Raw genomic sequence first — 56,435 nt, 5'->3', positions numbered from 1 at the left:
CGCCAGGCCCGACAGCAGGTTGCCCGGACTGCGGCCCTCCTTGCGGAGCATCGTCAGCCCGTTGCCCACCAGGAAGCCGCCGAGCACCACGACCGCCAGCGCGGGCACGAGGAAGACCAGCGAGTACACCAGGACGGCCAGGCTGCCCGGCAGCCGGTCCACCTGCGTCAGCAGCGCGAACGACAGGCTCAGCACGGTCAGGCCGAGCAGCACCGCGTTGCGGAACTGGCGGCGGTCCTGCCGCACGCCCCAGCAGAACCAGAGGAAGAAGACTGCTGTCGGTACGAAGGCGATCACTGGTGACCTCGGATGCGTCGGGCCCGGGGGCGGTGGGGGGAGTACGCGAACCGTACGGGGATGCGGTGCGGCGGGAACGTTACTGCGCGGACCTGCGGTTCTCCTCCACCCAGTCGTCGTTCGTCTGCCAGGCGTACAGCGTGTGGTCCTTCAGCGAGACGTAGTAGGCGCCGCAGCGGCCCTGCGCACCGCTCGCCGCGCCCGAGGGGAACCAGGATGCGCTGATCTCGGGGTCCGGCGCCTTCCCGGCCCCCGCGTCGAGCGGTGTGCAGGAGGCGGGGAGAGCGTCGCCGCTGAGCGTGGCCTTGAGGATGCGCTCGCCGCCGGTCGTGCGCATGGCGTACTCGACGGACGCGGCGTCGTCGGGGAGCCAGCGGGGGACGGACGGGCGCTCGGCCTTGGCCGCCTTGCCGGTGGCGTACGAAGCGGTCTGCTCGTGGCGGCCCTCGTACCACTCCTTGGCCTGCGGTACGGCCACCGCGCCGGCCACCCCCAGCACCACCACGGTGCCCACCACGCCCACCAGAACGCCACGCATGTCGTCTCCTGTCCTCGTCCGTCCCCGTCCGGCATCACCGTCCGGGAGGTCTTGTTCCTTCCCTCCATCTTCGTGAGCCTATGACCGGAAAACGTCAGACTCGGGGGCGGACACGGATACCTCTCCGGTCGCACCTACCCCGAGACCGCCCCCGGGTCCGGTCCGCCCCCGCCCCATTGACAGCCGCCCGTCCCGCTGCCACCGTCTCGTCCGACGGCGGCACCCCGCCGGGCCCTCCCCCGCACCACGGGCCCACCGCACACGGCTCCCCGGCCGTGCGCCTCCCCACCCGCGCGCCTCCCTCCCCCACCGGCCGCCGTCACGTGGGAGCGCTCCCAGAGAAGGGCCGCACTCGTGAGAAGAGTTCTCCGTACGCTCGCCGCCGCCACCGCGTCCGCCTGCCTGCTGCTCCCCCTCGCCGCCGCGCAGAGCAGCGCCACCGCCGCCACCCCCTCCTCCGCCGCCGCCCCGCTCGCCGACCCCATCGGCATGACCAGCGGCTTCTACACCGACCCCCACTCCGGCCCGGCCGTCTGGGCCGCCGCCAACCCCGGTGACGGGCGCGCCGCCGCCATCCGGGACAACATCGCCTCGCGCCCCATGGCCCGCTGGTTCGGCGCCTGGAGCGGGGACATCGGGGCGGCCGTCGGCTCGTACGTGGGCGCCGCCGACGCCGCCGACAAGCTGCCGGTGCTCATCGCGTACAACATCCCCGGCCGGGACGCCTGCGGCGGCCACTCCGGCGGTGGCGCGGGCACCCCGGCCGCGTACCGCTCCTGGATATCCGCCTTCGCCTCCGCCATCGGCACCCGCCCCGCGCTCGTGGTGATCGAACCCGACTCCCTGGGCGACTTCAGCTGCCTCAGCCAGGCCCAGATCAACGAAAGGAACGGGATGCTCCGGGGCGCCCTGACCGAGTTCCGCAACCGCGCCCCCAACACCTGGACCTACCTGGACGCCGGGAACCCCGCCTGGATCGGCGCCTCCACCATGGCCCAGCACCTCGACGGCGCCGGAGTGCGCGAGGCGCACGGCTTCTCGCTGAACATCTCGAACTACTTCACCACCGGCGAGAACACCGCGTACGGCAACGCCGTCAACGGCGCGCTGGCCTCCTCCTACGGCTACACGAGGCCGTTCGTCGTCGACACCAGCCGCAACGGCAACGGCTCCAACGGCCAGTGGTGCAACCCCGGCGGGCGGCGGATCGGTGCCGCCGCCCAGCAGGGGGGCGGCGCCGAGATGCTGCTCTGGCTGAAGACGCCCGGGGAGTCGGACGGCGACTGCGGGGTCGGCGGCGGGTCGGCGGCCGGGCAGTTCCTGCCGGAGGTGGCCTACAAGATGATCTTCGGGTACTGAGCCTCGCGGGGGTGGCCGGACGGGGCGAGCGGGAAAGTCGGAGAAAATCCGGGAAGCCATGTCGAGAACCCGCGCCCGGCTCCGTCCCCGTGGTGGAAGCAGCCACGGGGCGACCACGACCGGCCGCCCCCGCACCGAGGAGAGTCCCATGGCCAAGTACCTGATGCTCAAGCACTACCGCGGCGCTCCGGAGGCCGTCAACGACGTGCCCATGGACCGCTGGACGCCCGAGGAGGTCTCGGCGCACATCCAGTACATGAACGACTTCGCCGCCCGGCTGGAGGAGTCCGGGGAGTACGTCGACGGGCAGGCGCTCGCACCCGAGGGGGCCTGGGTCCGGTACGACGGGGAGGGGCGGCCGCCGGTCACCGACGGGCCGTTCGCGGAGACCAAGGACCTGATCGCCGGGTGGATGATCATCGACGTGGACTCGTACGAACGGGCGGTCGAGCTGGCCGGTGAGCTGTCGGCGGCCCCGGGCGCGGGCGGGAAGCCGATCCACGAGTGGCTGGAGCTGCGTCCGTTCCTGACCGCGCCGCCCACCATCGCGGAGTGATCGGGTGGGCGGAGTCGAGGCGGGGCCGGTGACGCAGGTGGACGAAGTACTGCTCCGGAGTCTGATTCCGGGCGTGATCGGGATCCTCGTCCGCCGCGGGGCCGACTTCGCGGCGGCCGAGGACGCCGTGCAGGACGCGCTGGTCGAGGCCGTACGGGTCTGGCCGGACGACCCGCCGCGCGACCCCAAGGGGTGGCTGGTCACCGTGGCCTGGCGGCGGTTCCTCGACGCGACCCGGGCGGAGGCCTCCCGGCGCCGGCGGGAGGAGGCCGTGGAGGAGGAGCCCGCGCCCGGTCCCGTCCCCGGCGGCGATGACACCCTGCGCCTCTACTTCCTCTGCGCCCACCCGTCCCTGACGCCCTCGTCCGCCGTCGCGCTCACCCTGCGGGCCGTCGGCGGGCTCACCACCCGGCAGATCGCCCGGGCCTATCTGGTGCCCGAGGCGACCATGGCCCAGCGGATCAGCCGGGCGAAGCGGACGGTGTCCGGGGTTCGGTTCGAGCGGCCCGGCGATGTCTCCACCGTGCTCCGCGTCCTCTATCTGGTCTTCAACGAGGGATACGCGGGGGACGTCGACCTCGCCGCCGAGGCCATCCGGCTGACCCGGCAGCTCGCCGCCGCGATCGACCACCCCGAGGTGGCGGGGCTGCTCGCCCTGATGCTGCTCCACCACGCCCGGCGGGCCGCCCGTACCGCGCCCGACGGCAGCCTGGTGCCGCTCGCGGAGCAGGACCGGGGGCGGTGGGACACGGCGGCGATCGCCGAGGGGGTCCGGATCCTCCAGGCGGCCCTGGCCCGGGACCGGCTCGGCGAGTACCAGGCCCAGGCCGCCGTCGCCGCGCTCCACGCCGACGCGCCCACCGCCGCCGAGACCGACTGGGTGCAGATCGTCGAGTGGTACGACGAGCTGGCCCGGCTGACCCGGAGCCCGGTCGTCCGGCTCAACCGCGCGGTGGCGGTGGGCGAGGCCGACGGGCCGCGCGCCGGACTCGCGGCCCTGGCGGAGGTGGACGCCTCGCTGCCCCGGTACGCGGCGGTGTCGGCGTATCTCCATGAGCGGGACGGCGACCCGGAGACGGCGGCACGGCTCTACGCGGAGGCCGCCCGCACGGCGCAGAACGCCGCCGAGCGCGACCATCTGACCCGCCAGGCGGCCCGCCTCAACTCCCGGCGGTAGCCGCCCGGCAGGCGGAGCGACCGGCGCAACTGCCGCCCACGGAGACCCGATAGGCGGGAGGACCAGCTCAACTGCCGCCCACGGACAGCCGATGGGCGGGAGGGCCGACTCAACTGCCTTCCACGGACGCCCGATAGGCGGGAGAACCGGCACAACCGCCGCGGACACCCGATAGGCGCTTGCACCGGCTCCGCCACCGCCCGACGGGCGCCGGCCGGCGGGAAGTCCGGCTCAGCCCCCGCCCGGCGGCACGCGTGTCGCGTCCGTGACGCGCTCCAGGCCGTAGAGGTCCGCCACGCAGCCGCCCGGCCAGTAGTTGGCGCCGCCCCGGCTGAACGGCTCCAGCATGCTGCTGATGACGAGCCGTTCGTACGGCAGCACGCGCTCGCCGTCCGCCGCCCCCGCCCGCAGCCGCCGGTCCTGCGCGTCCCACTTCTCCGCCCTGGCCCGCAGGGTGGTGTCCAGGTCGAGCAGCGTGACCGCCGGGCCGAGGCAGACCAGCACGCAGAGCACGGCGCACCCGGCCTTCACCCGGGCGGTACGGCGGACGTGCTGCCGTACCGCCAGGCCGAGCAGCGTCCCGGCCGCGACGAGGAGGAGCACGTACAGCAGGAGGTAGTCGTTCCAGAGGCGGTTGGCGCTGGGGTCGCTCACCCGGTCCCGGAAGACGGGGTACGCGATCACCGTGCACAGGTAGCCGGAGACGAGCAGCGTGAGCAGGCCGGTCCGGGCGAGCAGCGGCCAGTGGGGCGAGGGGCGGAGGGGGCGGCCGTCGCGGCCGGTGGCGAGCAGGCCGAACAGCACGCCGGCCGCGACCGCGCCCACGTACTGCCACGACGTGACGACCGTGACGGTGATCTCCGCGAAACCGCGCAGCGAGGCGGCGAGGGAGTCGGGGGCGAGGAGGGAGGTGGTGGTCTCCGCGCCGAACCGCTCGCGGCGGCGGATCGAGCCGGGGGACGTGATGAGGACGAGGGCGCCCGCGACCGTCCCGGCGATGCCCGTGGCGCACCAGAGGCGGACGAACCGGCGTCCGGCGGCGGGGACGACCCGGCCGCTCAGGAGGAGCGCGGCCAGCAGCACCATCACCACCACGATCGCCGTCTCCTCGGAGAGCGTGGCGACGAAGGCGCCCCCGAGCAGCGCGACCGCCAGGGCGGACCCCCGGCCCCGGCGGGTGCGGGCGAGGAGCAGCGGGATCAGGGCGGCGCAGGCCAGGACCGGGGGCAGGGTGTGGGAGACGGAGGCGGCGGGCCAGTAGAACGTCTTGTACGTGTTCGGCGTGACGAACAGGAAGAGCGCGGTCACCATCGCCGCCAGGAGCAGCGGCAGCCCGCGCGGGACGGTGATCCCGCCCCGGCGCAGCGCGAGGACGGTCACCGCCCAGAGGACGGCGAGGATGAGGACCCCGCTCACGGCCGGGTACCACTGGTGTCCGGCGACCTGGAACTTCGCGTAGGCGCCGACCAGGAGCGCGTTGGCGACCCGTCCGTTGTCGTCGAAGTAGAACGTGCCGACCAGGCCGGTGATGCCGTCGTCCCGTACGGCGGGGAGGAAACACCAGTCGTCGGCGCTGGGCCGGACCCACCGGCCGAACCAGGAGGCGGCGGCGAGCAGGGCGAGGGGCGGGAGGGCGAGGGCGGTGGCCCAGAGCGCGGTACGGGGGCCGGGGCGCTCCTCGCCGGCTCGGTCCGCTGCCGGGTCCGGCAGCGGCCCCGGCTGCGGGTCCCCGTCCGGCCGCGGATCCCGGCCGGGGTGTGTGCCCTCCCGCTCCGCGTTCACCAGCGCCGTCGTCCTCGGGGTCTGCTCGCTCATCCCTTCCCACCGGACCTCGGCGCGAGCAGGTGGCCCGCCATCGGGCGGTCCGCGGCGGGGCTGTCCACCACCGCGCGGGCCGGCTGCGGCTGGGGGGCCTCTTCCGGTACGGGGACCTCCGACGCCCCGGAGGTCCGGGGCCGGCGGCCCGACATGATCGCCCACCGGGCCAGCAGGAACGAGAGGGGCGTGACCATGACCCCGGCCGCCAGCGCGGCGAGGTTCTCGTCCATCCCGAGAACAGTGACCGCGCCGTAGAGCAGTGCTCCCGACGCCACCAGATTGACCAGGCCGGAGAGCGGATACCGGACGAACGCGCGCCAGGTGGGCTTCGTCCGGCAGGTCACATGGGAGTTGAGGAGGAACGAGCAGACGATGCTGACCGCGTAGCCGATGGCATGGGCCACGAGATAGGGGATCCAGCGGTTCAGCCCGGCGTAGACGCCCAGGTAGACGGCGGTGTTCAGACAGCCGATGAGGACGAAGCTGCCGAACTGGCGGGCCGTACGGGACCGGGCGGAGGACAACCCGGGGACGGGCGGCGCCCCGGAGAGGGAGGATGCCCCGGAGAGGGAGGACGGCCCGGCGGCGGACCCGGCCGGCTCCCCGATGACCAGCGACCCGGTCGGCAGCCGGCGCTCCCGCAGGGTCCGGCGGGTCGCGTCGGTCTCCCGCACCACGTACGGCGGGCGGTGTTTCGCCTCGTGGTAGATCCGGCCCACGTACTCCCCGATGACCCCGAGGGTGACCAGCTGGATGCCGCTCAGCGCGACGACGGCGGTGAGGAGGGTCGCGTACCCGGGGGTGTCGGCGCCGCGCAGGACGACGGTGATCACCGTCCACAGCGCGTACGCCAGGGCCGAGAAGAGGACCCAGAAGCCGGTGTAGATGGCGAGGCGGAGGGGGCGGTTGTTGAAGGAGAGGAGCCCGTCGATGCCGTAGTTCAGCAGCCGTCTGCTCCCCCACTTCGACCGGCCGGCCGCCCGTTCGCTGTTGCGGTAGCGGAAGGTGACCGTGTCGAAGCCGATCCAGGAGAAGATCCCCTTCGAGAACCGGTTGCTCTCGGGGAGCGAGAGGACGCTCTCGACGGCCCGCCGGGACAGCAGCCGGAAGTCGCCCGAGCCGTCGATCAGCTCGACGTCCATGCAGCGCCGCACCAGCGCGTAGTAGGTGTGGCTCAGCGTGGAGCGCACCACGCCCTCGCCCGCCCGGTCGCGGCGCGGGATGACCTGGTCGTAGCCGTGGCGGTGGAGTTCGAGCATGCGGGGGATCAGCTCGGGCGGGTGCTGGAGGTCGGCGTCCATGATCACCACGGCCGCCGCGCGCGACATGCGCAGACCCGCGAGCATCGCGGCCTCCTTGCCGAAGTTGCGGCTGAAGGCGGTGTAGTGGACGCGCTCGTCGCGCAGGGCGAGGCCCGCGAGGAGTTCCCGGGTGGCGTCGCCGCTGCCGTCGTCCACGTAGCAGATCTCGAACGGCGTGGCGAGCTCTTCGAGGACGGTGAGCAGGGCGTTGTGGAAGGTGCCGAGCACCTCCGCCTCGTTGAAGCACGGCACGACGACGGAGAGCTGAAGGCCGGTCATGTGACATCTCCAGGCTTCGGCCGGGTCACCCACGTGGGGCCTGTCTTGTTGCGGTTTCTCTACATTTGCCCATCCCGCGTGGCAGGCCGGGGCTTCCGAGCCCGGACGCGCGGGCCGCCGCGCCCTTTCATCCGAACAGCGCAGACCCGTGCGGGAGGGCCGCCGAAGCTCCGGTCGCGGGGGCCCGAACCCGGACATAGCCTCACGGACGTGACGCCATTCGTGGACCGCATCCAGGGCGCCGGACCCGGCAGGGCCCTGCTCACCGGCCTGCTCGCCACGCTCGCCGCCGGGTGCTGGCTGGCTCTGCCCGCCGCCGTGGAGGCGCGTGCGGAGGACCCGGTGGAGCTGTCCCGGGACGGCCAGATCACCGACCGGGTGGGCGCGCTCCGGGACCGGACGGACGCGGTGGAGGGCGCCCTCGACCGGCTCTACGCCGAGCGGCGCGTCCAGCTCTTCGTGGTGTACGTACGCGACTTCTCCGGGCGGTCCGGACAGACCTGGAGCGACGAGACCGCCGACCGCAACGGGCTGGGCCAGGACGACGTGCTGCTCTCCGTCGCCACCCACGCCCGGCAGTACGCCTACTCCGTGGAGACGGACTCCCGGCTCACCGACGAGCAGCTGCGCGAGGTGGCCTCCACCGCGATCGAGCCGGCGCTGCGGGAGAACGACTGGGCGGGGGCGGCGATCGGGGCGGCGGACGGGTACGCCTCCGTGCTGGCCGGGCGGCCCGTGACCGCCCCCGCCATCACCCCCGGCCCCGCCGACCCCGGCTCCGGCGCCTCCGGCCCCTCGGGCGCGGGCGACTTCGTCATGCCGGTGGTCGTCGTCGTGGGCGCCGGGGCGCTCGCCGTGTTCGCGTACACCCGGCGCAAGCGGCGCGCCACGACCCGCACCACCCCGGCCGCGACCGGCTGGGGGCGGCCCCCGGAGGCGGACGGCGCGCCGGTCCCCTTGGAGGAGCTGGACGCGCGGGCCAAGCAGGTGCTGGTGGACACCGATGACGCGGTCCGCACCAGCGAGGAGGAACTCGGCTTCGCCACCGCCCAGTTCGGGGAGGAGGCGGCCGAGCCCTTCACCGAGGCGGTGGCCCGCGCCAAGGACGAGCTGACGCGCTCCTTCCGGCTGCGCCAGCAGCTCGACGACGCCTTCCCCGAGGACGACGCGACCCGCCGCCGGATGCTGGAGGAGATCATCAGCCGGTGCACGGCCGCCGACGAGGGGCTGGACACGGTCGCGGCGGACTTCGACCGGCTGCGCGCCCTGGAACGCAACGCCCCCGAGGCGCTGGCCTCCGTCGAGACGGCCTTCCGTACGCTCACCGGACGCGTGTCGGGTGCGGAGGCGGAGGTCGCGGGGATCCGGGAGCGGTACGGGGAGGGGGCCGCCGCGCCCGTCGCGGGCGATGTGGAGCAGGCGGAGGACCGGCTGGCCTTCGCCGCCTCCGCCCTGGACCGGGCCCGCCCGGCGGTGGAGGCCGCCGACCGCTCCCGGGCCGCCGTCTACATCCGGGCGGCCGAGGGTGCGGTGGGGCAGGCGGGCACCCTCATCGACGCTGTGGACCGGCGCTCGGCGGAGCTGGCCGAGGCGGCCGGGAAGCTGCCGGGAGCCCTCACCGAGACGGAGACCGACCTCGCCGACGCCCGGGGCCTCCTCGACGGCACCACCGCCGCCACCTCCACCGCCGGCCTCCGGGGCCGGATCGCCCGCGCGGAGGCCGTCCTCACCGCCGTACGGGAGGCGATGGCCTCGGGCCCGTACGACCCGGTCGACGCCCTGCGCCGGGTGGAGGAGGCCGACGCGGCGCTGGACGAGGCGCTCGCGGGGGCGCGGGAGGAGGGCGGCCTGCGGGCCCGCTCGCTCCTCGACCAGGCGATGCTGACCGCGCGCTCCGCGATCGGGGCGGCGGCCGACTACGTCACCACCCACCGGGGCGCGGTCGGCGCCCCGGCCCGCACCCGGCTCGCGGAGGCCCAGCGCCGCTGGGAGCGGGCCGGACAGCTGGCCGCCGGTGACGACCCGCAGGGTGCGCTGGCCGAGGCGCGGCAGGCGGACGCCCTGGCCCGGCAGGCGCTGGATCTGGCAACGCAGGACGTCCGGGGCTTCCGGGGACCGCAGGGGCCGGGGGGTCCGGGCGGCTCCGGCGGCACGCGGGGCGGGGGCGGCATGGGCGGGGCGGTGCTCGGCGGGATCATCCTCGGCGGGCTGTTCGGGGGCGGGCGGGGCGGTTACGGAGGCGGAGGGCTCGGCGGCGGCTACGGCGGCGGCCGGTCCGGGGGGTTGGGCGCCGGGCCCGGCAGCTTCGGCGGGGGCGGTACGCGGGGGCGGCGGGGCGGAGGCGGCCGCTTCTGAACGCCCCGGGCATCCCCCGCACCCGTACACAGCCCCCGTACGAGCGCACCCGTAAGAGCTCCCCCACCAGCACACCCGTACCAGCTCCCCCGCATCAGCACACCCGTACCAGCGTTCTCGATTCCCAAGGAGCCGTGCCATGACCAAGCAGACCGTCCTCGGCCGCGTCACCCAGCTCGCCAAGGCCAACATCAACGCCCTGCTGGACCAGGCGGAGGACCCGCAGAAGATGCTGGACCAGCTGATCCGCGACTACACGGGCAACATCGCGGAGGCCGAGCAGGCGGTGGCCGCCACCATCGGCAACCTCCGGCTGATGGAGCAGGACCACAAGGAGGACGTGGAGGCGGCGGCCGAGTGGGGCGCCAAGGCGCTCGCGGCCAGCCGGAAGGCGGACGAGCTGCGCGGGGCCGGGTCGGCGGCGGAGGCGGACAAGTTCGACAACCTGGCCAAGGTGGCGCTGGGCCGGCAGCTCCAGTCCGAGCAGGAGGCGAGGACGGCCATGCCGACGATCGCCTCGCAGACCGAGGTGGTCGACAAGCTCACGTCGGGGCTGGACCAGATGAAGGCCAAGCTCTCGGAGCTGAAGGCCAAGCGGGACGAGCTGGTGGCGCGCGCCACGTCCGCGCAGGCGCAGAACCGGATGATGGACGCGGTGAAGAGCATCGACGTGCTCGACCCGACGAGCGAGCTGAGCCGCTTCGAGGACAAGGTCCGGCGCGAGGAGGCCCGGGCGCTGGGCAAGCAGGAGCTGGCCGCCTCCTCGCTGGACGCGCAGTTCGAGCAGTTGGACAGCCTGGGCGCCAGCGCGGAGGTGGAGGCCCGGCTGGCGGCCCTGAAGGCGGGCACCGCGTGACGGACCCGGCGGTTCGGCACATGCTCGGCAGCCGCTCCACTCAGTACATGCTCAGCAGCTGCTCCACCGACAGCTCCGCGGCCGGTTCCCCGTCCGGCAGGGCCAGTTCGAACCAGACGGTCTTGCCGCGCGGGGTGCGGCGCGAGCCCCAGGCGGCGCTGAGCAGGCCGACCAGCTGAAGTCCGCGCCCGCCCTCATCGGTGTCGCGGGCCCGGCGGCGGCGCGGCTGGACGAGTCCGGCGTCCCACACCTCGCAGACCAGGGTGCGGTCGCGCAGCAGCCGGAGCCGGATCTCGCCCTCCCCGTACCGCAGGGCGTTGGTGACCAGCTCGCTGACGAGCAGTTCGGTGGTGTCGACCAGGTCGTCCAGGTCCCAGGCCAGGAGCTGGGAGCGGGCCAGCTCGCGGGCGCGCCCCACCGAGCGGGGTTCGCGCGGCAGCGTCCAGTCCCCCACCGCCTCCCCGGGCAGCCCCTGGATCCGGGCCATGAGGAGGGCGATGTCGTCCTCGCCGTGGCGGGTGTCGAGCGTGGAGAGAACGAAGTCGCAGGCGTCCTCCAGGGCCATCTGGGGGCCCGTCAGCACCGTGCGCAGGGCGTCCAGGCCCTCGTCGAGGGTCTGGTCACGGGATTCCACGAGACCGTCGGTGTAGAGGGTGAGCAGGGCGTTCTCGGCCAGCTCCACCTCCACCTCCTCGAACGGCTCGCCGCCCACGCCCAGCGGCATCCCCGGCGGTACGTCGATGAGCCGGGCGGGCCTGCCGGGCTCGACCACGGCCGGGGGCATGTGCCCGGCGTTGGCGAACGTGCAGCGCCGGGTGACCGGGTCGTAGACCGCGTACACGCAGGTCGCGAGGTACACCTCGGAGAGGTCCGCCTCGCGGGAGCGCTGCGCGGCGCGGGAGGGCCACTGGGCGCCGCCGCGGCCGCCGAGCCCTTCGCTGCGCTCGCCGCCGCCCGGGGAGCCGAGGCCGCGCGCGACCTCGTCCAGGGCGGAGAGCACTTCGGCGGGTTCCAGGTCGAGCAGGGCCAGCGTGCGCACGGCGGTGCGGAGTTCGCCCATGGCGACGGCGGCCCGCAGCCCCCGGCCCATGACGTCCCCGACGACCAGGGCGGTGCGGTGTCCGGGCAGTTCGATGACGTCGAACCAGTCGCCGCCGACCTCGGTGGCGGCGTTGCCGGGGAGGTAGCGGCAGGCGATGTCGAGCCCGGCGGCCTCGGGGTCGCCCGGGGGCAGCAGGCTGCGCTGGAGGATCAGGGCGCGTTCGTGCTCGCGGCGGTAGAGGCGGGCGTTGTCGATGCAGACGGCGGCGCGGGCGGCCAGCTCGGTGGCGAGTCCCCGGTCCCGCTCCCCGAACGGCTCGCTCCCCTTCGTACGGGAGAACTGGACGAGGCCGACGACGGTGTCGTGGGCGACCATCGGGACGGCGAGCGTGGACTGCACGAACCCCATGTCGTCGCCGGGGACGTCCTCCACCCGGCCCGAGCGCAGGGCCACCGCGCAGGGCGAACCGAAAGGGAAGCGGTGGACGGAGCCGAGCGCGGGCGGCAGGTCGTCGGGGCCGGGGGCGCCGCTGCCCGCGACGGCGGTGGGCAGGGCGTCGGCGACGGCGCTGGCGTGGGCGACCCGGCGCAGCTCGGCCGAGCCGCCGCCGGACTCGCGGTGCGGGGGCGCCCAGGAGCCGGGGGCGGCCTCCTCGCCGGTGAGCAGCCCTTGGTAGAGGTCGACGGCGGCCAGGTCGCAGAAGCCGGGGACGGCCACGTCGAGCAGTTCGCGGGCGGTGGTCTCCAGGTCGAGGGAGTTGCCGATGCGGGCGCTGGCCTCGTTGAGCAGGGCGAGGTTGCGGCGGGCGCTGGCGGCCTCGCGGGCGGCGATGTGGCGGCGGGTGACATCGGTGGCGAGGCCCGCGACCCCGACGGGGCGGCCGGCGCCGCTGTGCACCCGGTAGAGGTTCATGGACCAGTGGCGGCGGCCGGTGCCGCCGGGGGTGGGGCCGACGAGCTGGAGGTCGGTGACGGACTCGCCGGTCTCCAGGACGCGCTTCAGGGTGGCGCCCAGCCGTTCGGCCTCGGGGGCGGGGAGGTAGTCGTCGACCGTACGGCCCCGGTGGTCGTCGGCCGCGCCGCCGAAGACGGTCGCGAACCGCTGGTTGGCCCGGACGACGGTGAAGTCCGTACCGAACAGCACGAAGCCGAAGGGAGATTGGCCGAATATGGCCTGCGAGGCGGCGAGGTCGGTCTCGATCCTGCGCAACGCGCGGACGTCCACGACGATACAGAGCGCGCCCCGCTCGCCCCGCGCCGTCTCACTGGGCATCACATAGACCTCGGCGAGCCCGTGCGCCCCGCCCTCACCCGGCATCCGGAACGGGACGAGGCCGGTCCACTCCCTGCCGTCCAGGATCTCGCCGACCCGCCGGTGGCCGTCCGAGCGCAGCTCGACGGGCATGAAGGCCTCGACCGGGTCCCGCCCGATGGCCTCGTCGGAGGTCATGCCGAAGAGGCCGGCGGCCCGGCGGCTCCACTGCTCGATCAGACCGTCGGCCCCGATCGAGAAGGAGGCGACCCTGATGTAGTCGTAGATCGAGCCGGGCGGACTGCTCTGCCACACGACGTCGCCCGTTGTCCCAGGTATTTCGCTCACGCGACCGTCCCCTCCAGCTCACACACCGGACCGGTCCTGCCCGCAGTATTCAGCACTACGGCCCCGACCGACACGGCGTTCACGATCACAGCAAGGTCTCAGTCCCTTTCAGCCAGGTTCTGCCCGACCTCTGGTGATCGCTGTGCGTCCCTCCCCACTCCTAACCAGGGAGAGCCAGCTCGAACCACACCGTCTTGCCGCTCTTTCCGCGACGAGTCCCCCAGCGGCGTGCGGAACAGGCCACGAGCTGCAGTCCCCGGCCACCCTCGTCGTCGGGGCCCGCACTGCGTTCGGTGGGTGGATCCGGAAGCGGATCGGAGACTTCCACGAGCAGTCCGGGGGCGACGGGCGGGCGGGCGGCGGCGAGCCTCAGGTCCGTGGTGAAGTCTCCGGTCAGTTCACCGGACCCGTTGCTCTCCGCCCTCGGGCGCAGGCGTTCCAGCCGTACGCCGATGGGCCCGGAGGCGTACTGGAGGGAGTTGGTGACCAGCTCGCTGACCAGCAGCACCGTCGTGTCGCCGACGGCCGGGGGCAGGCCCCAGCAGTCCAGGGCGTCGCGGACGGCGTGCCGGGCGCTGCGCACGGAACCCGGTTCGGCCGGGAAGGTCCACTCGGCGCAGTCGCCTTCGGTATCGATCACGCCGATCACTTCCCAGGGCCGGCCAGGGGCTCACCCCATGGATAAATGGGGACTAAACAGCCCATACCCACCATTCAACGGTTACTACCGTGCGTGCGGGCGTTTGGTGCATACGGGCGTAAGAGATCGCGCCTGTCGCGAGGGTGCGGCCCCAGCCCGGAAGGGCGCGGCTCAGCGCAGTTCGCCGGCGGCTTCGAGGTCGTCGAAGAGGAGTTGGTCCACCGGGGGTACGAGCGGACGGTCGGCGTAGGAGAACCAGGCGACCTCCTCGATCTCGCTGCTGGCGGCCAGATCGCCGCGGTAGTCGGCGTAGTAGCAGCTCATCCGGACGAGGGGGGCGCCGGGACCGTCATGGGCGTGTGCCTCGTACGTACCGGCGTGGACGACCGTCTCCGGGATCAGGCCGACCGTCAACTCCTCCTCGATCTCGCGCAGCAGGGTCTGCAGATCGCTCTCGGCACCCTCGCGCTTGCCGCCCGGGATGTAGAAGACGTCCTTGCCCTGGGGCCGGGCGCAGAGAATCCTGCCGTCCTCGATCCGTACCCACGCCACCGTGTCGATCAGCACCGACGCCACCCGCCCATCACTCCGCCCTCGCCCGCCGCGCCCGGGGCACCGCCCGGCCGGGACACCACGTCCGGGAGATCGCACCCCGGACGGGCGGGACCCTACCGCCTGCGCGGCAGGGTCCCGGAACGCGGCGGACCCCCGGAGGGCGCTCCAGGCGCCCCAGGGGCTCGTGAGCGGGCCGTGCGCGGGCTCAGGAGCGGGCGCCGCCGCCCTGGCCCATGCGCTCCACCCGGTACACCTGGCGGTGCCTGCGGTCGTCGAGGCCGTCGGCGACCTTCTGCGCCTCGGCCTGTGTGGCGTATCTGCCGACGCGGTAGCGGTTGCCGCTGTCGTCCTGCCGTATCACCAGCCAAGGGAGCACGGCACCGCTGTCGCTCATCGTGTCGCTCCCCCGCATATGGCCCCTCTCTCCACCGGCGTGCACGTCGCTAAGGATCCCCAGGAAACCGCAGTACGCATATGCCCGAGCGTACGCCTGACCTTCACTCAGCGCAGGCGCCTTTACACAAAGAGATACACATCCGGCCATCACGAAGGGGGCGCATCCGCTGGATGCGCCCCCTTGGGAGCCGTGTCGCCGCTGCTCACCGCGGTCCCGCCGGATCCGACGGGGCGTCAACTCATCTGACCGGCAAGTGGTAAGCGACCCGATAGCGATCGGCGGGCACCACGACATCGGCCGTCTCCACCGCTCGCCCCGAGGCGTAGTACGTACGCCCGATCACGATGACCACATGGCCCGGCACCCCGCCGAGCGCCAGCAGCTCCTCCGCGAGCCCCGGGCGGGCGCCGACCTCCTCGGCCACGTTGTCCACGACGACGTCGATCGCCGCCATCCGGTCGACCACCCCGCAGCCGCCCAGCGGACCCTCCTCGGGGAGCATCACCGGCGTACGCCCGGTGACGGCGAGGGGCTCCCAGGAGGTGGAGAGCATGATGGGCTCACCCGCCTCACGGAACACGTAATGCGTCCGCATGACCCGGTCGCCCGGCTCGATGCCGAGCCGCTCGGCGACCTCGGCACTGGCCCCCTCCTGCTCACTGCGGGACTCCCAGGTCCCGCGCGCCCCGTCGGCGGTCTGCTCCTGGCGGAACGGGCTGGCCCCCTTCTCGGGGCGGTAACCGGAGCGGGCGATCATGCGGGGGACGGGGCGCTCGCGGACGTACGTGCCGGAGCCGGAGCGGCCCTCGACCAGCCCCTCGGCCATCAGGACCTTGCGCGCCTCCAGGGCGACGGTGTCCGAGACCCCGTACTCCTCCCGGATGCGGGCCTGCGACGGCAGGCGGGTATGGGGCGGCAGCGCGCCGTTGACGATCTTCTCCCGCAGATCGCTCGCCACGCGCAGATAGGCGGGCTGCTCACCGAAAGTCACAGGCCACTCCCAACAGGTTGACAGTCTGCAACAGCCTGACAACCGTGGGTTGTGCACCGCAAGCATGGGCCAGAGTTTCACCCAATGTGATGACACTGCGGTGGATCACGCATGAACCGGCCCCGGGCGCCAGGGCGCTTCCCGGACATTCCCTGCCCCGGATCCCGGCACCCGACACCGGTGCGCCGAGGCGGCCGTGACGGTCCCCAACTCCCCACCTCTTGACCGTTTTTGGTCCAGACCAATACCTTCCTGTGCACAGCAGGACCGGCACGATCAGCACACCCCCACACCCCTGCACAGCTCTCCACGTCCTTTTCCGCACCGGATCCCGTACCGGATCACGCACAGGAACGAGCCCCATGCGTCGAAGAGATCTGTCCCGACTGACCATCGCCGGCGTCACCCTCGCGCTGGTTGCGACCGCGGCCCCGGCCGCGACGGCCGGCAGCGGCCACGGCAAGGGCGGCGACGACCGCTCCAAGGGCCACCACCGCCCCGCGTACAAGAACATCGGCTACTTCACCCAGTGGGGCGTCTACGGACGCGACTTCCAGGTCAACGACCTGCAGACCAGCGGGACCGCGGCCAAGCTGACCCACATCAACTACGCCTTCGGCAACGTCAGCGCCGAGGGCAAGTGCTTCACCGGCAACATCCCCGGCCAGGCCGACGCCTGGGCGGACTACGCCCGCCCGCTCGACGCGGCGAACTCGGTCGACGGCGTCGCCGACACCGACACCCAGCCGCTCGCGGGCAACTTCAACCAGCTGCGCAAGCTGAAGGCAAAGAACCCCGGCCTCAAGGTCATGATCTCGCTCGGCGGCTGGAGCTGGTCCACCCACTTCTCCGACGCGGTGCGCACCGACGCCTCCCGCAAGGCGCTCGTCGCCTCCTGCATCGACCTGTACATCAAGGGCAACCTGCCCCAGGACGGGGTGCGCGGCGGCCAGGGCGCGGCGGCGGGCGTCTTCGACGGCATCGACGTCGACTGGGAGTGGCCCGGCTCACCGGCCAACGAGGGCACGGTCTTCCGTCCGGAGGACAAGAAGAACTTCACCGCCCTGATCCGCGAGTTCCGCGTCCAGCTCGACGCGCACGCCAAGAGCCGGGCCAGGGCGGAGGCGGGGTCCTCGAAGGGCAAGGGCCACGGCCACCACAAGCCGAAGCCCAAGCACTACGACCTGTCGGCGTACGTCCCCGCCAACCCCAAGGCGATCGACGCGGGCTTCGACGTGAAGCGCCTGATGAAGGACTTCGACTTCGTCAACCTCCAGGGCTACGACTACCACGTGTCGGGCGAGAAGAGGACGGCCCAGCAGTCGGCGCTCTACGCGAAGAACGACTTCAGCGTCGACCAGACCGTACGGGACTGGGTGAAGCGCGGGGCGCCGAAGAACAAGCTCGTGGTCGGCATGCCGACGTACGGCCAGGGCTGGACCGGGGTGACCGGCGGCGGCAAGGGGCTGGGCCAGCCGGCCACCGGCCCCGCCCCGGCCACCTGGGCCAACGGCTACGAGGACTACAAGGTCCTCAAGAAGCTGGCCGCCTCCGGCACGTTCACGGTCCACCGGGACACGAAGAACGGCCACGCCTGGCTCTTCGACGGGACCACGCTGTGGACGTACGACGACCCGCAGGTGCTGCGCGCCAAGACCTCGTACATCCGGGACAAGGGCCTCGCGGGCGCGATGTTCTGGTCGCTGGACGGGGACACCGAGGACGGTGAGCTGGTGACCGCGGTCCACCGCGGGCTCAACCGCCGCTAGCGCGAACGGGGCCGGGGCAGCCACGGATCGTGGCTGCCCCGGCTTTGCGTTCCAGTGGTTCGGTCCAACCGCTGTGCCAGGCTCAGAAGTGCAGGCCCCAGCTGTTGATCCGGCCGGTGTCGTACGTCCAGTTGTCCGTGACCCGGAGCTTCCAGGTGCCGTTGGCGGCGACCGAGGAGGCGTTGACCGTGTACGTGGTGACGATGTCGTCGGCGCTGCCGCCCGAGCCGAACGCCTTCAGGTTGAAGACCGTGCCGTTGGGCGCGACCAGGTCGATCTTCAGGTCACCGATGTAGGTGTGCGAGATGTTGACGGGGACCTTCAGCGCGGCCGGGGCGTTGCCGGTGATCCCGGTGACCGTCACCGGCGACTCGACCGTCGAGTTGTCGTTGATCGGGTAGCTGGTGGTGTTCTCGAACTTCTTGCCCGGGTCCGGGTCCGGCGGGTTGGTGCTGCCGGTGCCGACGTACAGCAGGCGGTTCGGCGAGCCGGTGCCGGGGTTGCCGACGACGCCCGTGGTGGCGGCGGCCACAAGACCGGCGGAGACCTGGGCGGGGGTCGAGCCCGGGTTGTCGGCGAGGTAGATCGCGGCCGCGCCGGCGACGTGCGGGCTGGCCATCGACGTACCGGAGATGGTGTTCGTGGCGGTGTCGCTGGTGTTCCACGCCGAGGCGATGGAGGAACCGGGCGCGAAGATGTCCACGACCGCACCGAAGTTGGAGAAGCTGGAGCGGGCGTCGGTGTTGGTCGTCGAGCCGACCGTGATGGCGTCGGCGACGCGCGCGGGGGACTTCGTGTTCGCGTTGGTCGACTCGTTGCCCGCCGCGACGGCGTAGGTGATGCCCGAGTTGATGGACCGCTGCACGGCCGCGTCGAGGACCGAGTCCGCGCCACCGCCGAGACTCATGTTGGCGACGGCGGGCTTCACGGCGTTGGCCGTCACCCAGTCGATACCGGCGACGACCTGAGCGGTGGTGCCGGAGCCCTGGTTGTTGAGCACCCGGACGCCGACGATCTTCGCCTTCTTGGCGACACCGTAGGCGGTGCCCGCGACGGTGCCGGCGACGTGGGTGCCGTGGCCGTGGCCGTCCTGGGCGACGTTGTCGTTGTCGATGGCGTCGTAGCCGTTGAAGGCCCGGCCGCCGAAGTCGCTGTGGCTGATCCGCACCCCGGTGTCGATGACGTAGGCGGTGACGCCCTCACCGGCCTTGTCGGGGTAGGTGTAGCGCTGGTCCAGCGGGAGGTTCCGCTGGTCGATGCGGTCCAGACCCCAGGACGGCGGGTTGGTCTGGGTGGCGTCGATGGTGAAGACGCGGTTCTGCGAGACGGACGCGACGGCCGGGTCGGCGGCGAACCTCTTCGCCTCCTCGGCGGTGGCCTCGACCTCGTAACCGTTGAGCGCCGCGCGGTAGGTGCGCTCGATGCTCGCGCCGTACTTCTTCGCCAGGGCCTTGCCCTTGGCGGAGTCGGACTTCGCGGCCGAGTCCTTCAGCGTGACGATGTAGCTGCCGCTGACGGTGTCGGGGGCGCCCGCGTTCAGGATCACGCCTTCGGGGGCGCGGTCGGCCGCGGTGGCCGGGAGGGTGCCCGCGGTGGCGAGGGCGACGGCTGCTGCGGTGGCTATGACGGTCGCCGCGGCGAGTCTTCGACGTGCGTGGGGGGTGTGACGCATCACTGACATGTGAGGGGTCCTCCTCATAGGCGGTGCGCTGGTGGGGGGTGGTGCCGGAGTTGCGCGAACTCCAGACAGGGGCATGACAAATCAGCCGTCCGAACGCCCCGGTTTCTGCGTCGTCCGTGACCGGCATGCCCTGCTGCCAGCGAAAGATTGACCGATCCATGGCAAACCCACAAGGGCGCCTTGGGCCACGCCATACGCGCGCCATTCACCTGCCATATGCCCGGCATCCGGCGGACGGTGACCGTCCGGTAACACCCCGGCGGCGGAACCCACTCTCCCACTTCCGCCCTGACCTGGCACTGACCGGTCCGCCGAGGCCGTCGGCACCCGGGCCGCGCACCGGGCCCGGAGCCCGCCGGCGGACGCGCTCTCCGGGCGGACCAATTCACCTGGGTGTTACGAAGAGATCCTGAGAACTCCTCTGCTTTGCCGCTCCCGCTCCCACTGGCCGAGGTAGGCGTCGAGCTTCGCGGACCCGGTCAGCAGCGCCCGGCCACGGCCGGCGAGGCGCGAGCGCCAGTCGCCGAGGGCCCCCTCCAGGGGTTCGAGCCCGCCGGCCGCCCGGACCCGGTCGACGAGCGGGGCGATCTGCTCCAGGAGGTAGCCACCGCGCCGGAGTTGATGGACCAGCAGGGCGTCCCGCACATCGGCCTCGCCGTACACGCGGTAGCCGGTCAGCGGATCGCGCCGGGGCCGGACCAGCCCGGCGGCCTCCCACTTGCGCAGGGTGGCGGGCCGGACGGAGAGGCGGTCGGCCAGGGGACCGATGAAGGTGGAGGTGGAGGTGGAGCTGGAGGTGGAGGAGGAGGAGCTGGAGGCGGGGGCGGGGCCTTCGGGGGGCTCCGGGGCGGCGGGCGCAGGTGTGCCGGAGCCCAGGTCCCGTAGCGCGTTCTCCACCGCCGAGAGGGTGCGCCGGTCCTCCAGGAGCTGGGCGTGGCTCTCGTCGATGAGCCGGAACGCCTCGTCCGCCGTGCCACGGTTCACCGCCCGCATGATGCCCGTCGCCGTCGGGTGGCCGTGGCCGGGGAGGAGGGCGAGGAAGGTGTCCAGGGCCTGGGCGTGCAGCGGGGAGTAGGTGCGGTAGCCGCTCTCCGTGCGTGCGGCGGCGGGCAGGATGCCGGCCTCCTCGTAGTTCCGCACGGCCTGGGTGGAGAGGCCGTGCCGACGGGCCAGATCGACCGGCCGGAGCCGTACCCGGCTTTGAGGGTTCTCCTCCATATCCACCCCACCGTCAGGCATTCACTCGACCGAAGTCTCCACCGGAAGTTCAACGATACCGTTGAAGGCATGGTCCCTGGAACCGCGCGTATCGCGCACCTCACCCATGCCCTCGACGCCTCCGCCGTCATGGAGCTGCTCCCGGGCCGCCCCCGGCTGCTCGCCCTGGGCGAGCCCACCCACGGCGAGGACGCCCTGCTCGACGTGCGCAACACACTCTTCCGGCAACTCGTCGAGCGGGAGGGGTACCGGACGATCGCCGTCGAGAGCGACTGCCTGGCGGGCCTGCGCGTGGACGCGTACGTCACCACGGGCGCCGGGACCCTGGACGAGGTCATGGAGCACGGGTTCAGCCATGGGTTCGGCGCCTCGGCCGCCAACCGCGAACTCGTGCGCTGGGCACGGGAGTACAACACCGGCCGCCCCGCCGCCGACCGACTCCGCCTCGCCGGTTTCGACGCCCCGCTGGAGATGACCGGCGCCGCGAGCCCCCGCCGGCCGCTCACCGCGCTGCACGCCTTCCTCACCTCCTGGCTCAGCGCCGACGGCCCCGCCGACGGCCTCCTCCGCCGCACCGCCGACACGCTCGACGCCCTGCTCGGCCCCGACGGCCGGTGGACCGACCCGGCCGCGCTGACGGACCCGTCACGTTCCTGCGGCCGCTCCCCCGAGGCCGCACAACTCGCTCTCATCGCGCACGACTTGGTATCCCTCCTCGACGAACGGACCCCGCAGCTGATCGCGGCGGCCGGACGGGAGGCCTGGGACCGCGCCCGCCTCCACGGCCGCACCGCCACCGGCCTGCTGAGTTACCACTCCTGGCTGGCCGACACCACGCCCGCCCGGATGACCCGGCTGGTCTCCGTCCGGGACCGGATGATGGCCGAGAACCTGCTCGCCCTCGCCGAACGGGGCCCGGTCCTGGCCTTCGCCCACAACGCCCATCTCCAGCGGGAGCGGAGTTCGATGCGGATGGGCGATGAGCGGCTGGAGTGGTGGGGCGCCGGTTCGATCGTGAGCGCGCGGCTGGGCCCGGCGTACGGGTTCCTCGCCACGGCCCTCGGCACGATCCGGCACCAGGGGGTGGACGCCCCGCCTCCGGAGACGGTGGAGGGCCTGCTGTACACGCTCCCGGAGGACCGTTTCCTCGTGGACGCGCCCGGCCTGGCCGCCGCCCTGGGCGACCCGCTGCCCGTGCCCCGCGTCTCGCCCTGGTTCGGCTACTTCGGCCTGGACCCGGCGCACCTGAGGAAGGCGGACGGGCTGGTCTTCATCAGGGACGTACGGAGCTGAGAGCCGCGTCGAGGACGGGGCACGGCCGCCCTGGGAGCACCCGCCAGGGCCATCCGGCGGGCGCGTTCACGCCACTGTCGTACGGGCGGGCGTGCCGTGGCGCCTGCCGCCGCGGCCGTCTCCCTACCTTCGTACGGTGAGCCTCTCGCGCATCTCCGTCCTCGCCCCGCTGGTCGCGGCCGCCCTGATCGCACCGCTGCCGCCCCTCCCCGACGCCGTCGCCGCCTCCACGCCCCCGTCCCCGACGCCGTCCGCCGTTCCCGCCTGCGGCCGGACGGAAGGCGAGGGCGCCCCCGGCACCTCCTGGTCCCCCACCTCCACCCGCTTCGGGGAGGCGGGGGGCTACGACCCGTACGTCGGCAACGGCTACCTGGGCCACCGGATCCCCGCGACCGGCACCGGTTACGCGGCGACCGGGGAGAAGACCGGCTGGCCGCTCTACACCCCGCGCTACGGCGGCGCGTTCGTGTCGGGGCTCTACGCACGGGACAAGGCGGTCTCCGAAGGCCGCGAGGTGATCGCCGCGCTGCCGAGCTGGACGACGGTCGAGGTGGGCGTCGGCGACGAGAGGTTCGGCACGGACACCCCGGCCGGCCGGATCTCGCACTACCGGCAGACGGTCTTCCTCAGCTGCGGCCTCGTCCGCACCTCGCTGCGGTGGACGACGGCGGACGGCCGCGCCACGGACCTGACGTACGACGTCCTGGCCGACCGCTCCGACGTCCACACCGGAGCCGTACGGCTGCGGATGACCCCGCGCTGGAGCGGTACGGCGACGGTCACCGGCCGCCTGGACGAGCGGGGCGCGCGCCGGATCATCCTGCGGAAGGACGGCACGTTCAGGACGCTCGGCACCGGCGTGGAGGGCGCGGTGGCGCAGACGATGCGCCGCGGCTCGGGGGTGGTGGAGACCCTGCACCCCGAGTCGCGTACGGCACCGAAGCCGACGCCGGTCCGCGAGGGGCGGACGTACACCTTCGAGAAGTACGTCGGCGTCGACACCGCCCTCACCTCGCCCGCCCCCGCCGAGGACGCCCGCGAGGCGGCCCACCGCGCGGCCCGGCGCGGCTGGGACCGGATCTTCGCGGCGAACGAGAGGGCCTGGCGCGGGGCGTGGTCCGCCGACGTGGTGGTCGACGGCCGTCCGGAGCTGCAGCGCCGGCTGCGCTCGGCCCAGTACGGGCTGCTCGCCAGCACCCGCCGCGGCTCCTCCGACAGCATCGCCCCAGCGGGCCTGACCAGCGACAACTACGCGGGCATGATCTTCTGGGACGCGGAGACATGGATGTTCCCGGGGCTGCTGGCGACCCGCCCGGAGCTGGCCCGCTCGGTCGTCGAATACCGCTACCGCACCCGGGACGCGGCCCGCGCGAACGCCGAGAAGTACGGCCACCGGGGCCTGTTCTACCCCTGGACCAGCGCGAGCCGGGGCCGTATGGACTCCGAGTGCCAGAGCTGGGACCCGCCGCACTGTCTGACGCAGAACCACCTCCAGGGCGATGTCTCGCTGGCCGTCTGGCAGTACTACCTCGCGACCGGTGACCGCGACTGGCTGGCGGCGCGGGGCTGGCCGCTGCTGCGCGGCATCGCGGAGTTCTGGGAGTCCCGCGCCACGGCGAACACGGACGGCACGTACTCCGTCAAGAACGTGGCCGGGCCCGACGAGTACAGCAACGGCGTGGACGACGCCGTCTTCACCAACGCCGTCGCCGCCACGGCCCTCCGTCACGCGACCCGGGCCGCCCGACTCCTCGGCCACCGCCCGCCGACGGCCTGGAACCGGGTGGCGGACGGCCTCCGCATCCCGTACGACGCCGACCGGAAGGTCTTCCTCCAGTACGCGGGGTACAACGGCTCGACCATCAAGCAGGCGGACACGGTCCTGCTGATGTACCCGCTGGAGTGGCCGATGGAGCCCGGCGCGGCCGCGGCCACCCTGGACTACTACGCGGCCCGCACCGACCCGGACGGCCCGGCGATGACGGACTCGGTGCACGCGATCGACGCGGCGGCGACCGGGGAGCCGGGCTGCTCGACGTACACGTACCTCCAGCGCGCGGTCCGGCCGTTCCTGCGGGGCCCGTACGACCTGTTCTCCGAGGCGCGCGGCGACAAGTCCGGCGCCGAGGACCCGCTCTCCGGCTTCCCGGCCGAGGACTTCCTGACCGGGAAGGGCGGCTTCCTCCAGGTCTTCACCCACGGCCTGACGGGCCTGCGCCTGCGCGAGGACGGCGTCCGCCTGGACCCGCTGCTGCCGCCCCAGCTGGGCGAGGGCGTGAAGCTGACGGGCCTGCGCTACCGGGATGCGACGTACGAGGTCGGGATCGGCCCCCGGACGAGCACGGTCCGCCTGACGTCGGGTACCCCGTTCACGGTCCACACGGCGCAGGGCCCGCGCCACCTGACCTCCGACCTGACGCTGCCCACCCGCCGCCCGGACCTGGCCCCGACGACGGACACGGCCCGCTGCCGCCCGGTGGAGGCCACCTCGGAGACCCCCGGCCTCTACGCGGAGGCGGCGGTGGACGGCTCCCCGACGACCTCCTGGTCCCCGGCCGGCGCGGAGGGGTCCCTGACGGTGGACCTGGGCCCGCAACCGCTGCGCGTCACCACGGTGACCCCGCGCTGGAACGGCGTACCGCCCGCCTCCCACACCCTGGAGACCTCCGTCGACGGCCGCTTCTGGCGCCCGTACCTGCCGGGCGACACGGCCCGCAAGGTCCGGGTGACGGTCCGCTCCGAGGACCCGGAGAAGCCGGCGGGGGTGAGTGAGCTGAGGGTGGCGGCGGAGCGGTAGGCGGGCGGTCCGCCCCGGGCGCAGGTGGCGAGGGCGGGAGGCGCCGGGGCGGAACCGGGCGCCTCCCGCCCTCGCGCCTCATCGCCCTCGCGGCTCACTCCTCCGGCTGTCGCGAGCGGCCCGAAAGCCGGAGCTCACTCCTCCGGCTGTCGCAAGCGGCCCGGAAGCCGTACCTCGCCCACCGCCTCGGCCTCGGCCTTCGCGTCGCTCACGGCTTCCGCCGCCTGCTTCGCGGCCTCGTCGGCGGCGGCCACGGCGTCCAGGGCGAGGGTGGAGTCCGCCTCCTCCAGAGCCGGGGCGGTGGCGCCCTTCTCCGCCGCAGTGTCGTCGCGGGAGGCCTCCTCGCGCTGCGGGCCGGGCGGCTGCCCCGTCGTCGAGCGGTCACCGAAAGCGGTGGTCACCGTCCGGACGGCCTCCGTCAGCTCACCGGGGATCACCCAGAAGGTGTTGTTGTCGCTGTTCGCCAGGTGCGGGAGCGTCTCCAGGTACTTGTAGGCGAGAACCTTGGCGTCGGCGTTGTTGCGGTGGACGGCCTGGAAGACGAGTTCCACGGCCTTGGACTCACCGTCGGCGCGCAGGATCATGGCCTGCTGGGTGCCCTGGGCCTCCAGGATGTCCTTCTGCTTGGTGCCCTCCGCGGTGAGGATCTTGGCCTGCCGCTCACCTTCGGCGTGCAGGATGGCGGCGCGCTTGTCCCGCTCGGCGCGCATCTGCTTCTCCATCGCCTCCTTGATGGTGTTGGGCGGGTCGATGGCCTTGATCTCGACGCGGTTGACCCGGATGCCCCACTTGCCGGTGGCCTCGTCGAGGACGGTACGGAGGCGGGCGTTGATCTCCTCGCGGGAGGTCAGGGTCCCCTCCAGGTCCATCGAACCGATGACGTTGCGCAGGGTGGTCACGGTGAGCTGGTCGATGGCCTGCAGATAGTCGGCGACCTCGTAGGCGGCGGCCCGGGGATCGGTGATCTGGTAGTAGAGCACGGTGTCGATGTTCACCACGAGGTTGTCCTCGGTGATCACCGGCTTGGGGTCGGAGGAGTACACCTGCTCACGCACGTCGAGCTTGGTGTTGACCCGGTCCGCCACCGGCAGCACGAAGTTCAGCCCCGGCTGCAGGGTGCGCCGGTACCGGCCGAACCGCTCGATGTTGTAGCGGCGCGCCTGCGGAACGATGCGCACGCTGGAGGCGGCGAGGAAGACGACCACGATCGCCGCCACGAGTATCGGGATGACTACCGGATCCATGCGTCCTCCTCTGCGTACTCCCACTGCCGGCCCCTACGGGTCCAGCCGTCCAGCCCGTCCAGCCGTTCACGGAAGCAGCTCGCGCGGATAGACGACGGCGGTGGCGCCGTCGATCTCCATGACGTCGACCAGGGCTCCCACCGGGATCACATGGCTCTCGTCGAGAGCCCGCGCGGACCACTCCTCACCGGCGAGCTTGACCAGACCATGGGTCGCGGTCACCTCCCGCACGACCTCGGCCCGCTTGCCGATCAGGGCGTCACTGCCCTCATGGGTGAGGGGCGACCCTTCCATGGCCCGCAGGGCGACGGGCCGCACGAGAGCGAGCCCGGCCACACCCACCAGCCCGAGCGCCACGAGCTGCCCGAGCAGACCGACCCCCAGACCGGCCACGACGGCGGCCACGAGCGCGGCACCGGCCAGCAGCCCGAAGACCAGCGTCAGGGTGAAGAACTCCGCGGCACCCAGGGCCGCGGCGGCCAGCAGCCACGCGAACCACGGCATCGAATCAGCCTCCCCAAGGGGACCCTCTTACACCCAAACGTACCCTCCACACCCCTAAAGGAACCGTTCGAAGCCGTTCGAAGCCTTTCGAACGAGATCAGAACCTTTTGCGCGGCTTGGCGGGCGAGCAGTTCAAGGTTCTACGCCCGACAGCATCAAGCCACGGGCTACATAACTCTCTGGCTGTGGCCCAGAGGCGTGTCCGCAAAGTCATGGGAGCCATAGCCGTAGGCAGGCGATGGGGACCAGGGTCTGGTGGTGGCGGGCTCGTTTGCCGTGACGGGTGGCGAGGGCCTTGTTCTGATTGAGGCGGTTGAAGCAGCGTTCGACGACGTTGCGGCGCCGGCAGGCGGCACGGTCGAGCCAACAGCGGCTCTCGCCTCTGCGAAGTCGTCCGTTGATCTGGTCGATCCGTTACGGGATCGTGGCGGCGACGCGGGCCGGGCGGGCCCGGGCCGGCCGCACCACGGGATGCGACTGCGGGCCATGATCGCCTCGAGCTGGGGGCAGTCGTTGATGTTCCCGCCGGTGACCGGGAACGCCAGGGGCAGGCCACGGCCATCGCAGGCAGGTGGATCTTCGTGGTCAGCCCGCCGTGGGACCAGCCGATCGCCTCACCCGGCCAGGGCCCCCTTCTCGGGCCCCGGCCGCATGCTGATGGGCCCGCACCGTGGTCAAGTCGACGCCGCCCACGGCATCGGAGTGCTGCTGGACGTGCGCCAGCAGACGGTCCCAGGTCCCGTCGGCCGACCAGCGGCGGAAGCGTTCAGACCGTCTTGCACGGCACGTAGCGCTCAAGCAGGTCACGCCAAGCGGCACCGGTGGACAGCTTCCACAGGATCCCGTTGACCACCTGCCTGCGGTCCCGCACCGGCCGACCCATCCGCGACGGGACCAGCAACGGGGCGATCGCCGCCCACGACTCATCAGTCAGCTCATGACGACGCACCACTAACGGACCAGCGACCAACCCACTTTGCGGACACGCCTTAACAGCGCATTCCGTCGCCGCCCGCGCCGCGCACGGGCCGCGTCCCACAAGAAAACGTCCCGGACGTCAGTAGTGATAACGAGCCGCGAGAATGACGATTTCCTTGTCCGTGACCAGGTAGACGAGGCGGTGCTCATCATCGATCCGCCTCGACCATGCCCCGGGCAAGTGGTATTTCAGCGGCTCGGGCTTGCCGATCCCCGTGAAGGGGTCACGCTTGACGTCCTCGATGAGCTTGTTGATCCGAGCGAGTATCTTCCGGTCGTTCTTGAGCCAGGACGTGTAGTCCTCCCAGCCCTGATCCTCGAAGACGAGCCTCACGCGGCACCCTCACGTGCCGCATCCGGCGAGTCGGGGTCGATCAGATCCCGCTCCGACACGTTGATGTTCGCCAGGGCGTTCTCGTACGCCTTGAGCAGGCGACGGGCATTCGCCGGGGAGCGCAGCAGGTACGAGCCCTCACGCAACGCGGCATAGTCCTCGGCCGAGACAAGTACGGCATTGCCGTGCTTGGAGACGATCTCGATCGCCTCGTGATTCTCGTTGACCTTTTTGATCAGCGGAAAGAGTTCCTTGCGGGCTTCACTCGCAGTTATGGACATGACCTGACCTCTCTCCTCAAGTGGTACCTAATAACGTACCACTCTCGGCCCATATCGGGCGGGCCATACGACTGACGGGCAGCCAGTTTTCCCGGCGCCACCCCAGCCCGGGCAAACGCCGAGGGGCCGACCCGGGAGGAGTCGACCCCTTCTGACCTGCATGTTTGCCACGTCAGCGACGTGGTGTTATTCCATCCGCTCAGACGTTGAAGCGGAACTCCACCACGTCCCCGTCCTGCATGACGTACTCCTTGCCCTCCATGCGCGCCTTGCCCTTGGCGCGGGCCTCGGCGACCGAGCCGGTCTCGACCAGGTCGTCGAAGGAGATGATCTCCGCCTTGATGAAGCCCTTCTGGAAGTCGGTGTGGATCACACCGGCCGCCTCGGGGGCCGTGGCGCCCTTCTTGATGGTCCAGGCGCGGGCTTCCTTCGGGCCGGCCGTGAGGTAGGTCTGCAGGCCCAGGGTGTCGAAGCCGACGCGGCCGAGGGTGGCGAGGCCGGGCTCCTCCTGGCCCATGGACTGGAGGAGCTCCAGGGCCTCGTCGTCGTCCAGCTCGATCAGCTCGGACTCGATCTTGGCGTTGAGGAAGATGGCCTCGGCGGGGGCGACCAGGGCGCGCTGCTCGTTCTTGAAGTCCTCGTCGACCAGTTCGTCCTCGTCGACGTTGAAGACGTAGAGGAACGGCTTGGTGGTGAGCAGGTGCAGCTCGTGGAGGAGCTTGCCCTTCTCGGTGGCGGCGGTGATGCCCTCGGCGAAGAGCGTCTGGCCGGACTCCAGGATCTTCCGCGCGTCCTCGACGGCGGCGAGCACCGCGACCTTCTCCTTCTGGAGGCGGGACTCCTTCGTCAGGCGCGGGATCGCCTTCTCGACGGACTGGAGGTCGGCGAGGATCAGCTCGGTGTTGATCGTCTCGATGTCGTCCTTGGGCGAGACCTTGCCGTCGACGTGGACGACGTTCTCGTCCTTGAAGGCACGGATGACCTGGCAGATCGCGTCGGACTCCCGGATGTTCGCCAGGAACTTGTTGCCCAGGCCCTCACCCTCCGACGCGCCGCGCACGATGCCGGCGATGTCGACGAAGTCCACCGTGGCCGGCAGGAGCTTCTGGGAGTTGAAGATCTCCGCGAGCTTGTTCAGGCGCGGGTCCGGGACGCCGACCACGCCGACGTTCGGCTCGATCGTGGCGAACGGGTAGTTGGCCGCCAGCACGTCGTTCTTGGTCAGGGCGTTGAACAGGGTCGACTTGCCGACATTCGGCAGACCGACGATTCCGATCGTGAGCGACACTTTGGCGACTTCCTGGAGTGAGGAGGGGGTCAGGGGCGTCCGGGGCCGGCCCGGCTGTCCGGGCCTGGTCACGGAGTGGACCGGTTCTCCAGTTTACGGGCGGGGGCGCGCGGCCCCGCACGGGTCCGCCCCGGTGGGGGCGGGGTGGGGTGCAGGGCCTGCGGCGGGGCAGGGCGCGGTGCGCGCTGCGCGTTCGTGCAGACGGCCCCGGAGCGGGGTGAGGGACGGCCCCGGAGCGGTGCGGGGTACGGCTCCGGAGCGGGGTGGCGTACGGCTCCGAACAGGGGCCGGTTTCGGCCGTGCGGCGTCGAACGCAACGCCAAGGTCGGCCAAAGGGCGTGTCCAACGCCTGATTCCGCCCGCCCCGCGACCTACGTTGTCCCCGTGGAGCAGCCCAGGACACGTCCCCCGCAGCGCAGGCCGTCGCCCTCCCCCCGGCCGGCGGCGGCCCCGCCCGGTGCGGTCGCGCCGGGGACCTTCGGTGAGTCCGCTACCGTCTACCGGGCGGCGGGACGCCCCGTGCCGCCCGTGGTGACGGCTCTGCGGCGCTTTCCCAACCCCCGGCTCACCGGGATCGGGGCCGGTCTCTTCGCCTCGCTCACCATGTTCGTGCTCGCCTGTCTGGACCGGCTGCTGTTCGACAGCTCCGAACTGGTCTACGGACTGCTGTTCCTGCCCGTCAGCGCGCTCACCGCGCTCTGGGTGCGCCCCGCCGACCTGGTCACCGCGCCGATCAGCGTGCCCATCGCCTTCGCCGTCGGCGTCTTCCCGATCTCGGGCGGATCCAGCGGTTTCGGCGGGCAGACGATGGCCCTGGTCACCGCCCTCGCCGTGCACGCCGGCTGGCTGTACGGCGGGACGCTGATCGCCGGGCTCATCGCCTCCGTACGCAAGGTCCGGCACATGCGGGCCCGGCGGCGGCACCTCGCCCTCCAGGGCCGTACGGGGGAAGGAGCCGGAGCTGCGGGGAAGGCGCGGCGGCCGGTGGCCCGGGGGCCGCAGAAGGTCGCCGGGGCGGCCGCCCGCGCCGCTGGGCCCGCCGAACGTCCACGGGCCGACGGACCGGCCGAGCGGCCCCGGGCCAGCCGGTAGCAGCCGTCGAGCAGGCGGGACCGTCCGTCGGCCGGTCGGGCGGAGGGTCGGGCAGGTCGGTAGCCGCCGTCGAGCGGGCGGGCCGGTCGGTCGAGCGGGCGGGCGGGCGGGCCGGTCGGTCGGTCAGTCGGTCAGTCGGTCAGTCGGTCAGTCGGAGGGTCCGGCAGCGCGGTGGCCGCCGTCGAGCGGGCCGGTGGGAGGGGCCGGCGGGCCCGTAGCCCCGCGGGCCGGAAGACCCTCCGGTCCGACCGGCCCGGCCCGCGGGCCGTCCGGGGCTACCTTCCCGCCGCCGCCATCGCCGCGCCCACGATCCCCGCGTTGTTCTGCAGCTCCGCCGGGACGATCTCCGCACGGACCTTCTCGATCAGCGGCAGGAACTTCTCCGCCTTGCGGCTCACACCGCCCCCGATGATGAACAGCTCCGGCGAGAACAGCATCTCCACGTGCAGCAGGTACTTCTGCACCCGGTGCGCCCAGTGCTGCCAGCTCAGGTCCTCGTCCTCCCGGGCCTTGGTGGAGGCGCGCTTCTCCGCCTCGTGGCCGTGCAGCTCCAGGTGGCCCAGCTCGGTGTTGGGGACCAGGCGGCCGTCGACGAAGATCGCGCTGCCGATGCCCGTACCGAGCGTCAGCATGATGACCGTGCCCTTCCGGCCCCGGCCCGCGCCGAACGTCATCTCCGCGACCCCGGCGGCGTCCGCGTCGTTCAGGATCGTGACGGGCTGGCCGACCCGGTCGCCCAGCAGGGCGCGGGCGTCGGTGTCGATCCAGCCCTTGTCGACATTGGCCGCGGTGCGCGTGGTGCCGTCCGTGACGACGCCCGGGAACGTGATCCCGATCGGGCCCGACCAGTCGAAGTGGCCGACGACCTCGGCCACGCAGTCGGCCACGCGGTCGGGCGTGGCCGGCTGCGGTGTCAGCACCTTGTGGCGCTCGCGCGCCAGGTCTCCTCGGTCCAGATCCACGGGAGCGCCCTTGATCCCGGATCCGCCGATGTCCACGCCGAAGATCTCCATGGCAACACCGTACGGGCAGGCCGGGCGCCGTGCGCGGCTACTCGGCGGAAAGGGCGGCGGCCTCGGCCCGCAGGTCGCGGCGGAGCTCCTTGGGGAGCGAGAACGTGATCGACTCGTCGGCCGTCTTGACCGTCTCCACGTCCGCGTAACCCCGCTCCGCGAGCCACTCCAGGACGCCGTCGACGAGGACGTCCGGCACCGAGGCCCCGGAGGTCAGGCCGACCGTGGTCACGCCTTCCAGCCACGCCTCGTCGATCTCGCTCGCGAAGTCGACCAGGTGGGCGGCGGGGGCACCGGCGTCGAGGGCGACCTCGACCATGCGGATGGAGTTCGAGGAGTTCTTCGAGCCGACCACGATGACCAGCTCGGCGTCCTCGGCCAGCTTCTTGACCGCGATCTGGCGGTTCTGCGTGGCGTAGCAGATGTCGTCGCTGGGCGGCGAGAGGAGGTTCGGGAACTTCGACTTGAGCGCGTCCACCGTCTCCATCGTCTCGTCGACGGAGAGGGTGGTCTGGGAGAGCCAGACGACCTTCGACTCGTCGCGGACCTCGACGTTCGCCACGTCCTCGGGGCCGTCGACCAGCTGGATGTGGTCGGGGGCCTCGCCGGAGGTGCCGATGACCTCCTCGTGGCCCTCGTGGCCGATCAGGAGGATGTCGTAGTCCTCCTTGGCGAACCGGACGGCTTCCTTGTGGACCTTGGTGACCAGCGGGCAGGTCGCGTCGATGGTGGCGAGCTTGCGCTCGGCGGCCTCCGCGTGGACGGTGGGCGCGACTCCGTGCGCGGAGAACATCACGATGGAGCCCTCGGGCACCTCCGCGGTGACGTCCACGAAGATCGCGCCCTTCTTCTCCAGGGTCTGCACGACGTACTTGTTGTGCACGATCTCGTGACGGACGTAGATCGGGGCCCCGTACTGCTCCAGGGCCTTCTCGACGGCGATCACGGCGCGGTCCACGCCCGCGCAGTAGCCACGCGGAGCGGCGAGCAGGACACGGCGGGTGTTACTGCGGCGCGAAGCGCCTCCACTCGGGGCGGCGGCGGGTGACGGGCTGGGCGTTGCAGTCATGCCTCCCATCGTAAGGCCGTACCGAACAGGCGCCATGACGGCCGGGTGGACAGACTGGTGGTGACGTGCGGTCACGGTCGGTGAGGGTGGAGGGTTCATGGCGTCGTCGGTCCCGGGGAGCGACAGCGGGAGCAGCAGCGGAAGCGAGAGCAGGAGCGAGAGCGGAAGCGGAAGCGGCGTTCAGGAAGGGCGGTTGCGGCGGACTCTCGGGTTCCGGGATCTCGTCGTCTACGGGCTCCTCTTCATCGCCCCCATGGCCCCCGTCGGCATCTTCGGCACCCTGGACGCCAAGTCCGGCGGTTCGGTCGCCCTCGTCTATGTGGTGGCCACCGTCGTCATGGGGTTCACCGCCTTCAGCTACGCCCAGATGGTGCGGGTCGCGCCCTTCGCGGGCTCGGTCTTCACATATGCCCGCAAGGGGCTCGGGGAAGGGCCCGGGTTCATCGCGGGATGGATGGCAATGCTCGACTATCTGCTGATCCCGGCCGTCGCCTACCTCTTCTCCGGGATCGCGATGAACGCCCTGGTCCCGGAGGTGTCGCGGTGGGTGTGGACCGCGATCGCCGTGCTCGTGACCACGCTGCTCAATCTCTGGGGCGTACGGGCGGCGGCGCGGGTCGGGTTCGCCGTGCTGGCCATGGAGATCGTGGTGCTGCTGGTCTTCGTGGTGTCGGCCGTGGTCGTTCTCGTACGGGACGGGGCGCAGCGCGGGTGGCTGACGCCGTTCACCGGGGACACGGCGTTCTCCCTGGCGGCGGTGCTGGGGGCGGTCTCGGTGGCCGTGCTGTCGTACCTGGGGTTCGACGCCATCGCCTCGTTCGCGGAGGAGGTGACGGGCGGGTCGCAGAAGGTGGCCAGGGCCGTGCTGTTCTGCCTGGTGCTCGCGGGTTCCCTGTTCATCGTGCAGACCTATCTGGCGGCGCTCCTGGAGCCGATGAGCTCCGCGGAGCTGGCGGCGGACCCGGCGGCGCAGGGGTCGGCCTTCTACGACGCGGTCGACGCCTCCGTGGGGACCTGGCTGCACGATCTGGTGGCGGTCAGCAAGGCGATCGGGGCGGCGTTCGCGGCGCTGGCGGGGCAGGCCGCGGCCGGGCGCCTCGTCTTCGCGATGGCCCGGGAGCGGCGGCTGCCGGGCCTCCTCGCCAAGGTCGATCCGAAGTCGGGCGTGCCGCGGCTCGCGATCCTGGGCGCGGCCGTCGTGACGCTGGTGGCGGCGGTGTGGGCCGCCCGGCGCGACGACGGGCTGGACCATCTGGTGTCGGTCGTCGACATCGGGGCGCTGACCGCCTTCGTGCTGCTGCACGCGTCGGTGGTCGGCTGGTTCGCCGTACGGCGGATGGCCGGGGAGCCCGTCTGGTGGAAACACGTGCTGGTACCGGTGGTGGGGGCGGGGATCCTCGTCGCCGTCATCGTGGAGGCCACGACGAGCGCGCAGGTGGTGGGGCTGTGCTGGCTGGGCGTCGGGCTCGTGGTCCTGGCGGTCCAGGGGACGGGGGCGCGGGGGGCGCGGACCGGGCCGTGAGGAGACCTGCTCCCGGCCGGTGAGGGACGCCCCTTCCCTGGACGGCGGCAGCCCGGGCCCCCTTGCCCGTACAGCGGTGGTCGGGTGTCCTGTTCCGTATGGACGTGGCCGGGTGTCCCGTTCCCGTAGGGAAGTGACCGGGTGTCCCGTTCCCGTAGGGAAGTGGCCGAGTGCCCCGTTCCCGTAGGGAAGTGGCCGAGTGCCCCGTTCCCGTAGGGAAGTGGCCGAGTGCCCCTTTCCCGCACAGCGGCGGCCGGGTGCCCCTTTCCCGTACGGCAGCGGAGTGCACCGTTCCCGTACAGCGGCGGGGTGCCCGTTCCCCGTCCGGGCGGGCGCTGTTCCCGCTCTGCGCAGGGGGCGCCGTTCCCGTGCGGCGGTCGCCCGGTCGCCTCCGCAGGCCGCCTCCGCTGTCAGTGGGGCCCTATACGCTCGGGCGCATGGCTCTCAACACGTCCGCGGAAGCGCCGCTGCCCGTCGGTGAGGTGTCGCGCCTGATCGGGGGGTGGATCGACCGGCTCGGTGCCATCTGGGTGGAGGGGCAGATCACCCAGCTCTCGCGGCGGCCGGGGGCCGGGGTCGTCTTCCTGACCCTGCGCGACCCGTCCCATGACATCTCGGTGAGCGTGACCTGCTTCCGGCAGGTGTTCGACCGGATCGCCGACGTGGTGAGCGAGGGTGCGCGGGTCGTCGTCCTCGCCAAGCCCGAGTGGTACGCGCCCCGGGGGCAGCTGTCGCTCCGGGCCACCGACATACGGCCGGTCGGCATCGGTGAGTTGCTGGTGCGGCTGGAGCAGCTGAAGAAGTCGCTGGCCGCCGAGGGGCTCTTCGCACTGGACCGGAAGAAGCCGCTCCCCTTCCTGCCGCAGCTCGTCGGGCTGGTCTGCGGGCGGGCCTCCGCCGCCGAGCGCGATGTCCTGGAGAACGCCCGGCGGCGCTGGCCCGCCGTGCGCTTCGAGGTCCGCAACACCGCCGTGCAGGGGGTGAACGCGGTCGCCCAGGTGGTCCAGGCGGTCGAGGAGCTGGACGCGCTGCCCGAGGTGGACGTGATCGTGGTGGCCCGGGGCGGCGGCAGCGTGGAGGATCTGCTGCCGTTCTCCGACGAGCAGCTGATCCGGGCCGTGGCCGGCTGTCGTACGCCGGTGGTCTCCGCGATCGGCCACGAACCGGACTCCCCGCTGTTGGACCTGGTGGCCGACCTGCGCGCCTCCACCCCCACCGACGCGGCCAAGAAGGTCGTGCCGGACGTGGGCGAGGAGCTGGAGCGGGTGCGGCAGCTCCGGGACCGGGCCCTGCGGACCGTCCGGGGGATCCTGGACCGCGAGGAGCGGGGGCTCGCGCACGCCCTGGGGCGCCCCTCGATGGAGCACCCCCAGCGGCTGGTGGACGAGCGGGAGGCGGAGGTCGACGCGCTCGTCGGGCGCAGCCGCCGGGTGCTGGGCCATCTGCTGGACCGGGCCGATTCGGAGCTGGCGCACACCCGGGCCCGGGTCGTCTCGCTCTCGCCCGCCGCCACGCTGGAGCGGGGGTACGCGGTGCTCCAGCGCCCCGACGGCCATGTGGTCCGCTCCCCCGCCGAGGCCGGGGGGCCCGGTGAGCCGCTGCGGGCGCGGGTGTCGGAGGGCGAGTTCACCGTGCGGGTGGACGTGGACGCGCGGGAGCCGTAGGAGCAGGACCGCGAAGGACGGCGGGCACAGGGGGGTGCGGTCCCGGCGACGGAGCGCGCCAGCACGCGTACGGGTCACGGTGGTGGGCCCGTCGCATCGGATATCGGCAGATCTAGGGTGGATCACATGACGGACGACGGTACGGCGGCGGCTGCCGCGACGAGCACGCTCGGGTACGAGCAGGCGCGGGACGAGCTGATCGAGGTCGTGCGCCGGCTGGAGGCGGGCGGCACGACGCTGGAGGAGTCCCTGGCCCTGTGGGAGCGGGGCGAGGAGCTGGCGAAGATCTGCCGCCACTGGCTGGAGGGCGCCCGGGCCCGGCTGGACGCGGCGCTGGCCCGCCCCCAGGAGGACGAGTCCGCGGGCTCCTGAGCGCCGGTCCGCGTGTGGAGTGGACCACTCCCCTCCGGTTTTAGTTGAAAGTTAACCTACCTCTCCGTTACGGTTCTGTGCGTTGCTCACTCATGCACACATCCCCGTCCGGAAGGTCTCTCCCGATGTCCCTCGCCCTCGACCCCGCCGCTCAGGACCTCCTCTTCCGCGAGGCCCGTACCGCCAACACCTTCACCGACGAGCCCGTGACCGACGAGCAGGTCCAGGCGATCTACGACCTGGTGAAGTTCGGCCCCACCGCCTTCAACCAGTCGCCGCTGCGCGTCGTCCTGGTCCGCTCCGCCGAGGGCCGCGAGCGGCTGGTCCAGCACATGGCCGAGGGCAACCGCCCCAAGACCGCCACCGCCCCGCTGGTCGCGATCCTGGCCGCCGACAACGAGTTCCACGAGGAGCTTCCGGCGCTGCTGCCGCACTTCCCGCAGGCCAAGGACATGTTCTTCGCGGAGCGCCCGGTCCGCGAGTCGGCCGCCGGCCTCAACGCCGCGCTCCAGGCCGCCTACTTCATCATCGGCATCCGGGCCGCCGGTCTGGCCGCCGGGCCGATGACCGGTTACGACGCCGCCGGCATCCAGAAGGAGTTCCTGGACGACGACCACACCCCGCTGATGGTCGTCAACATCGGCAAGCCGGGCGAGGACGCCTGGTTCCCGCGCAGCCCGCGCCTGTCGTACGACGAGGTCATCACCACCGTCTGAGCGGCCACCCGCCAGGCACCATGCGAAAGGGGCCCCGGAACACCCTGTGTTCCCGGGCCCCTTCGCGTACGTACGGAGAAGAGCCGGACCGCGCGTGCGTACGGAGAAGAGCCGGACCGCGCGTCAGGAAGCCGGGGCGGAAGCCGAGGCCGACGGGGACGCCTCAGGGCCGCCGGCCGGCTCCGTCCGCAGCGCCTCGACCATCTCCACCAGCCGTTCCTTGGGCGCCGAGCCCGTCACCACGGTGGTGTGCCCCTTCTCCGGCAGGACCAGGGCGTCGTACTTCTCGCCCTCCCAGTACTGCCACTCACGGCCCGCGATCGTCTCCGTCCCACCCGTGTTCCTCGCCTTCTGGCTCACCTGGGGGACGTACTCGCGCGGAGTGGTGGTGGACTGCTCGACGGCGACGTACTTGCCGTCCGGGTCGAGGAAGCCGAGGTGCCAGGCCTGGCCCGCGGCCCCGTCGTACGACACGGAGGTCGGCTTCCACTTCTCCGGCAGGCCCTCCGGCGCGGCGACCGGATAGGGGGCCGTGACGCGCACCGTCGCCAGTTCCACGGTGAAGTCGACCCGCTTGACGGGGTCGAGGTTCTCGTCGTGCGGAACGAACATGTAGATGACACCCGCACAGGCGGCGGTCACCAGGGTCGACAGGAACATGTTCCGGACCGTCTGCTTGCCTCGCTTGCTTGCCACGGCATCCATGGTGGCACGGGGCCCGGCGCGCCCGGCCGCAGGGTCGGGCCGGCCGCGGGCGTTGACGGTGCGTGGCGGCGGTGACACGGAACGGGGCGCTCATGCGTGACCCGCACTGCTCATTTTATCGACCTACCGATAGAGTCACAGCACCCTCATATCCGGTCGTCGCCGTACAGAAAGGTGCGCTCCGATGTCCGAGCATCATCTGCCGTCCCCCTTGGAGGTCTCCCCGGAGGCCCCCGACCGCAACCTGGCCCTGGAGTTGGTCCGGGTCACCGAGGCCGCCGCGATGGCCGCCGGGCGCTGGGTGGGCCGCGGCGACAAGATCGGCGCCGACGGCGCCGCCGTGAAGGCCATGCGCACCCTCGTCTCGACCGTCTCGATGAACGGCGTCGTCGTCATCGGCGAGGGCGAGAAGGACGAGGCCCCCATGCTGTTCAACGGCGAGCGGGTCGGTGACGGCACCGGCGCCGAGGTCGACATCGCCGTCGACCCGATCGACGGGACCACGCTCAACGCCAAGGGCATGCCGAACGCGATCGCCGTACTGGCGGCCGCCGACCGCGGGGCGATGTTCGACCCGTCCGCGGTCTTCTACATGGACAAGCTGGTCACGGGGCCCGAGGCGGCGGACTTCGTGGACATCAACGCCCCGGTGTCGGTGAACATCCGGCGCGTCGCCCGGGCGAAGAACTCCACGCCCGAGGACGTCACCGTCGTCGTCCTGGACCGCCCGCGCCACGAGGGCATCGTCAAGGAGATCCGCGAGACCGGCGCCCGGATCAAGTTCATCTCCGACGGCGACGTCGCGGGCTCGATCATGGCCGCCCGCGAGGGCACCGGCGTCGACCTGCTGATGGGCATCGGCGGCACCCCCGAGGGCATCATCTCGGCGTGCGCCATAAAGTGCCTGGGCGGTGTCATCCAGGGCAAGCTCTGGCCCAAGGACGAGGCGGAGCGGCAGAAGGCGCTGGACGCGGGCCACGACCTGGACCGGGTGCTCTCCACCGACGACCTGGTCAGCGGCGACAACGTGTTCTTCGTGGCGACGGGGATCACCGACGGTGAGCTGATGCGCGGTGTGCGGTACCGCGCGGAGACGGCGACCACCGAGTCGATCGTGATGCGCTCCAAGTCCGGCACGATCCGGACGATCTCCTCGACCCACCGGCTGTCGAAGCTGCGCGCCTACAGCGCCATCGACTTCGACCGCGCGCAGTAGACCAGCGCGCGAGGCGGCCGAGGACGAAGGCGGCGTACGGGGGAGGGGGCGCGGGGCCACGGGCCCGCGCCCCCTCCCCCGTCCGTTCCGCCTCAGCCCGCCGCGGCTATGCGCTCCGCCGGTGCGGCGGCGGTCAGCTCGATGTCGCGCCGGCGGCGGCGGGCCAGCGCGACCCGGCGCTCGGCGGCGGTGAGCCCGCCCCACACCCCGTACGGCTCGGGCTGCATCAGCGCGTGCTCCCGGCACGCCACCATCACCGGACAGCGGGCGCAGACCCGCTTGGCGGCCTCCTCACGGGCCAGGCGGGCGGCGGTCGGCTCCTTCGACGGGGCGAAGAACAGCCCGGCCTCGTCCCGGCGGCACACCGCCTCCGAGTGCCAGGGGCCCGCCTCGTCCTCCCGGGCGGGGGTCCGCTGGGCAGGAACGGCGGCGACCTGCAGAGGCTGATGCGGCGGTTGCAGCACGGTCTACTCCTGACGACGGCTACGGCTTCGCGAGCGAGAGACGATGCAGCAGTCCATACCCGTTGCGTGTACGGCTATGCACGCAGCGGCACCGGCGCACGGGGCGCGACAAGGGCTCCGTGCGCCGTTCTGGCTGATTCCCGAACCTGCGCCCGCCGGGCCGCCGTCAGTGTCCGAGGTGCTTGCGCAGCCGCCGCTGGAGGTCCGCGACGAACTTGCCCTTCTTGGGCTTCGCCTCCACGCTGCCGAGCACCGCGTAGCCGTTCACGACGACGACCGGGGCCTCCGGGTCGTCCGACTCCGCCGCCTTGATCTCGAAGCTGCCGAGGACGCCGGAGCCGGTGCCGCGCAGCGTGACGTTCTGCGGCACCCGGATCTCGACGCTGCCGAAGATCGACGTCGCGTTGATGACGGTGAGTCGTTGGCCGAAAAGCGCCTCCGTCAGATCGATCTCCACGCTGCCGAAGAGCGAGAAGGCGTTCGTCCGGGCGCCGACGCGCCAACGGCCCTTGCGGACGGCGCTGCTGAAGACCGCCACGAGGTTGTCGGTGGGGCCGTCGGGGACCTCGGGGCCGTACGCGTACGGCTGCGGGGCCGGGCGCGCGCCGACGGCCCCGTCGGCGGCGGGCAGATCGCGGACCAGGGGCTGGAGTTCACCGACGGTCTTGGCCCGGTAGACCAGGTCGACCCGCTCCGCGTGCTCGTCCGCCGTCAGGCGCCCCTCGGCCAGCGCCTCCCGCAGGATGTCCGCGGTCCGGTCGCGGTCGGCGTCGGAGGCGCGGAGGGAGTCAGCGGGCGCGAACTCGGCGGGCGAGACCCGGGCGGCCGGCGGGGCGGCCGGTGCGGCGGGCGGCTGGGGCTGCTTCTCTAGGTCCACCGCCCCAGCGTACCCAGACGCGATAGATCGCGACTACCCCTCCGGACGGCGCACCCACCACCGGAACACCCCCTCCGGGCGGCGCTCCCACCATCGCGACTACCCCTCCGGACGGCGTGCCCACCACCGGAACACCCCTTCCGGGGACGCCCGCGCCCATGAGACGGCGGGGTCGCCTCCAGGTGAGCCTTACCTCACAGGACCGGCCCGGCGGGGGCGTTCTACCCTGGTTGACGCGCTGCCCGAGGGAGGTCAGCCGCTGTCGCCGAGTGAGGAATGGCCGTCATGGCAGAGTTTGCGTACTCCGATCTGCTCCCCCTAGGGGAGGACACCACGCCGTACCGTCTGGTGACCGCCGAGGGCGTCTCCACCTTCGAGGCCGACGGCCGTACGTTCCTCAAGGTCGAGCCGGAGGCGCTGCGCACGCTCGCCGCCGAGGCCATGCACGACATCTCGCACTACCTTCGCCCGGCCCACCTGGCGCAGCTGCGCCGGATCGTGGACGACCCGGAGGCCTCCTCCAACGACAAGTTCGTGGCGCTGGACCTCCTGAAGAACGCCAACATCGCCGCCGCGGGCGTCCTGCCGATGTGCCAGGACACCGGGACGGCGATCGTCATGGGCAAGCGCGGGCAGAACGTGCTCACCGAGGGCGGTGACGAGGAGGCCCTGTCGCACGGGATCTTCGACGCCTACACCAAGCTCAACCTGCGCTACTCGCAGATGGCCCCGCTGACCATGTGGGACGAGAAGAACACCGGCTCCAACCTCCCGGCCCAGATCGAGCTGTACGCCACCGACGGCGGCGCGTACAAGTTCCTCTTCATGGCGAAGGGCGGCGGCTCGGCCAACAAGTCGTTCCTCTACCAGGAGACGAAGGCCGTCCTCAACGAGGCCTCCATGATGAAGTTCCTGGAGGAGAAGATCCGTTCGCTGGGCACCGCGGCCTGCCCGCCGTACCACCTGGCGATCGTGGTCGGCGGCACCTCGGCGGAGTTCGCGCTGAAGACCGCCAAGTACGCCTCCGCGCACTACCTGGACGAGCTGCCCGCCGAGGGCTCCGCCACCGGGCACGGCTTCCGGGACAAGGAGCTGGAGGAGAAGGTCTTCGAGCTGACGCAGCGGATCGGGATCGGCGCCCAGTTCGGCGGCAAGTACTTCTGCCACGACGTGCGCGTGGTGCGCCTGCCCCGGCACGGCGCCTCGCTCCCCGTCGCCATCGCCGTCTCCTGCTCGGCCGACCGCCAGGCCACCGCGAAGATCACCGCCGAGGGCGTCTTCCTGGAGCAGCTGGAGAAGGACCCGGCGCGCTTCCTCCCGGACACCACCGACGAGCACCTGGACGAGGCCGGGGACGTCGTGCAGATCGACCTCAACCGGCCGATGGACGAGGTGCTGGCCGAGCTGACCAAGTACCCGGTGAAGACCCGGCTCTCGCTGACCGGCCCGCTGGTCGTGGCCCGCGACATCGCGCACGCCAAGATCAAGGAGCGGCTGGACGCGGGCGAGGAGATGCCGCAGTACCTGAAGGACCACCCCGTCTACTACGCGGGCCCGGCGAAGACGCCCGAGGGGTACGCCTCCGGCTCCTTCGGCCCGACCACGGCCGGCCGGATGGACTCGTACGTGGAGCAGTTCCAGGCGGCGGGCGGCTCGAAGGTGATGCTCGCCAAGGGCAACCGCAGCAAACAGGTCACCGACGCCTGCGGCACGCACGGCGGCTTCTACCTCGGCTCGATCGGCGGCCCGGCGGCCCGCCTCGCGCAGGACTGCATCAAGAAGGTCGAGGTCGTCGAGTACGAGGAGCTGGGCATGGAGGCGGTCTGGCGGATCGAGGTCGAGGACTTCCCCGCGTTCATCGTCGTCGACGACAAGGGCAACGACTTCTTCACCGAGCCCGCTCCCGCGCCGACGTTCACGAGCATTCCGGTCCGGGGCCCCGGCCTGGGCTGACACCGGCCGCCGGCAGCGGCAGCGGCGAGAGGGGCGCCCCCCGGGGGGGCGCCCCTCTCCTGTGTCCGGGGCCCGGGGCGCCTCTCCCGTGTCCGGGCCCCGGGGCTCCCCTCTCCGTGTCCGGGCTCCGAAGCCACCTCCGCACCACCGCCCCGCGCACCACCCCCCTCCATACGTCGAGTTCAAGCCAATCTCGTGAGAGCGGACACCCGCCCGGCCACCGGGCCCGCAACCGGTGCGCCCCGCGCGAGCGCTCCCCCGCCGGTCCTCGCGCGGGCCGCGCGCCCCTCACGGGCAGGGCGCTGTCAGCTCGACCGAACGGACCCCGCGCCAACAGGCGTTAGGCAACCCCCCGGACCCGCCCGCCGCGCGCCGCAGTCCCCGCACCCGGTGGATGGTGGCCCCCGCACCGCCGCTTTCCCGCAGCCCGCCGCCGGACGGGCTTGCGCCGGGGCGGGAGCGCCGCGAAGGCTGGTCGGACGTTCCTGGAAACTCCGCACCGGCCTGACCCGCCGGGCACGCCTCGACGCCTCGCGGACCCTTCACCCGCGCGGCCACTGCCGAACCCGGAAAGGCGGACGCCGCATGACCCCGGCCCCCCACCGCAGCCACACCGACGACCTGCTCGCCTTCATCGCCGCCAGCCCCTCCCCGTACCACGTGGTCGCGAGCGCCGCGCAGCGGCTGGAGAAGGCCGGATTCCGCGAGCTGCTCGGCACGGACGACTGGACCGGGGCGACCGGCGGCTGCTTCGTCGCCCGGGCCGGAGCGCTGATCGCGTGGTACGTCCCCGAGGGCGCGCCCGCGCACACCCCCTTCCGGATCGTCGGCACCCACACCGACTCACCGAACCTGCGGATCAAACCGGCACCCGACACCGGCAGTTCGGGCTGGCGGCAGATCGGGGTGGAGATCTACGGCGGGGTCCCGCTGAACACCTGGCTCGACCGGGACCTCGGCATCTCCGGCCGGCTGGCCCTGCGCTGCGGCCCGGACGGCGCTCCGCGCACCCGGCTGGTCCAGATCGACGAACCGCTGCTGCGCGTACCGCAATTGGCGATCCACCTGGACCGCACGGTGAACGACGGGGTGGCGCTGGACCGGCAGCGCCACATCGCCCCGATCTGGGCGCTGGGCGACCCGCGCGAGGGCGAGCTGCTGCGGCGGGTGGCGGCGGCGGCCGGGGAGGACCCGGGCGACGTGCTGGGCTGGGACCTGATGCTGCACGACATCCAGCCGCCCGGATACCTGGGCGCCGAGCGGGAGTTCGTCGTGGCCTCCCGGCTGGACAACCAGGTCTCGGTGCATGCCGGGGTGACCGCCCTGGTGGACGCGGCGACCGGGGTCACCGAGCCGTCCTTCGTCCCCGTGCTGGCCGCCTTCGACCACGAGGAGGTGGGCAGCGGCTCCGAGACCGGCGCCCAGAGCCCGCTGCTGGAGCGGGTCCTCTCCCGCTCGGTGGCGGCCCGGGGCGGCAGCGACGAGGACTGGTCACGGGCGCTGGCGGGCGCGTTCTGCGTCTCCGCGGACATGGCCCACGCGGTGCACCCCAACTACGCGGAGCGCCACGACCCCGACCACCGCCCGCTCCCCAACGGCGGCCCCACCATCAAGGTGAACGTCAACCAGCGGTACGCCACCGACTCCACCGGCATCGCGGTCTTCACGGCCGCCTGTGAGCGGGCGGGCGCCCCCTGGCAGCCCTTCGTCTCCAACAACGCGATGCCCTGCGGCACGTCGATCGGCCCCCTCACCGCCGCCCGTCTCGGCGTCACCACGGTGGACGTGGGCGTGCCGGGCCTCTCGATGCACTCGGCGCGCGAACTGTGCGGCGTGGACGACCCGGCGTATCTGGCGGCGATCCTGGGCGCGGTGATGGCGGGCCGGTGACGGCGGCGCGGTGACGGCCGTGCCCTGCCGTGCCCCGGCGGGACACGGCAGGGCGGTGACGGCGGGAGGGGGGCGGGGGCACGGCCCGCCACCCGCCTCCCGCCGTCACGCGGCTACGCGAACCGCTGCTTCGCGCTGCCGTCGCACGTCTGGAGCCTGAGCGGGTCCTTGGCCCCGGCCAGCGTCAGGCAGAGGCCGGTCGCGGCGGCCGGGCGGATGGTGCCCGCCTGGCGGACGAACTTCTGGTTGGCCGCGCCCGCGCAGTTCCACACGATGAGCGCGGCGCCCGGGTTGTACCTGGCGCCGGAGACGTCCAGGCACCGGTCGTGGCTGAGCGCGGTGCGCAGGGTCTGCGTACCGGAGTCGTACCACCAGTCCTGGTTGCGCCCGCCGTGGCAGTCCCAGCCGCCGATCGCGGTGCCGTTGCGGGTCACCGAGGCGGGGACGTCCACGCAGGTGCCGGTGGCCTCGTTCCGTACGGGGGTGAACCGGTCGTCCCAGGCCCCGGGCTGGAGGACCGGGGTGCCGGTGCTGGCCGGGTCCGCGCAGCTCGCCTCGCGGAGGCCGGAGGCGTACAGCTGGGTGAGGCAGGAGGCGAAGGCGCGGTGGCCCGCGGCGTTGGGGTGGAAGGACTGGCGTACGGAGTTCTCGTCGGGCAGTCCGGGCTTGCTCAGGTCGATGTAGAGCCCGCGCGCCCAGGGGGCCTCGCTGCACACCTCGTGGCCGTGGAAGAGGCGGGAGTTGTCGAGGTAGGTGGCGCCCGTGGCGGTGGCCGCCTCGCGCATGCCGGCCTGGAAGGCGGGGACGGCGGTGTTGCGGCCCCAGGCGGTGTCGGAGTCGTACCCCATGCCGCCGCAGATGAGCTTGCCGGGGAAGTTCGGGTTGTCCCGGAAGTCCGGGCCGATCGGGCTCGGGTAGCCCATCAGGACGAGCTTGTAGTCGTCGTTCGCGTAGCCGGCGTCCGTCATCACCGTCCGCAGGTCGCGGACGGTCGCCTCGACCTTGGGGACCAGCCCGTCCACGCGGGCCTGCCAGCCGCCCGCGTACTTGGGCTCGCACGGGCCCTGGAGGGTGATGTAGCGGACCACGCAGTCGGTCATGACCGGGCCGAACTGGAGGTCGTCGTTGGCTCCGGCGACCAGCACGACCATCTTGATCCGGGTGTTGCGGGCCTTCACGGCGAGGCTGTCGCTCTGGACCAGCTCGTCGGCGTACTGCTTGTTTCCGCCGATCTTGATGTTCCCGGTATAGGCGCCGGAGCACGAGACGTTGTACGTGACGTCCGCCGCGATGCCCGTGCGGTGGATGGCGGCCTCCGGCGAACGGTGGCACCAGTTGTCCGGCCCGTTGGTGCCGGGGTCGTAGGTGCCGACGCCCTCGCCGGAGATCTCACTGTCGCCCAGCGAGATCAGCCCGGTCTTCCGTTCGGCCAGCGGCCGTTCGGCCGGACTGCCGTACAGCTGGGTGGCCTCGGCCGCCCGGATCGTCTCGAGCGCGGGCGGGAGAGGGGTGGATGCGAGTGTGCCGGTGCCGGTACCCGAATCGGCCGCGCCGGCCGGTCCGGCGACCGCCAGAGTGGTGGCGGCCACCGCGAACACGGCGGTGACGGCGGCCGTGCGGCGGAGCCGGTGAAGGCCGCGGAGCCCTCGGATTCTGAGCCTGGTGCGCCTCATTGCGCCTCCCGGGTGTGTAGTTACCCCGGGTATTTACTGGCCGGTAGGCGACTTGGGAATAGCTGGAACAAGACATGTGCTCATCTTTTGCAGGAGGTTTAAACACGATGGCCGACGCGACGACAGATCCGCGGGACAGTGCGGAGTTCCGGATCGAGCACGACTCGATGGGCGAGGTGAAGGTCCCCCTCCACGCCAAGTGGCGGGCGCAGACACAGCGGGCGGTGGAGAACTTCCCGCTCTCCGGACAGCGGCTGGAGCGGGCGCACATCGAGGCGCTGGCCCGGATCAAGGGCGCGGCCGCCAAGGTCAACGCCGAGCTGAAGGTGCTGGACCCGGAGATCGCGGACGCGATCCAGAAGGCGGCGGCCGAGGTCGCGTCGGGCCGCTGGGACGCGCACTTCCCGGTGGACGTCTTCCAGACGGGCTCCGGCACCTCGTCGAACATGAACACCAACGAGGTCATCGCCACCCTCGCCACCGAGCGGCTCGGCCGCGAGGTCCACCCCAACGACCATGTCAACGCCTCGCAGTCGTCCAACGACGTCTTCCCCTCCTCCATCCACGTCGCGGCGACCGCCGCCGTCACCGCCGATCTGATCCCCGCGCTGGACCATCTGGCGGAATCCCTGGGGCGGAAATCAGCCGAGTTCGCGGAGGTCGTCAAGTCCGGCCGTACGCATCTGATGGACGCCACCCCGGTCACCCTCGGCCAGGAGTTCGGCGGCTACGCGGCGCAGATCCGCTACGGCGTGGAGCGGCTGCGCGCCTCCCTGCCCCGGCTGGCCGAACTCCCCCTGGGCGGTACGGCGGTGGGCACCGGCATCAACACCCCGCCCGGCTTCTCCGCCGCCGTGATCGCGGAGGTGGCGGCGGTCACCGGGCTGCCGCTGACCGAGGCGCGCGACCACTTCGAGGCGCAGGGGGCCCGGGACGGGCTGGTGGAGACCTCGGGCCAGCTCCGTACGATCGCGGTCTCGCTCACCAAGATCTCCAACGACCTGCGGTGGATGGCCTCCGGACCGCGCACCGGCCTCGCGGAGATCAACCTGCCCGACCTCCAGCCGGGCTCCTCGATCATGCCCGGCAAGGTCAACCCGGTGATCCCGGAGGCGGTCCTGATGGTCGCCGCCCAGGTCACCGGGAACGACGCCACGGTCGCCGCGGCGGGCGCGGCGGGCAACTTCGAGCTGAACGTGATGCTCCCGGTCATCGCGAAGAACCTGCTGGAGTCCGTACGGCTGCTGGCCAACGCTTCCCGGCTGCTGGCAGACCGCACGGTGGACGGCATCACCGCCAACGCCGAGCGGGCCCGCGCCTACGCCGAGTCCTCCCCCTCGGTGGTCACCCCGCTCAACCGGTACATCGGCTACGAGGCGGCGGCGAAGGTCGCCAAGCAGTCGCTGAAGGACGGCACGACGATCCGCGAGACCGTGCTCGCCGCCGGGTACGTGGAGCGCGGCGAGCTGACCCTGGAGCAACTGGACGAGGCGCTCGACGTGTTGCGGATGACACGGCCGTGACACGAGGGTCGCCCGGGGCCCGTGGGGGCTCCCGGGTGACCCGCCCGGCACCGTCCGGGCACACCGGGTGACCTGAGTCGCAGCGGGCGGGAGCGGACGCTCCGTAAGATCCATCCATGACAGGTACGGGAGAGTGCGCACGCTGGGCGCCGGGGGACCAGATCCTCTGGCGCTACCGCGACAACGGCCGGGCCCACCGGCCGCCCGGCGGGCCGCCCGTGCACATCTGCCGCCCGGTGACCGTCGTCCAGGACACCGCCGAGCTGCTCGCCGTCTGGATGGCGCCCGGCACCGAGTGCGTCCGGCCGGTCCTCGCCGACGGCACCCAGGTGCACGCCGAACCGCTCGCCACCCGCTACACCGCCCCGCGCACCACGGCCCGCTCCACCTGGTTCGGCGCCGGGGTGCTGAAGCTGGCCCGGCCCGGGGACCCGTGGTCGGTCTGGCTCTTCTGGGACCGGGGGTGGACCTTCCGGAACTGGTACGTGAACCTGGAGGAACCGCACACCCGGTGGTCCGGAGGGGTGGATTCCGAGGATCACTTTCTCGACATCTCCGTGCACCCGGACCGGAGCTGGAAGTGGCTCGACGAGGACGAGTTCGCCCAGGCGCAGCACGTCGGTCTGATGGACCGGGCGACCGCGGCCCGGGTCCGGGAGGCGGGGCTCGCGGCGGTCGAGGTGATCGCGGCGTGGGGCTCGCCGTTCCGGGACGGCTGGGAGCACTGGCGGCCCGATCCGGGATGGCCGGTTCCGCCACTGCCGGATGACTGGGACCGTACCCCTGCCCACATGCCGTCGTGAGACCCTGGACCCACCCCGTGGGGGCCCGGTCGGCAGGCCCGGATCCCCGAGGGGGGCGCCGGCCGGTCCGGCGCGCGCCACACCGGATCTGACCACAAGTCATCGCACCGGTCGTGCGGAACGGCGGGCCACGGACCCGGCCGGACCGCCCGGTCGCAGGCCACCACGAGGGGGTGGAGCCGTGTTCGCCGCCCGCTGCCGCCCCGCCGCGAGCGCTCCGGCCGCCGCGCGGAACGTCGTCGTCCGGCCATCGTGCGGACGTTCGGTTTCAGCCCCGTCCGCCGGGGCATCCGCAGACAGCCGTTGTCCTCATCGCGGTCGCCGGGGCACAGTGGCGCCCCACGGGGCGACTGCCTCATACAACCGGCCCGGACGGACGGAATCCCACGCGTGACGGAGCACCCCACCTCCCACGAAGGCCGGCAGCCTCTCGCCGCCCGGCAGCAGGAGCGCACCCGGCCCCGGCAGCAGGACGCCACGGCCGCGGCCGCCGCGGCCGCGATCCCGTCGCCGGCCGCCGCGCCGGCCCCCGGGACCGGAGCCGCCGCCCTCGCCGACGCCCAGTCAGCCACCCGGCGCGAGGGCGACCGGCTGCGCTTCGTCGGCGCGGCCACCCGGCGGATCGCCCGGGGCATAGATCTGGACGAGATCGTGCTCGGGCTCTGCCGGGCGAGCGTGCCGACGTTCTCCGACGCGATCCTGGTCTATCTGCGCGACCCGCTCCCGGTCGGGGACGAGCGGCCGGTCAGCCCGTTCGTGCTGCGGCTGCGCCGGAGCGACCGGCTCCGCCACACCGAGGAGGACGGCGAGGCGGCTTCCGAGACCGAGCGGCTGCGGCCGCTGCTCACCGACCCGACGGCCGATCTGATGCCCGCCGCCGAGCTGTGCGAGGTGCGGGCGGGCGGCGCGCTGGCGGAGGTGCTGCGCGGGGTGCGGCCGGTCTTCGGCGACTCGGCGGCGGCCCGCGCCGCCCTGCCCGAGCTGCTGGGCGCCGGGCGCCCGGTCCCCACCGGCCACCGGGCGATCCTCGCCCCGCTGCGCGGCAGACGCCGGGTGATCGGCGCGGCCGTCTTCGTACGGTCCACCGAACGGCCCCCGTTCGAGGCCAGTGACCTGCTGGTGGCCGCACAGCTGGCGACGCACACCGCGCTCGGCATCGACAAGGCCGTGCTGTACGGGCGCGAGGCCTACATCGCGGACGAGTTGCAGCGCACGATGCTCCCGGACTCGCTCCCCCAGCCCACCGGCGTACGCCTGGCGTCCCGCTACCTCCCGGCGGCCGAGACGGCCCGGGTCGGCGGCGACTGGTACGACGCGATCCCGCTGCCAGGCAGCCGGGTCGCCCTGGTCGTCGGGGATGTGATGGGCCACTCCATGACCTCCGCCGCGATCATGGGCCAGCTGCGGACCACCGCCCAGACCCTGGCCCAGCTGGACCTGCCGCCGCAGGAGGTGCTGCACCACCTGGACGAGCAGGCGCAGCGGCTCGGCAGCGACCGCATGGCCACCTGCCTCTACGCGGTGTACGACCCGGTCGCGCACCGGATCACCATCGCCAACGCCGGTCACCCGCCGCCCGTGCTGCTGCATCTGGGCGGCCGGGCCGAGGTGCTGCGGGTGCCGCCGGGCGCCCCGATCGGGGTGGGCGGGGTCGACTTCGAGGCCGTCGAGCTGGACGCCCCGGCCGGGGCCACGCTCCTGCTCTACACGGACGGGCTGGTCGAGTCGCGGCTGCGGGACGTGTGGACGGGCATCGAGCAGCTGCGGGAGCGCCTCGCGGCGACCGCGCAGCTCACCGGGGACGACCACTCCCCGCCGCTGGAGGCCCTCTGCGACGACGTGCTGGACATGCTGGGCCCGGGCGACCGGGACGACGACATCGCCCTGCTCGCCGCCCGCTTCGACGGGATCGCGCCGAGCGATGTGGCGTACTGGTACCTGGAGCCGGAGGACGCGGCTCCGGGCCGGGCCCGCAGGCTGGCCCGGCGGGCGCTGAGCCGGTGGGGCCTGGAGGAGCTGTCCGACGAGGTGGAGCTGCTGGTCAGCGAGGTCGTCACCAACGCGGTGCGCTACGCGGAGCGGCCGGTGACGCTGCGGCTGCTGCGGACGGACATCCTGCGCTGCGAGGTGGGCGACGACTCACCCCAGCTGCCCCGGCAGCGCCGGGCGCGCGAGACGGACGAGGGCGGGCGCGGGCTGTTCCTGGTGAACCGGCTGGCGCGGCGGTGGGGTGCGACCCGACTGTCGACGGGCAAGGTCGTCTGGTTCGAGATGGCGACGCGGAGCCAGTAGCCGGACACGGGTGAGGGGCGGTACCGGCCGGTACCGCCCCTCACCCATGTCCACTCGCGCGTACGGGGTCAGTCCCCCGCGCCGCCGCCTCCGGGCCGCTCGCCCGGCTGCCCGTCGCTCTCCCCCGGCTGGGGCGGGATCTCGGGGCTGGTGGGCGGGACGGTCGGCGGGGTGATCGTCGGCGGGGCCGAGGGCGTGGTCGGGGTCTCGCTGGGCGTCTGGCTCGGCGGAGTCTTTGACGGCGTCTCGGACGGGGTGGGCTTCTCCGACGGGGTCGGCTCCTCCGACGGCGTCTTCGAGGGGGTCGGGGGCGGCGGCGGGACCTCGCCGCGCTCCACGTCCTGGAGGTCGAAGGTGGCGTTCGAGCCGCCGCCGAGGGCACCGAGGGTGTAGTCCGCCCAGATCCGGGCCGGGAAGCCACCGCCGTTGGCCCGGCCGGAGTTGGCCGTACCGGTGAGGGAGACCTGCCGGCCGCCCTGGGGGGACTCGCCGAACAGGGCGACGACCGTGGTCAGTTCGGGGGTGTACCCGGCGAACCAGGCCGACTTGTTCTCTTCCGACGTGCCCGTCTTGCCCGCCGCCTGGTAGGCGGAGGTGTTGGCGGCGCGGCCGGAGCCGGACTCGACGACGCCCTTGAGCGCGGAGGTGACGGTGTCGGCCGAGGCGCGGCTGATGGCCTGCTGCTTCTTGGGCGCCTCCGGCTTCACCGTACGGGCGCGGTGCTCGGCGGACTGGAGGATGTGCGGGGTGACCTTGCGGCCGTGGTTGTCCAGGGTCGCGTAGACGCCCGCCATGTCCCAGGTGGAGGCGTTCATGGTGCCGAGGGTGACGGCGGGGCGCTCGGGGAAGTTCTTGTCCGGCACGCCGAGGGCGAGCGCGGTCTTCTTGGTGGCGGCCGGTGTCACGTCCACGATCATCTGCGCGAAGACGGAGTTGACCGAGCTGTTCATCGCCTTCTGGACGGAGATCGGGCCGTAGCTCCGGTCGTCCTCGTTCTGCGGGTTGAACGGGGTGTCGCTGCCGACGACGGGCCGCTTGCTGGTGCCGTCGTAGATCGTGTTGAGCCCGATCAGGCTGCCGTCCTGCGTCTTCGCCTCGTTCTCCAGGGCGGCGGCGAGCACCAGCGGCTTGAAGGTGGAGGCGGGCTGGTAGTCCTGGCGGGTGGCGTTGTTGACGTAGTGCTTGACGTAGTCCTCGCCGCCGTACATCGCCAGCACCTTGCCCGTCTTCGGGTCGACGGAGGTCGCGCCGGCCTGGACGGTGGCGTCGATCTTGTTGCCCTGGCGGTCGAGCTGGGACTCCAGCTCCTTCTTCACCGACTTCTCCAGCTGCTGCTGGCGCTTCTTGTCGATGGTGAGGGTGAAGGTCCAGCCGCCCGCCTCACGGTCCTCGGCGGAGATGCCCTGCTTGTCCAGCTCCTTGTTGACCGCCTCGACGAGGTAGCCGGTCTGGCCCTCCATGCCCTGGGCGGGCTTGGGCTTGTCCGGGACCGGGAACTCCTGCTTCGCCCGCTCGGCCTCGGTCAGCCAGCCCATCTCCACCATGTTCCGCAGGGTGTAGGCCCAGCGCTCCTTGACCAGGCGCTTGCCGGTGTCGGTGGCGGTGGCCCAGTCGTACTGGCTGGGGGCCTGGAGGAGGGAGGCGAGGTAGGCGCCCTGGGAGACGTTCAGGTCCTTGGCGTCGACGCCGTAGTACGCCTGGGAGGCCGCCTGGATGCCGCTGGCGCCGCGTCCGTAGTAGGCGGTGTTGATGTACCCGGCGAGGATCTGCTCCTTGGACTGCTTCTGGTCGACCTTGAGCGAGATCACCAGCTCGCGGAGCTTGCGGCTGATGGTGGGGTCCTGCGTGAGGTAGTAGTTCTTCACGTACTGCTGGGTGATGGTCGAGCCACCCTGCTTGCCCTTGCCGCTGAGCGTGTTGATCAGACCGCGGGTCGTGCCCTTGAGGTCGACGCCCTGGTCCTTGTAGAAGGTCTTGTTCTCGGCGGCGACGAAGGTGCGCTGCACCTCCGTGGGCACCTGGGCCAGGTCGACGATCTGCCGGTTGACGCCGTTGTTGGAGCGGGCGAGGACCGTGCCGTCGCTGTACTGGTAGACGTTGCTCTGCCGCTCCGCCAGGGCGTTGGGGGCGGGGACGGGGACGTACAGGTAGAGCGCGAGGAACGCGCCCATGCCCAGCAGGACGATCCCGAAGAACGTCCCCAGCAGCTTCTTCCAGGTGAAGAGTCTGCGTATGCCGCCGCTCTTCGCGGCCCGGCGCGATGCCCGCGCCTGGGCTCGTCGCGCATCCGCTCGACCCATGACTGTGTTGCTCCCGCTTCTCTGCTCGACCGGCTCGCTCGGCCCACCCAGTCCGTCCAGACCTGCCAGCTAACACCGTCGGCGGGGACAAAAGGCAAGCGATCCAGTCTTTTCCGGGCGTGACAATCAGCACGCGTTCCCAAGGGAACCGACTCCTCAGGGGTGCGCAAGGTTGCGAGAACCGTTAATGTGAGATCACATTGCTAGCGCGGTGCGAGCCGCACGGAACGGGGGACCCCATGACCTCACAGCACGACGGCCACCGATCGGAGACGGCCGCGGCCGAGCTCGACATCGACGCCCCCGACATGCCCGAGCCGCAGGTCACGGAGGTCACCGCGCACTCGATCCCGGGCGGCCTGGGGCTGCTGCTGACGGTGCTCGGGGTGCTGGCGGGCGTCGGCCTCGCGATCACCGGCGGCGTGATCGGGGCGGGCGGGAACAACGCCGTCGGCGTCCCGCTCTGCGTCTTCGGCATCCTGCTCGCCTTCGCCTCCTTCTTCTGCATGAGCGGTGTGAAGATGGTCGCTCCGGGCGAGGCCCGGGTGATCCAGCTCTTCGGCCGGTACGTCGGCACCATCCGCGCCGACGGGCTGCGCTGGGTCAACCCGCTGACCTCCAGCCGCAAGATCTCCACCCGCGTCCGCAACCACGAGACCGCCGTCCTCAAGGTCAACGACGCCTACGGCAACCCGATCGAGCTGGCCGCGATCGTCGTCTGGAAGGTCGAGGACACCGCGCAGGCCCTCTTCGAGGTCGACGACTTCCTGGAGTTCGTCGCCACCCAGACCGAGTCGGCCGTCCGGCACATCGCCATCGAGTACCCGTACGACGCCCACGAGGAGGACGGCCTCTCGCTGCGCGGCAACGCCGAGGAGATCACCGAGAAGCTGGCTGTCGAGCTGACCGCCCGGGTGAAGGCCGCGGGCGTCCGCATCATCGAGTCGCGCTTCAGCCACCTCGCGTACGCCCCCGAGATCGCCTCCGCCATGCTCCAGCGCCAGCAGGCCGGCGCGGTCGTCGCGGCCCGCCAGCAGATCGTCGAGGGCGCGGTGGGCATGGTGGAGATGGCCCTGAGCCGGATCGCCGAACAGGACATCGTGGAACTGGACGCCGAGCGGAAGGCCGCCATGGTCAGCAATCTGATGGTCGTGCTGTGCGGCGACCGAGCGGCCCAGCCGGTCCTCAATACGGGCAGCCTCTACCAGTGACCGACGAGACACCGCCCCGGCGGACGCCGGCCGCCCGGCCGCGGCAGCGCAAGCAGATGCTGCTGCGGCTGGACCCCGCGGTGCACGACGCGCTGGCCCGCTGGGCCTCCGACGAGCTGCGCAGCGCCAACGCGCAGATCGAGTTCCTGCTGCGCCGGGCGCTGAAGGAGGCGGGGCGGCTGCCGGGGTCGGCGGCGCCCATCGCCCGCCGGGGCCGCCCGCCGAAGCAGCCGCCGGAGGAGCCGGGGGCGGACGGGACGGACAGGACGGACGGCACGTAGACCCCCGCGGACCGGGGCGGGGGACGCGCCTCCTGGGCCGGTGGAGGTATTCCGGCCGCGTATACACGGCAGGTATACACACCGTGTAGAGTGCTCCTCATGTCTATCGGTCACACCCTCCTGGGGCTCCTGGAAGCCGGGCCACGCCACGGCTACGACCTGAAGCGGACCTTCGACGAGAAGTTCGGCCAGGACCGCCCCCTCCACTACGGCCAGGTCTACTCGACGATGTCCCGCCTCCTGAAGAACGGGCTCGTCGAGGTCGACGGCATAGAGAGCGAAGGAGGGCCCGAGCGCAAGCGGTACGCCATCACCGACGCCGGGATCACCGACGTCTCGCGCTGGCTCGCCCAGCCCGAGAAACCGGAGCCGTACCTCCAGTCGACGCTCTACACCAAGGTCGTCCTGGCGCTCCTCACCGACCGCAGCGCGGCCGACGTGCTGGACACCCAGCGCTCGGAGCACCTGCGGATGATGCGCATCCTCACCGACCGCAAGCGGAAGGGCGACCTCGCGGACCAGCTGATCTGCGACCACGCCCTGTTCCACCTGGAAGCCGATCTGCGCTGGCTGGAACTGACCGCCGCCCGGCTCGGCCAGCTCTCCAAGGTGGTGACCGCGTGATCCCCGACGGCGCCCTCCTCGCCGCCCACGACCTGCGCAAGACCTACGGCTCGACGCCCGCCCTGGACGGCGCCTCGTTCTCCGTCCACTCCGGTGAGGTCGTCGCCGTGATGGGCCCCTCCGGCTCCGGCAAGTCGACCCTGCTGCACTGTCTGGCCGGGATCATCACCCCGGACTCCGGCACCATCAGCTACGCGGGGCGCGAGCTGTCCGCGATGTCGGACGCCGAGCGCAGCGCCCTGCGCCGCAGCGACTTCGGCTTCGTCTTCCAGTTCGGCCAGCTGGTTCCCGAGCTGACCTGCGTGGAGAACGTCGCGCTGCCGCTGCGGCTCAACGGGGTGAAGCGCAAGGCGGCCGAGCGCACCGCCCGGGAGTGGATGGAGCGCCTGGAGGTCGAGGACCTCGGTGCCAAGCGCCCCGGCGAGGTCTCCGGCGGCCAGGGCCAGCGGGTCGCCGTGGCCCGCGCGCTGGCCGGCTCCCCGAAGGTGATCTTCGCGGACGAGCCGACCGGCGCCCTGGACTCCCTCAACGGCGAGCGGGTGATGGAGCTGCTCACCGAGGCCGCCCGCTCCTCCAACGTGGCGGTCGTCCTGGTCACCCACGAGGCCCGGGTCGCCGCCTACTCCGACCGTGACGTGACCGTGCGGGACGGCCGGGCGCTCGATCTGGAGCACGCCGTATGACGCTGCTCGACTCCCGTACGACACCGCCCGCCGCACCGGAGGGCCCGAAGCCGCCCCCGCGCGGCGCGTCCGCCCTCCGGGACCTCGGCCTCGGCATCCGGTTCGCCGCCGCCGGGGGCCGCGAGGGCTGGATACGTACGCTGCTGACGGCGGTCGGCGTCGGCCTCGGGGTGGCGCTGCTGCTGCTCGCCTCCGCCGTGCCGCACATGCTCGATGCCCGCTCCGGCCGCGACCAGGCCCGCAGCGAGGTGAAGGCCTCCGCCGCCGACTCGGCGAAGTCGGACACCTCGGTGCTGCGGCTCGACACGGGTACGGAGTACCGCGACCGGACGGTCATCGGCCGGCTGCTGCACGCCGAGGGTCCGGCGCCCGTCCGCCCGCCGGGGTTGGACCGCTTCCCCGCGCCGGGCGACATGCTGGTCTCCCCCGCGCTGAAGGAGCTGCTCGAAGCGCCCGGCGGCGAACTGCTGCGCGAGCGGCTGCCGTACGACATCACCGGCACGATCGGTGACGCCGGGCTGCGCTCGCCGGGCGAGCTGTTCTACTACGCGGGCAGCGACACCCTGACGCTTGCCGCCGGCGCCGAGCGGATCTCCGGCTACGGGACCCACCGCGCCACCGACCCGCTCCCGCCGCTGCTGGTCGTGCTGACCGTCATGGTCTGTGTCGTGCTGCTGGTGCCGGTCGCCATCTTCATCGCCACCGCCGTGCGCTTCGGCGGCGACCGGCGCGACCGGAGGCTCGCCGCGCTGCGCCTGGTCGGCGCGGACATCCGCACCACCCGGCGGGTGGCCGCCGGGGAGGCGCTGTTCGGGGCGGTGCTCGGGCTGCTGTTCGGGCTGGTCTTCTTCCTGGTGGGGCGGGAGTTCATCGGCTCGGTGGAGATCTGGGACGTCAGCGCGTTCCCGGCCGACGTGGTGCCCGACCCGCTGCTCGGCCTGATGATCACGGTCGCGGTGCCGCTGACCGCCGTGCTCGTCACGCTGGTGGCGATGCGCTCGGTGGTGATCGAGCCGCTCGGGGTCGTACGCCGGGGCAAGGACCGGGGCCGCCGGCTCTGGTGGCGGCTGCTCATGCCCGTCGCGGGTCTGGCGGTGCTCGGGATCACCGGCCCGGTCGACGAGTACGCGTACGAGCCCGTGAAGCCGTTCCCGATCGCGGCCGGGGCCGTGCTGGTGCTGGTCGGTCTCGCCCTGCTGCTGCCGTGGCTGGTCGAGGCGTGCGTGAAGCGGCTGCGCGGCGGTCCGGTGCCCTGGCAACTGGCCGTGCGCAGGCTCCAGCTGAGCAGCGGGGCCGCGTCCCGCGCGGTCAGCGGGGTGACGGTGGCGGTGGCCGGGGCGATCGC

The 56,435-nt window shown here is 72.4% G+C and carries 47 protein-coding genes and 1 pseudogene (2 of these 48 running past the window's edge); 24 read left to right on the top strand and 24 right to left on the bottom strand.

Annotation, left to right across the window (positions count from 1 at the left end; all coding sequences use genetic code 11):
- Both ACQ9ZG_RS22680 and ACQ9ZG_RS22675 read right to left on the bottom strand, forming a co-directional pair.
- On the bottom strand, positions 1-297 hold the beginning of the coding sequence (locus ACQ9ZG_RS22680) for a YdcF family protein (protein WP_028416195.1). The gene continues 714 nt to the left of window position 1, outside the view; the window shows 297 of its 1,011 coding nt (coding positions 1-297); the start codon lies at positions 295-297; its stop codon lies beyond the left edge, outside the window.
- A gap of 79 nt (positions 298-376) precedes the next feature.
- Positions 377-835, bottom strand: coding sequence for a hypothetical protein (locus ACQ9ZG_RS22675; protein ID WP_028416194.1), 459 nt, complete (start codon positions 833-835; stop codon positions 377-379).
- A gap of 354 nt (positions 836-1,189) precedes the next feature.
- Between ACQ9ZG_RS22675 and ACQ9ZG_RS22670 the strand changes: the two genes are divergently transcribed.
- From ACQ9ZG_RS22670 to ACQ9ZG_RS22660, 3 genes are all read left to right on the top strand, one after another.
- Complete coding sequence (locus ACQ9ZG_RS22670; protein ID WP_499281172.1) at positions 1,190-2,194, top strand: glycoside hydrolase family 6 protein; 1,005 nt, start codon at positions 1,190-1,192, stop codon at positions 2,192-2,194.
- Between the two features lie 148 nt (positions 2,195-2,342).
- Positions 2,343-2,750, top strand: a complete 408-nt coding sequence (locus tag ACQ9ZG_RS22665; RefSeq protein WP_028416192.1) for a YciI family protein — start codon at positions 2,343-2,345, stop codon at positions 2,748-2,750.
- A gap of 37 nt (positions 2,751-2,787) precedes the next feature.
- A complete protein-coding gene (locus tag ACQ9ZG_RS22660; RefSeq protein ID WP_109916680.1) occupies positions 2,788-3,927 on the top strand; it encodes an RNA polymerase sigma factor in 1,140 nt (379 codons plus the stop codon).
- A gap of 231 nt (positions 3,928-4,158) precedes the next feature.
- Here ACQ9ZG_RS22660 and ACQ9ZG_RS22655 read toward each other — a convergent pair whose 3' ends face one another.
- The gene (locus ACQ9ZG_RS22655) at positions 4,159-5,742 is read right to left on the bottom strand and encodes a DUF6056 family protein (protein ID WP_499281171.1); all 1,584 of its coding nucleotides are present in this window, start codon (positions 5,740-5,742) and stop codon (positions 4,159-4,161) included.
- A complete protein-coding gene (locus ACQ9ZG_RS22650; protein ID WP_109917587.1) occupies positions 5,739-7,325 on the bottom strand; it encodes a glycosyltransferase in 1,587 nt (528 codons plus the stop codon). The genes ACQ9ZG_RS22655 and ACQ9ZG_RS22650 overlap by 4 nt, the downstream gene beginning before the upstream one ends.
- Before the next feature lie 222 nt (positions 7,326-7,547).
- On the opposite strand from ACQ9ZG_RS22650, the gene ACQ9ZG_RS22645 reads away from it, so the two are divergent.
- Positions 7,548-9,680, top strand: a complete 2,133-nt coding sequence (locus ACQ9ZG_RS22645) for a TPM domain-containing protein (protein WP_499281630.1) — start codon at positions 7,548-7,550, stop codon at positions 9,678-9,680.
- A gap of 139 nt (positions 9,681-9,819) precedes the next feature.
- On the top strand, positions 9,820-10,536 hold the full coding sequence (locus ACQ9ZG_RS22640) for a PspA/IM30 family protein (RefSeq protein ID WP_109914266.1): 717 nt from the start codon (positions 9,820-9,822) through the stop codon (positions 10,534-10,536).
- A 40-nt stretch (positions 10,537-10,576) separates the two neighbouring features.
- Here the strand turns inward: ACQ9ZG_RS22640 and ACQ9ZG_RS22635 are convergent, their stop codons facing one another.
- From ACQ9ZG_RS22635 to ACQ9ZG_RS22615, 5 genes are all read right to left on the bottom strand, one after another.
- Positions 10,577-13,144 (bottom strand): SpoIIE family protein phosphatase, encoded by a 2,568-nt coding sequence (locus ACQ9ZG_RS22635; protein ID WP_198537054.1) that lies wholly within the window; start codon positions 13,142-13,144, stop codon positions 10,577-10,579.
- Positions 13,145-13,337: 193 nt separating this feature from the next.
- Entirely contained in the window at positions 13,338-13,826 is a 489-nt protein-coding gene (locus tag ACQ9ZG_RS22630; RefSeq protein WP_109914529.1) for an ATP-binding protein, read from the bottom strand.
- 162 nt (positions 13,827-13,988) lie between these two features.
- The gene (locus tag ACQ9ZG_RS22625; protein ID WP_028416184.1) at positions 13,989-14,393 is read right to left on the bottom strand and encodes an NUDIX hydrolase; all 405 of its coding nucleotides are present in this window, start codon (positions 14,391-14,393) and stop codon (positions 13,989-13,991) included.
- 184 nt (positions 14,394-14,577) lie between these two features.
- On the bottom strand, positions 14,578-14,784 hold the full coding sequence (locus ACQ9ZG_RS22620; protein ID WP_018490218.1) for a hypothetical protein: 207 nt from the start codon (positions 14,782-14,784) through the stop codon (positions 14,578-14,580).
- A 223-nt stretch (positions 14,785-15,007) separates the two neighbouring features.
- Positions 15,008-15,760 (bottom strand): GntR family transcriptional regulator, encoded by a 753-nt coding sequence (locus tag ACQ9ZG_RS22615; protein ID WP_084992482.1) that lies wholly within the window; start codon positions 15,758-15,760, stop codon positions 15,008-15,010.
- Between the two features lie 362 nt (positions 15,761-16,122).
- On the opposite strand from ACQ9ZG_RS22615, the gene ACQ9ZG_RS22610 reads away from it, so the two are divergent.
- Positions 16,123-17,529: a glycoside hydrolase family 18 protein gene (locus tag ACQ9ZG_RS22610; RefSeq protein WP_109914530.1), complete on the top strand. Its 1,407-nt coding sequence runs from the start codon at positions 16,123-16,125 to the stop codon at positions 17,527-17,529.
- An 82-nt stretch (positions 17,530-17,611) separates the two neighbouring features.
- Here the strand turns inward: ACQ9ZG_RS22610 and ACQ9ZG_RS22605 are convergent, their stop codons facing one another.
- Both ACQ9ZG_RS22605 and ACQ9ZG_RS22600 read right to left on the bottom strand, forming a co-directional pair.
- Positions 17,612-19,210, bottom strand: coding sequence for a S8 family peptidase (locus ACQ9ZG_RS22605; RefSeq protein ID WP_028416181.1), 1,599 nt, complete (start codon positions 19,208-19,210; stop codon positions 17,612-17,614).
- Between the two features lie 396 nt (positions 19,211-19,606).
- Positions 19,607-20,428, bottom strand: coding sequence for a TioE family transcriptional regulator (locus ACQ9ZG_RS22600; RefSeq protein WP_109914531.1), 822 nt, complete (start codon positions 20,426-20,428; stop codon positions 19,607-19,609).
- A 69-nt stretch (positions 20,429-20,497) separates the two neighbouring features.
- Between ACQ9ZG_RS22600 and ACQ9ZG_RS22595 the strand changes: the two genes are divergently transcribed.
- Together ACQ9ZG_RS22595 and ACQ9ZG_RS22590 are read left to right on the top strand one after the other, a co-directional pair.
- Positions 20,498-21,721 (top strand): erythromycin esterase family protein, encoded by a 1,224-nt coding sequence (locus ACQ9ZG_RS22595; protein ID WP_109914532.1) that lies wholly within the window; start codon positions 20,498-20,500, stop codon positions 21,719-21,721.
- Between the two features lie 136 nt (positions 21,722-21,857).
- On the top strand, positions 21,858-24,518 hold the full coding sequence (locus ACQ9ZG_RS22590; RefSeq protein ID WP_499281170.1) for a glycosyl hydrolase family 65 domain-containing protein: 2,661 nt from the start codon (positions 21,858-21,860) through the stop codon (positions 24,516-24,518).
- 134 nt (positions 24,519-24,652) lie between these two features.
- Here the strand turns inward: ACQ9ZG_RS22590 and ACQ9ZG_RS22585 are convergent, their stop codons facing one another.
- The 6 genes and pseudogenes from ACQ9ZG_RS22585 to ychF all read right to left on the bottom strand — a co-directional run bounded on the left by ACQ9ZG_RS22585 (position 24,653) and on the right by ychF (position 29,147).
- Entirely contained in the window at positions 24,653-25,762 is a 1,110-nt protein-coding gene (locus ACQ9ZG_RS22585) for an SPFH domain-containing protein (protein ID WP_109915406.1), read from the bottom strand.
- A gap of 66 nt (positions 25,763-25,828) precedes the next feature.
- The gene (locus tag ACQ9ZG_RS22580; protein ID WP_028416176.1) at positions 25,829-26,266 is read right to left on the bottom strand and encodes an NfeD family protein; all 438 of its coding nucleotides are present in this window, start codon (positions 26,264-26,266) and stop codon (positions 25,829-25,831) included.
- Positions 26,267-26,476: 210 nt separating this feature from the next.
- Positions 26,477-27,236 (bottom strand): annotated as a pseudogene (locus tag ACQ9ZG_RS22575) (IS5 family transposase).
- A gap of 87 nt (positions 27,237-27,323) precedes the next feature.
- Entirely contained in the window at positions 27,324-27,578 is a 255-nt protein-coding gene (locus ACQ9ZG_RS22570; RefSeq protein WP_018491028.1) for a Txe/YoeB family addiction module toxin, read from the bottom strand.
- Positions 27,575-27,859 (bottom strand): type II toxin-antitoxin system Phd/YefM family antitoxin, encoded by a 285-nt coding sequence (locus tag ACQ9ZG_RS22565; protein ID WP_018491027.1) that lies wholly within the window; start codon positions 27,857-27,859, stop codon positions 27,575-27,577. The genes ACQ9ZG_RS22570 and ACQ9ZG_RS22565 overlap by 4 nt, the downstream gene beginning before the upstream one ends.
- A 199-nt stretch (positions 27,860-28,058) precedes the next feature.
- A complete protein-coding gene (gene ychF, locus ACQ9ZG_RS22560) occupies positions 28,059-29,147 on the bottom strand; it encodes a redox-regulated ATPase YchF (protein ID WP_018491026.1) in 1,089 nt (362 codons plus the stop codon).
- A 519-nt stretch (positions 29,148-29,666) separates the two neighbouring features.
- Between ychF and ACQ9ZG_RS22555 the strand changes: the two genes are divergently transcribed.
- On the top strand, positions 29,667-30,239 hold the full coding sequence (locus tag ACQ9ZG_RS22555; RefSeq protein WP_499281629.1) for a DUF6542 domain-containing protein: 573 nt from the start codon (positions 29,667-29,669) through the stop codon (positions 30,237-30,239).
- A gap of 275 nt (positions 30,240-30,514) precedes the next feature.
- Here the strand turns inward: ACQ9ZG_RS22555 and ppgK are convergent, their stop codons facing one another.
- Positions 30,515-31,252, bottom strand: coding sequence for a polyphosphate--glucose phosphotransferase (ppgK, locus tag ACQ9ZG_RS22550; RefSeq protein ID WP_103416535.1), 738 nt, complete (start codon positions 31,250-31,252; stop codon positions 30,515-30,517).
- Between the two features lie 37 nt (positions 31,253-31,289).
- Entirely contained in the window at positions 31,290-32,321 is a 1,032-nt protein-coding gene (locus ACQ9ZG_RS22545; RefSeq protein ID WP_078507746.1) for a 4-hydroxy-3-methylbut-2-enyl diphosphate reductase, read from the bottom strand.
- Between the two features lie 97 nt (positions 32,322-32,418).
- On the opposite strand from ACQ9ZG_RS22545, the gene ACQ9ZG_RS22540 reads away from it, so the two are divergent.
- From ACQ9ZG_RS22540 to ACQ9ZG_RS22525, 4 genes are all read left to right on the top strand, one after another.
- On the top strand, positions 32,419-33,843 hold the full coding sequence (locus tag ACQ9ZG_RS22540; protein ID WP_181398211.1) for an APC family permease: 1,425 nt from the start codon (positions 32,419-32,421) through the stop codon (positions 33,841-33,843).
- Positions 33,844-34,280: 437 nt separating this feature from the next.
- Positions 34,281-35,507: an exodeoxyribonuclease VII large subunit gene (gene xseA, locus ACQ9ZG_RS22535; RefSeq protein WP_109915170.1), complete on the top strand. Its 1,227-nt coding sequence runs from the start codon at positions 34,281-34,283 to the stop codon at positions 35,505-35,507.
- Positions 35,508-35,633: 126 nt separating this feature from the next.
- Positions 35,634-35,879, top strand: a complete 246-nt coding sequence (locus ACQ9ZG_RS22530; RefSeq protein WP_028416170.1) for an exodeoxyribonuclease VII small subunit — start codon at positions 35,634-35,636, stop codon at positions 35,877-35,879.
- A gap of 125 nt (positions 35,880-36,004) precedes the next feature.
- Positions 36,005-36,595, top strand: coding sequence for a malonic semialdehyde reductase (locus tag ACQ9ZG_RS22525; protein ID WP_018490456.1), 591 nt, complete (start codon positions 36,005-36,007; stop codon positions 36,593-36,595).
- Positions 36,596-36,718: 123 nt separating this feature from the next.
- Here the strand turns inward: ACQ9ZG_RS22525 and ACQ9ZG_RS22520 are convergent, their stop codons facing one another.
- The gene (locus tag ACQ9ZG_RS22520; RefSeq protein ID WP_078562510.1) at positions 36,719-37,300 is read right to left on the bottom strand and encodes a DUF4245 domain-containing protein; all 582 of its coding nucleotides are present in this window, start codon (positions 37,298-37,300) and stop codon (positions 36,719-36,721) included.
- Between the two features lie 184 nt (positions 37,301-37,484).
- Between ACQ9ZG_RS22520 and glpX the strand changes: the two genes are divergently transcribed.
- Positions 37,485-38,516 (top strand): class II fructose-bisphosphatase, encoded by a 1,032-nt coding sequence (gene glpX / locus ACQ9ZG_RS22515; protein ID WP_018490454.1) that lies wholly within the window; start codon positions 37,485-37,487, stop codon positions 38,514-38,516.
- Positions 38,517-38,608: 92 nt separating this feature from the next.
- On the opposite strand, the gene ACQ9ZG_RS22510 is transcribed toward glpX, so the two are convergent.
- Both ACQ9ZG_RS22510 and ACQ9ZG_RS22505 read right to left on the bottom strand, forming a co-directional pair.
- Positions 38,609-38,980 (bottom strand): WhiB family transcriptional regulator, encoded by a 372-nt coding sequence (locus ACQ9ZG_RS22510; RefSeq protein WP_015611061.1) that lies wholly within the window; start codon positions 38,978-38,980, stop codon positions 38,609-38,611.
- Between the two features lie 166 nt (positions 38,981-39,146).
- Positions 39,147-39,857, bottom strand: coding sequence for a DUF1707 SHOCT-like domain-containing protein (locus ACQ9ZG_RS22505; RefSeq protein WP_018490453.1), 711 nt, complete (start codon positions 39,855-39,857; stop codon positions 39,147-39,149).
- 285 nt (positions 39,858-40,142) lie between these two features.
- Between ACQ9ZG_RS22505 and ACQ9ZG_RS22500 the strand changes: the two genes are divergently transcribed.
- Together ACQ9ZG_RS22500 and ACQ9ZG_RS22495 are read left to right on the top strand one after the other, a co-directional pair.
- Complete coding sequence (locus ACQ9ZG_RS22500; protein ID WP_109917657.1) at positions 40,143-41,810, top strand: fumarate hydratase; 1,668 nt, start codon at positions 40,143-40,145, stop codon at positions 41,808-41,810.
- A 585-nt stretch (positions 41,811-42,395) separates the two neighbouring features.
- Positions 42,396-43,700, top strand: coding sequence for a M18 family aminopeptidase (locus tag ACQ9ZG_RS22495; RefSeq protein ID WP_109914367.1), 1,305 nt, complete (start codon positions 42,396-42,398; stop codon positions 43,698-43,700).
- A gap of 113 nt (positions 43,701-43,813) precedes the next feature.
- Here the strand turns inward: ACQ9ZG_RS22495 and ACQ9ZG_RS22490 are convergent, their stop codons facing one another.
- Positions 43,814-45,373, bottom strand: a complete 1,560-nt coding sequence (locus tag ACQ9ZG_RS22490; RefSeq protein ID WP_109914560.1) for a ricin-type beta-trefoil lectin domain protein — start codon at positions 45,371-45,373, stop codon at positions 43,814-43,816.
- Between the two features lie 107 nt (positions 45,374-45,480).
- On the opposite strand from ACQ9ZG_RS22490, the gene ACQ9ZG_RS22485 reads away from it, so the two are divergent.
- The 3 genes from ACQ9ZG_RS22485 to ACQ9ZG_RS22475 all read left to right on the top strand — a co-directional run bounded on the left by ACQ9ZG_RS22485 (position 45,481) and on the right by ACQ9ZG_RS22475 (position 49,991).
- The gene (locus ACQ9ZG_RS22485; protein WP_109914561.1) at positions 45,481-46,896 is read left to right on the top strand and encodes a class II fumarate hydratase; all 1,416 of its coding nucleotides are present in this window, start codon (positions 45,481-45,483) and stop codon (positions 46,894-46,896) included.
- Positions 46,897-47,012: 116 nt separating this feature from the next.
- Positions 47,013-47,699 carry a cytidylyl-2-hydroxypropylphosphonate hydrolase gene (gene fomD / locus ACQ9ZG_RS22480; protein ID WP_018490448.1) on the top strand — a complete coding sequence of 229 codons (687 nt, stop codon included), beginning with the start codon at positions 47,013-47,015 and terminating at the stop codon, positions 47,697-47,699.
- Positions 47,700-48,089: 390 nt separating this feature from the next.
- Positions 48,090-49,991, top strand: a complete 1,902-nt coding sequence (locus ACQ9ZG_RS22475) for a SpoIIE family protein phosphatase (RefSeq protein ID WP_386695912.1) — start codon at positions 48,090-48,092, stop codon at positions 49,989-49,991.
- A 68-nt stretch (positions 49,992-50,059) separates the two neighbouring features.
- On the opposite strand, the gene ACQ9ZG_RS22470 is transcribed toward ACQ9ZG_RS22475, so the two are convergent.
- Positions 50,060-52,291, bottom strand: a complete 2,232-nt coding sequence (locus tag ACQ9ZG_RS22470) for a transglycosylase domain-containing protein (protein WP_109916394.1) — start codon at positions 52,289-52,291, stop codon at positions 50,060-50,062.
- Between the two features lie 239 nt (positions 52,292-52,530).
- Here ACQ9ZG_RS22470 and ACQ9ZG_RS22465 point away from each other — a divergent pair, with 239 nt between their 5' ends.
- From ACQ9ZG_RS22465 to ACQ9ZG_RS22445, 5 genes are all read left to right on the top strand, one after another.
- Positions 52,531-53,502, top strand: coding sequence for an SPFH domain-containing protein (locus ACQ9ZG_RS22465; RefSeq protein ID WP_084992524.1), 972 nt, complete (start codon positions 52,531-52,533; stop codon positions 53,500-53,502).
- Positions 53,499-53,783 carry a type II toxin-antitoxin system antitoxin gene (locus ACQ9ZG_RS22460; protein WP_499281169.1) on the top strand — a complete coding sequence of 95 codons (285 nt, stop codon included), beginning with the start codon at positions 53,499-53,501 and terminating at the stop codon, positions 53,781-53,783. Before ACQ9ZG_RS22465 ends, ACQ9ZG_RS22460 begins: the two co-directional genes overlap by 4 nt.
- A gap of 99 nt (positions 53,784-53,882) precedes the next feature.
- Entirely contained in the window at positions 53,883-54,407 is a 525-nt protein-coding gene (locus ACQ9ZG_RS22455; RefSeq protein WP_028416161.1) for a PadR family transcriptional regulator, read from the top strand.
- Positions 54,404-55,090: an ABC transporter ATP-binding protein gene (locus ACQ9ZG_RS22450; RefSeq protein WP_028416160.1), complete on the top strand. Its 687-nt coding sequence runs from the start codon at positions 54,404-54,406 to the stop codon at positions 55,088-55,090. The genes ACQ9ZG_RS22455 and ACQ9ZG_RS22450 overlap by 4 nt, the downstream gene beginning before the upstream one ends.
- Positions 55,087-56,435: the 5' portion of an ABC transporter permease gene (locus tag ACQ9ZG_RS22445; protein ID WP_109915695.1), read on the top strand. The gene runs 1,045 nt beyond the window's last position; the window shows 1,349 of its 2,394 coding nt (coding positions 1-1,349); its start codon is at positions 55,087-55,089; the stop codon falls past the right edge of the window. Before ACQ9ZG_RS22450 ends, ACQ9ZG_RS22445 begins: the two co-directional genes overlap by 4 nt.

The organism is Streptomyces araujoniae (assembly GCF_050871195.1).
In the GTDB taxonomy this organism is placed as follows: Bacteria; Actinomycetota; Actinomycetes; order Streptomycetales; family Streptomycetaceae; genus Streptomyces; species Streptomyces bacillaris.
The sequence above is the reverse complement of the archived record's forward strand: the minus strand, read 5'-3'. Positions and strand labels throughout refer to the sequence as shown.

Excerpts from the sequence above, each read along its gene's own strand:
- ACQ9ZG_RS22545 (WP_078507746.1), bottom strand. The coding sequence starts at position 32,321 with ATGACTGCAACGCCCAGCCCGTCACCCGCCGCCGCCCCGAGTGGAGGC.
- fomD (WP_018490448.1), top strand. The coding sequence starts at position 47,013 with ATGACAGGTACGGGAGAGTGCGCACGCTGGGCGCCGGGGGACCAGATC.
- ACQ9ZG_RS22500 (WP_109917657.1), top strand. The coding sequence starts at position 40,143 with ATGGCAGAGTTTGCGTACTCCGATCTGCTCCCCCTAGGGGAGGACACC.
- ACQ9ZG_RS22585 (WP_109915406.1), bottom strand. The coding sequence starts at position 25,762 with ATGGATCCGGTAGTCATCCCGATACTCGTGGCGGCGATCGTGGTCGTC.
- ACQ9ZG_RS22620 (WP_018490218.1), bottom strand. The coding sequence starts at position 14,784 with ATGCGGGGGAGCGACACGATGAGCGACAGCGGTGCCGTGCTCCCTTGG.
- ACQ9ZG_RS22580 (WP_028416176.1), bottom strand. The coding sequence starts at position 26,266 with ATGCCGTGGTTCGCGTGGCTGCTGGCCGCCGCGGCCCTGGGTGCCGCG.
- ACQ9ZG_RS22525 (WP_018490456.1), top strand. The coding sequence starts at position 36,005 with ATGTCCCTCGCCCTCGACCCCGCCGCTCAGGACCTCCTCTTCCGCGAG.
- ACQ9ZG_RS22465 (WP_084992524.1), top strand. The coding sequence starts at position 52,531 with ATGACCTCACAGCACGACGGCCACCGATCGGAGACGGCCGCGGCCGAG.
- ACQ9ZG_RS22675 (WP_028416194.1), bottom strand. The coding sequence starts at position 835 with ATGCGTGGCGTTCTGGTGGGCGTGGTGGGCACCGTGGTGGTGCTGGGG.
- ACQ9ZG_RS22540 (WP_181398211.1), top strand. The coding sequence starts at position 32,419 with ATGGCGTCGTCGGTCCCGGGGAGCGACAGCGGGAGCAGCAGCGGAAGC.
- ACQ9ZG_RS22600 (WP_109914531.1), bottom strand. The coding sequence starts at position 20,428 with ATGGAGGAGAACCCTCAAAGCCGGGTACGGCTCCGGCCGGTCGATCTG.
- ppgK (WP_103416535.1), bottom strand. The coding sequence starts at position 31,252 with ATGGAGATCTTCGGCGTGGACATCGGCGGATCCGGGATCAAGGGCGCT.
- ACQ9ZG_RS22495 (WP_109914367.1), top strand. The coding sequence starts at position 42,396 with ATGACCCCGGCCCCCCACCGCAGCCACACCGACGACCTGCTCGCCTTC.
- ACQ9ZG_RS22595 (WP_109914532.1), top strand. The coding sequence starts at position 20,498 with ATGGTCCCTGGAACCGCGCGTATCGCGCACCTCACCCATGCCCTCGAC.
- ACQ9ZG_RS22455 (WP_028416161.1), top strand. The coding sequence starts at position 53,883 with ATGTCTATCGGTCACACCCTCCTGGGGCTCCTGGAAGCCGGGCCACGC.
- ACQ9ZG_RS22520 (WP_078562510.1), bottom strand. The coding sequence starts at position 37,300 with ATGGATGCCGTGGCAAGCAAGCGAGGCAAGCAGACGGTCCGGAACATG.
- ACQ9ZG_RS22605 (WP_028416181.1), bottom strand. The coding sequence starts at position 19,210 with ATGTCAGTGATGCGTCACACCCCCCACGCACGTCGAAGACTCGCCGCG.
- ACQ9ZG_RS22530 (WP_028416170.1), top strand. The coding sequence starts at position 35,634 with ATGACGGACGACGGTACGGCGGCGGCTGCCGCGACGAGCACGCTCGGG.
- glpX (WP_018490454.1), top strand. The coding sequence starts at position 37,485 with ATGTCCGAGCATCATCTGCCGTCCCCCTTGGAGGTCTCCCCGGAGGCC.
- ACQ9ZG_RS22655 (WP_499281171.1), bottom strand. The coding sequence starts at position 5,742 with ATGAGCGAGCAGACCCCGAGGACGACGGCGCTGGTGAACGCGGAGCGG.
- ACQ9ZG_RS22470 (WP_109916394.1), bottom strand. The coding sequence starts at position 52,291 with ATGGGTCGAGCGGATGCGCGACGAGCCCAGGCGCGGGCATCGCGCCGG.
- ACQ9ZG_RS22665 (WP_028416192.1), top strand. The coding sequence starts at position 2,343 with ATGGCCAAGTACCTGATGCTCAAGCACTACCGCGGCGCTCCGGAGGCC.
- ACQ9ZG_RS22490 (WP_109914560.1), bottom strand. The coding sequence starts at position 45,373 with ATGAGGCGCACCAGGCTCAGAATCCGAGGGCTCCGCGGCCTTCACCGG.
- ACQ9ZG_RS22610 (WP_109914530.1), top strand. The coding sequence starts at position 16,123 with ATGCGTCGAAGAGATCTGTCCCGACTGACCATCGCCGGCGTCACCCTC.
- ACQ9ZG_RS22485 (WP_109914561.1), top strand. The coding sequence starts at position 45,481 with ATGGCCGACGCGACGACAGATCCGCGGGACAGTGCGGAGTTCCGGATC.
- ACQ9ZG_RS22565 (WP_018491027.1), bottom strand. The coding sequence starts at position 27,859 with ATGTCCATAACTGCGAGTGAAGCCCGCAAGGAACTCTTTCCGCTGATC.
- ACQ9ZG_RS22640 (WP_109914266.1), top strand. The coding sequence starts at position 9,820 with ATGACCAAGCAGACCGTCCTCGGCCGCGTCACCCAGCTCGCCAAGGCC.
- ACQ9ZG_RS22650 (WP_109917587.1), bottom strand. The coding sequence starts at position 7,325 with ATGACCGGCCTTCAGCTCTCCGTCGTCGTGCCGTGCTTCAACGAGGCG.
- xseA (WP_109915170.1), top strand. The coding sequence starts at position 34,281 with ATGGCTCTCAACACGTCCGCGGAAGCGCCGCTGCCCGTCGGTGAGGTG.